Below are 57,671 nucleotides of genomic sequence, written 5' to 3'. Positions count from 1 at the left end.
ACTACACCAGAACGGCCACGAAGTACTCATCATCGACCGTGACGAGAGCGCATTTGCGGTAGCAGAAAAGCTTTCTTCCCCCTCATTGCCTGTGTACGCAAAGATCGCTGATCTTAGCAGTGTCGATGAAATTGCGCGGTGCGTTGAGTCGATTGATGAGGAATTCGGCGGCGTCGATATTCTCGTCAATAATGCGGGCATTCACCCGAAGCAAGCCGATGGGGGCCCCTTCGCAGTACAGGACATCACATTAGAACAGTGGGATCTTGTGATGAATGTTAATATGACGGCGACATTTTTGATGTCGCAGTGGGCCATGAAGGAGATGATGCAACGGGGATGGGGCCGGATTATTAATGTGGCCTCTCGTGCGGGCCGCATGTATATGCCGATCAGCGGCTCGCACTACGCCGCCTCGAAAGCAGCTGTGATAAGTTTTACACGCTATCTGGCGGGTGACTGTGGGCCGTATGGTGTCACTGCTAACACGGTGGCGCCGGGGCGGATCAAGACTCCACTGTCGGATGTCAGTGGATTGGGGTCCAGCCAAAATCTCCACGAGGAGTTCGCCAAATCTGTTCCTCTGCGAAGAGTGGGAACCCCTGATGAGCTAGCAGCTGCCATTTCCTTTCTGGCCTCTGAGGATTCAAGTTTCGTCACCGGTTCAGTCATTGATGTCAACGGCGGTATCTTCGGTTAATACCGAGGCCCGGGCATGAGTCGATATTCTGCAGGTGTATTAACAAGTTCGTTGACAGCCACCATGGGTGTCTCGGGCTTGTTAACCGCGGGGGTGAGTGTTCTTGGGCCCGTGCTGCGCGAAGATCTCATGTTATCTCGAGTTGAACTGAGTTTGTTTGCGCTAGTCGTTTTTGTCACTGCGTCGATAACCTCTCTTCCTTGGGGTTGGTTATCAGACCGACTCAGTGTTCTTCGGGGGATTGCCCTGACCTGCGGGTTTGCAATCCTGGGCCTGTTGGGTGTCATCGCATCAAGCTCGCTGCCAGGGTTATTAGTTGCTGCCGTGGCCGGAGGGTGTTCGCTAGCACTTTCGACAACTGTCAGTAGTAAAGCCGTCGGCCAGTTCGTTGCTCCGCAACGCCGTGGGAGAGTTCTGTCTACAAAGCAGATGGGAATACAGGGCGCGCAAATCATTGCGGGTTTTGTCTTCCCTGCCATCGCTGCGGTCTTTGGGTGGCGCTTGGGACTCACAGCGGGTGTATTGCTCGCAGCGGTGTCCTTGTTGCTGATTCTGGCAACAAGGCGGCGAGCTTTTACGCCTATGGAAGGCCTAGCAGAGCGACAGGACGTTGCAAAATATCCGTCGGAGGCTACCTGGAAAACGGCCTTGCTGGGTGTCGTGATGGTGTATGCGTTCGTGACTGCTATCTGTTTCCAGTCGAATTTATTTGGGCTCCCTTTGGCCGGTTACGAAGAGCTGGGTTTTGATATAGCTACAGCTTCTCAGGTCGTAGTCGTTATTGGCTTTGTCGGCTTTCTGGCACGCCTAGCTTGGAGTCGCTTTGCCGACCGACCCCTAAATATTCGACTGATCATGATAGTGATGGGTGTCGGCTTGTTCCTTGGTCAAAGCTTCCTAGTGGCCGTGCATATTTCTGGCGTCGCTTGGTTTTTCTGGCTCGGGGCAGCAGGCATCGGGGCGTTTTATGCTCTGGTACCGGTGGTGTTGTCAGGCGTTGCGTTGCAGTACTTTCCGCCCAGCCAGATTGGGATGGTATCCGGAATCATCTCCCTGAGTATCTTTGGGGGATTTGCTCTTGGCCCGGTGATCTACGGGGCCATAGTCGATTCCGGAGGATATCTTTCTTCTGCTTGGGCGCTTTTGGCTGTTGTGATTATTTCTCTACTGGCCGCGCTATTGCTACCCACCAGAAAAGCCCGCATGAAGCAAGGTGCTTTAGAAAAGACATCAAATTTAGTTAGAAAAGAGGTTTAAGAGTGTGCGCAAAAAGTTATGACGTTATTGTTATCGGCGCTGGCATAGCAGGGCTATCTAGTGCCACAGCTGCCATAGAAAAAGGTCTTGACGTCCTGTTGGTCGAAAAGATGCCATCCGTCGGTGGTTCAACTGTGATGAGTGGTGGATGGTTTGCTTTTACCGGCACAGAAGAACAGCAGGCCGCCGGCGTAGACGATAGCCTTGAGCTGTTTCGAAAAGACCTACTTGAGGTGGGCGGATATCGCAATGACCCCTCGCTAGTTGATGCGTACCTCGAGAATCAATATCAGACGTACGAGTGGATGAAGGCAAAAGGGGTGGAATTCGGGGAAGTAGAGATCAGTTCAGGCCAGTCAGTCGCACGGGGTCACAGCACCCGGATCCGCGAGGTCGTTGAGCTTCTTCACCAGGAATTTACATCACTAGGCGGAAAGATCCTCCTCGACACCCGCATTACGTCTCTAAACCGTGAGCCGGGTGGGTGCGTGACTGGAGTCATCCTCGAGAGCGGTGAAACTCTAAGTGCTGACCGAGGCGTTGTTATTGCCTCCGGGGGCTTCTCAAGATCGACTGAACTCCTCAGCATTTTTGCTCCACAGCAGCTGTCTGCAATTCCATACGGTGGTCCGGGCAATACGGGAGACGGTCTCAAAATGGCGTGGAAACTGGGCGCGGGCATGGCGGATTTCTTTGCAGTATCAGGAACCTATGGATCACATCCCGAGACCACTGAAGCCCAGCAGGAACTCCTGACCTCTTTCTATATGGGCGGGATAATTGTCAATACAGACGCTAAACGTTTTGTCGACGAATCCCAGGACTATAAAACTCTTGGATCAGCTGTCTTGGGCCAAGACGATGCAATAGCCTTCCAAATCTTTGACGCGACGGTACGTGCGAAATCGCATAGAGGTGTCGCGCTGAAGGATATGGACACGCTCGAAGATCTAGGACACCTTCATCATGCGGCAACACTTGAAGAGCTTGCTAAACAGGTCCATCTCCCTGCGAGTCAGCTGGTCCAGACTGTTGAGAACTACAACGCAGCTATTCGAGGCGAAGGTGAAGATGAAATTGGACGCACGACACTATGTAATGGCGTCGGGGAGCTTCAAGAGATCATTGAACCGCCTTTCTACGCTTATCCTGCCAAAACCCTCATGACCACAACCTATGCAGGGGTCACGATCAATACCCAGGGGCAGGTTACTGATGTTGATGGGGACGTAATCGATGGACTCTATGCCGTGGGAGAGGTCACCGGCGGATTCCATGGAGCCGCGTATATGACCGGCTCTTCTCTTGGAAAAGGCGCAGTGTTCGGGAACATCGTTGCCGCCTCATTGAGCGTCGGCGTCAAAGAAAAGGTGAGCGTTGAATAATAAGATCATAGCGAATCTACAACAAGGCAAGCCATCTTATGGTGTCAATATTCAGACAAACAGCCCTGAAATCGTAGAGATGGTGGGGCTCTCTGGCTTTGATCACCTCATGATCGATTGGGAGCATGGTTCATTTGGTACGGATTCTGTTGTATCAATGATCCGAGCTGCTCAATCTGTTGGGATAACCCCTATCGTACGAGTGCCGTCTAATGATGAGGTCTGGATCAAAAGGGTATTAGATGCCGGAGCGTTAGGGGTAGTGGTTCCCCATGTTTCGTCCAAAGCCGACGCTCAACGTGTGGTGAGCGCCTCACGATATCGGTCGCAAAACATCCCCTTCGGAGACCAGGGGCGCCGTGGGGCATGCCCAAGCGTCCGGGCTGCTAACCATATGGCTGGCGATTGGAAGGAATTTGCCCACTGGTCTAATGAGAATATCTTTGTCGCGGTCGCTATTGAGAGTCCAGAAGGTGTGGCTGAGCTAAAGAATATCCTAGAAGTTCCCGGTATCTATGCAGTCTTCCTCGGAACCTTCGATCTAGCTCACGACATGGGGTTTTATGGAGACAACTCCGCCAGGGAAGTCATCCAGCAGATTGACCACATCGTGACGGAAGCGCATGCAGCCAACATCCCGCTGTTTGCGACCCTGTACCGTGGCCGAACTGACGAAGAAGTGCAAGAAGAGATTGCAGTCTGGAGAGACAAGGGTGCGGCTATCTTCAACACGATCAGCGATCGAAGACTGATTCTGCAGGGTCTAGAAGACCGGGCGAAACAGCTGACAAGCTGAGATACGCACCTCCTCCCGGCCACGGAAGCTCCTTGTATTCTGTGTCTTGAGATAAACTGTTGAGCAGTACCACAATGGCGGTAAGAGGAGTGCCATTTGAAGGACTAACAAAAAGTAAAACTAGTTACATGAGAGTGGTTTGAAATGACTACCGAGAAACTGCAAACGGTGTCGGTTGTTGATGCACTGGAAGAGCGCCTGCGTACCGAGATTTTCAGAGCAAGGATTGAAGCGGGGGAGCGGATTAAGGAAGCCCCCTTGGCGAAAGAACTTGAGGTATCCAGGCATACTCTCCGTGCAGCACTCTCACGTCTCGAGAACGTCGGCCTATTACGCTATCGCGAAAACCGGGGATGGGCCGTGCCGCAGTTTAATCAGGAAGAGTACGACGACATCCTCATGCTTCGTGAATCTTTGGAAAGTACGGCATATCGTGTTGCCGTAGCTAAAGGTATCAAACCGGGGAACCGAGTGGACGCGGCGATCGCGAAGATGCGAAATATGACAGACGATACCCCGTGGTTTGACCGCATTAGTGTGGATTGTGAATTACATCAAGCGTTGGTCGACCTTGCCGGGAGCCCACGTTTGAGTAAAGCGTTTGCTGACATGATGGATGAGTTTCGACTTTGTCGAATGCAGTCACTCGAGTGGCTCGAGGCACTGCCCACCGATGAGTGGATCGCGTTACACGAAGACCTGGTGACCGGACTGAAAGCAGACGACCGGGATCCGGAACGTATCGCGGGGAATCACTTTACAGCTACCCCGTGGAACTCTCCACGCCCTCGTGAGGTACGCACCGGATATGTCGGCGCGAGTACCAAAGATGCTGTATGAAAGGTAATGTCTTGAACTTGTTGTGGGGTATCAAGCGAAGCTTCCTTGGATATCTAGAAAGACTCCCAGATTGCATGATTGCTACCAACGAGGGCGTACGTCGCGACTCTGAAACGGGCGATTTTATATTCCCGCTAGAAGAACGCCAAGAACTCGCTAGTGGAGGGTATCGTTGGAAATTTGGCGGCGATCTTCGGATTCAAGCCCACGGTGGAATGTTATTGGTGATATTTATGAATCCGTGGCTGACCGTGACTGATACAGGTACAGAACTTTGCGTGATTGATCCCATGCATTGGCCAGATACTTCCCAGCGAGAGGTACTTGGTGTCTCTCAAGAAACCTCTGGCTCCGAGTTCCCCCTGGTACTTGCCGAGGAAGCTTTAGAGACTTTCAACAATGTCTACCCAGCCGGGGAATCATTGGCTCCTGTAAGACTGGCGTAACGCGACCTGCGTTGAACTGTTTGGGCTGCTGACGGTCGATTTGTAGTTTCTCTGCCTACAAGCTGGCGGCTTCTTGCTGAGCGAGTGGCCAGCCTCCCGCCAACGCGCTTTTATTATGTTCTCCACCTCTACACCGCATTCGGTAGATGTTTTTCCTTAGAGTGATTGCTGATGCGCATGACCTTGTTCGGCATTGGTGTCCGTTGGCCGGGAGTGGTGTCAATGAATCTTGGTGTGTAGCCTCTGATGGTACTCCCGGTCCACGGAGTTGGTGTGTAATCTCGCAACATCGTAGACACTGATTTTCATGACATCGTTGACAATTGATCTCACGACTTCGTACACAACTACCACCAGCCATCCGCAGATAGCTGGTGGTATGTCAATGTTCGTCTCTACTCAACCTTGGGTGAAGACCTCAGGCATCTGCTGTTCGCGCAGCTTGTACTCTTTCCGATAGCGGTCAGCTTTGCGTTGCCAATTGACTGTGGCCTTGACCATGTAGATGCCTCGGATGGAATACGAGGCAATCAGGTTCCCGCTCTTATACAAAGGGGTGAGCGGCAACGGGAACGACATCACGACCTCGCCTGTATCAGGATCGAATACTACGAACTCATCATCGGTGACGATACGCGCATATTGACGGTCCGCTAACGACGACGAAACCGAAATATGTTGGCCCTGGTAAAAGACTTTCCGCTGATCTTTCTTGATTTCGATGAGGATCTCGTCAGCCGCTAGTAGGTTTGCCGGCTCGGCCAAAAGACCCTCATCGATCATCTGCCCCGTCTTGGAGACCACCATGCGTGCAGCGTCCACCGCAATATGCTTGAGCCTGCGATGCTGCAAATATTGAGCCGCCTTGGCTTGTAACACAGACAGATGAATCGGTTCAGAAACCGGGGTATGCTCCAAAGTTTTCCACGCCATTTCCGGTGTGGGACGATTCAACGCCTGACGTGTCCGACGCCGGTTATAGTGCTCCCGATATCGCTGAATCGGTTTCCGCAGCTCGGACAAATTCTGAGGGCTGTTGGCTTCCAAGAACCGTAGCAGAATGTGATGAGATCGCTCATTCTTACGTTGTGTAGTTGGCCGTCCGGGCATCCCCCGTGATCGGCATGGTGCCCTTGGAGGTCAGGAAGATTTCCACCGCACCAATCGTGCCACTACGTAGCTGATTGAAGGCTTTAGAGTTGTCACTGAGCAGTTCTTGTGGTGCACCGTACTACTCGATGGCTCGCGCCAGCACGTCGTACGCGTCATGGCTGTTTTCGCGATGCTGATAGGTCCAGGAGCCGACATCGTAGCGGGTCGCATCTACGAGAAGTTGATAGATGGTCCTGACCTTGCCGTCGCCAGTACGAAATGCAAACGCGTCTAACTGCCATAACGCCATAGCGGTGGATCGAGCAAACGGCAGATACGAGGATTTCGGGCGCTTGCGGGGGTTCCGATCAACCTGACCAACAGATGCCAACGGCCGACCGATCGTCGCGATTGATGGCACCCGACCACCAGGGAAAGACTCCTGAATGGTTGCCTCATAATGAATCGTCTTTGGCCCATAACCCCAACCATCATGCTTGAGCTGCTTGCGAATCCGAACCAGCTCATTGACAACATTCGGTCCGTATCCTCGAGCAGGATGTAGCGACGCGCGAGACCGCGGGTGCAACGCCGAGGCCGCCTCCGATTCGGCACGTGCACGGATCCGATAGAAAATACTGCGAGAGATTTTCTGAGACTTACAAAAGTCACTGATACTGAGAGCAAAGGGTTGGGTTGGATCGTAAATGATAATCATGGCGCGAAGGCACGGTGGCAACGGTGCAGACATGCTGAACCTGTCAGAATACCGTGTGCAAAATTGTCCACGAAGTTGCGAGATTACACACCAACTATGTGGATTGGGAGTACCATCAGAGGCTGCGCTCCAAATCTGAACTCAGAGATTTTCTGATCGAGACCCAATCATTCTCATCTTGCTCTGCCGAGGTTAACCCCAGAGTCTCAACCGGTAAAAGATCGGGTCAGCATTCTTCAAGGACAAAAGACGCTGCGAAGCAACAATAGACTTGGCCTATTTTGGTAGGAAACTTATTCCACTGTGACCGGAGTCCTGAGGAGGTTTGTGCAGGCTAATCAGCACACCTCAACCGCAACATGTGTCGTATTGTTCAGCTCGTCCTGAGGGTAATCTCAAGCGCCCGCAGTGCTCTTCACCAATAACGTTCCGATGATGAGAGGCTATCCTTAACGTGGTGGAGAACTTACCTGCTAAGGACGTATGGCAAGACCTGCCAAAATGGTAAGAGAGCCGTTATCAAAGTGCCGCATGCGGACGTGTCGCAGTGCTCAGACTCGTTCTGCTCAAGAGCAGACGCGCCTTTTCAATAAGGGCTAAGAGCTATCTTCTGCCTCAGAGACTGGTGGCATGCAGCCACAGTTGCATCTTGATACCGCAAGAAAAGCTGCCGAGGTTTTGCAGTTGCACCGGAGCTCAGGTTATAGAGCATCCTGCGCTGATTGCTGTGGGCAATAGGGCAAGCCAGATACCTGAAACTGAAAACCGAGTGCACGCGTGGAGAAGGCACGCTCACCTGAAGATTCAGTCAACTGATTCTTCAGGTGAGCGGTCAGTTTCTTAAATTATTGAAGTTCAAACCTCACAGGAAGTGATTTCACTCCTCCAACGAAGTTTGTTTGGAGAACCTTTCGGCCTTCCAGGAGTTCGATGTTGCGGACTCGAGGAAGGAGCTGTTCGAAAAGGATGCGAAGCTCAAGGCGAGCTAGAGGCTGTCCCAGGCACGAGTGTGGGCCTGAGCCGAAGGCGATATGTGGATTCGGCTTACGGGCGTGGCGGAAGGATGTGGGGTCGTCAAACACGTCTTCGTCCCGATTCGCGGATTGGAACAACAACATGAGACGGTCGCCCTTTTCGATCTTCTGGCCGCGCAGCTCGCAGTCAGCCTCAGCCTGGTGCACAAAGTGTTTGACGGGTGAGGCCCACCGCAAGCCCTCGTTGATCAGGGTGGGCAAGAGCGAAAGGTCATCTTGTACTGCCTTCAATTGCTCAGGATGCTTTGCTAACTGCTCGAAGATAACCGAGGCGGTTGTGGAGGTCGTATCGTGGCCGGCGCCAGAGATCGCAATGTAATATCCAATGCAGGTCTTAATCGGATAATACTCGCCGTTGGACATTCGTGCGTTAGCAATAAGGCTGGCAAGGTTGTCGGCCGGACTCTTGCGGAGATCCTCTACGAGTTTGGTGTAGTACGCAAAGAAGTCTTGAATATTTGCAAGGTTTTGTTCGGCTGCCGCTGTCGGCGAATCCTGACTGATTCCCTCTCGCCTTGAGTCCGGATCATTCACGCCGAAGCGCTCGTGAGCCAGCTTCATGATGTAAGGCTCATCTGCTTCGGGAACACCAAACAAAGTCATGACGACATGTAACGGATAGAACCAGGCAAAATCTTGTGCGAAATCAAGCTCGTTGGTGCCGGGTTGAAGGTGTTGAGTGATGACTTTATCGGCCAGATCCCGAATTCGTTTGTTCCATTTTTTCAGTTCTACCGGTCTGAACCAGCCCTGTGCGATATCACGGACCATAGTGTGTTCAGGCGGATCCATCATCTGGAGCGATTCCAACGGCCGAAGTGTCCCATGGGTTTCGAGGATGTATTCGTCCCCGGCTTTGGTGTTCAAAATGGGGTTATGGCTGCCCGGGTTGTTAGGGCCGCCACCATTGGAAAACAGTTCAGGCTGTCTTTCGATCTCGAGAATGTCAGCGTGTTTCGTCACGAGCCATAAAGGATCGTAGCCTTTCACCTCGACTTTGGCGAGCGGCGCGTTGTTGCGGAGCCAATCGTAAGCCTTGAACAGGGCTTTTTCGTCAAGGTGCCCTGTGGGGAGGACTATCTGGTTTGCAATGTCCTGAGGAACTCGAGTCTGAGTTGTAGTCACAACTCCTCCTTAGCTGTAGTCGCAGAGCGTATAACCAACTGATGATGTGCTCTCCAAAAAATAATTCCGTCACCATCGGGCCTCCTCTCTGGTAACAGAAGGTCTCCTCAACGAAATCTTTTGGGTTGCTGTTGATCAACTAACTATCTATGTGTAGTGTCTCACATTACAGGACACAGTTCCACTGTGGAACAGTTTATCAATTGTGGCACTCGTACGACTTGAATTGAGGATTCATATGAGCATGCAACTAGCAGGCAGGCATCGCAAAATGGTGCGCAGCACCGTGGCTTTCGCAGCGTTAGCCGGCACTCTTGCCATCTCCGGGTGCGGAGGCGCCGAAGCCAAGTCAGCTGAAGGTGACAGCTCGGGCATTGACGAAGTGACGCTGTCTTACAGCGATATCACTCCCTCGACCTCAGCTGCAGGCGAATCTGTCCAGGAGTGGATCGATGATGTTGAAGCGCAATCCGATGGAAATATTGCTATTGAGCCTTACTGGTCCAGTTCTCTGCTCGCAAGTGATGATGCGCTGTCGGGTACGGGTTCCGGGGTATCTGACATTACCTACACCGTCGTCACCTATCAGCCCCAAGCCCTGCCGGCAGCGAATTGGCTCAATGAACTAGGGTCGATGCCTTTGGATTCTTACCCGCAAAGCCAGCTGCAGACCGTGGGGGTTATGAATGAGCTCTTGAATACAGAAGATTTGGCAACAGAGTTTGAATCTCAGGGCGTGAAGCTTCTCGCGTCGACCAGTGTCGCGGGCAAATACGACTTGCTATGTAACAAGAAGGTTGAAGACCAGACTGATTTGAGTGGCTTCCGAGTTCGTGCCCCCGGGCCAGTGTGGGCAGCGGAAGCTGAAGCGCTAGGGATGACTGTCGTTAATGTTGCGCAGGGAGAAGCTTACGAAGCTCTCCAGCGCGGACTTGTCGATTGTCAGATTGGTGCCCCGTTCATGTACGAAGATTATGCGCTTAATGAGGTAGCAAAGCATTACTACCCTGCAAGTTTCTCGGCAAACATGGGCCTGGTCTTGCTCATGAACTTGGACAAGTGGGAGAGCCTTTCCTCCGAAACCCAAGAGCTGCTGCAAAGCAGTATGCAAAAATATGCCCTCGGTCGCACTCAAGCTGATATCGAATCCCACGTGAAATACCTCGACCGACGTGAAGAGCTGGGTATCACTACCTATGACACCACCGAGATGAATCAAGTCTTGGCCGACTTCCAAGAATCACAGTTAGATGCATGGGCAGAACACGCTCCGCAGGGTGTGAGCGATCCAGACGCAACGGGCAAGGCCTTTAAGGAAGCTATTGATTCGTGGGCAGCAACCGTCACCGAAGATGTATCGGAAGTCGAACCCGGCGAAATTGCCTCAGAGAATATTGAGGATTTTCCAGCTTGGCAGCAACGGATAGCGGAAACCTTTGATGGTCTTGCGACATCACATAGCGAGTAAGTGGACATCTTGGCATTTTCGCGGGGCGATGTTCGGGGTGAGGAGGGAATCCAGTGAAGCAAACTAATATGAACAAAAAGTCAGGAGTGGGCAACCTGCGCCTAATTTCAGGAAAAGGTAGTGCTTTCTTACTATTCTTTTCGTGCGTTGCTTTAGCAGTAATGGTTCTACTAGTCGCTTATGATGTTCTGTTGCGGAACTTCTTTGGTTCGGCAATGAACGGTGTTTCCGAGTATGTTTCCGAATGGCTAATGCCGGCCACGGTCTTATTCGCGTTGGCATATACAGAATATAAAGACGAACATATTCGCGTAACTCTGATAGAAGATGCGATGCCTCGCGGGCCTGAGGCCGCTCTGAAGTTTATGGGACAACTCACGGTTGTGGCCATATCCGCGGTGCTTACATGGAGTTCTTTGCAACTTGCTATTGACTCTTTCGGCATTCGCGAGGCGGTGCCTATGGGAACAGATTTTTTGCCAGTCTGGCCCATTAAGGTCGCCGTGTTTTTCGGATGGGTATGGCTGACCGTACAAACTTTCTCGAAGTTGGTAGGGCTGCTCGTTCATCCTCCTCAAGAAGAGCCAGCGGGTGAAGTCGATACAGTAGTTGGGTGCGAGTCGGTAGGTGATTCACGTGGCTAATGTGACACATAAGGATGAAGCTATGGCGTTTATAGCGGCCTCCGCCCATGACACGGGAAATCTGAAGACCGCGCCGCGAGCGCCGCGAGCTAAACAAAATTACAAATCGTGGGCTTGGGTCGCACTCTTGTATGGCTCTGCGGTGTTAATCGCGGGGTATCTGTGGCTGGGAGAACCCAGCCGTGAAATCGGCGGTTTTTTGACGGTCGCGTTAATGCTCATCCTCATGTTGGGCGGGGTTCATATCGGGCTTGCGATGACCGGAGCAGGAGCCCTTGGGCTGTATTCCACTGGTGGCCTTACCGCTCTGCAATCGACTTTAGAACAGGGGACCTACGACCCGACTGCAACATGGCAACTGTCCGTGATTCCGACTTTTATCTTCATGGGAACCGCCCTGTGGAAATCGGGTCTAACTACTCGAGCCTTTGAATCAGCAAAAATGTGGCTAGGTATCGTCCCCGGGGGTCTAGCTCTGACGACTACAGTGTCTGGAGCCGGTCTGGCAGCCTCTTCAGGGTCTACCATTGCCCTGACTCATGCACTTGGCAGGGTGTCAATTCCAGAGATGCTTCGTGCAGGCTATAAGCCAGGATTCGCCATTGGCTCGACAGCGATGGCTGGAACGCTAGGCCAGCTGATCCCGCCTAGCGTCTTGCTTGTCGTGTACGCGGGAGCAGCGCAGACGTCAGTAGGTAGCCAATTGATGGCTGGCATCGTGCCGGGCATTCTGATGGCGATTGCTTTCTGCGCCTTGATCTTTGCAGTGGGTATATTTAAGCCAGCACATGCGCCCCGTACTAATGCTCAATACAGCTTGGTCGAAAAGTGCAAGGGACTTGTCCAAGTTATCCCTCTAGCGCTTGTTGCAGTTGTGGTCATTGGAGGTATCGCTTCGGGGCTTTTTACACCAACTGAGTCCGCAGCAATTGGTTCCATAGTTGCTTTGATACTCGGATGGTTTACACGTACCGATGGCAGCGTTGGTGTACGTGGATTCTTTGATTTCCTCCGCAGCACACTGGTCACCTCGGTGATTTCATCTGCCGGCATTTTCCTGCTGCTGATCGGGGTTCATGTCCTAACTCGGGTGGTCACCCTTAGTCAACTTGCTAATCGTCTGACGGACATGGTGGTCAGTGTCGGACTGAACGCTGTCTCTTTCCTACTGATTCTGATCCTGTTGTATCTCCTCCTGGGCATGTTTATGGATACCATGGCCATCATTTTGTTGACCGTTCCAATTTTGGCGACACCTCTTATGGAGCTAGGGGTCGACATGATTTGGTTTGGGGTTTTCCTTGTCATCATGGTTGAGATTGGCATGGTTACTCCACCGTTAGGGGTTCTCTCCTTCGTGATTCACCGGATTGCTCAGGACCCGGAAGTAAATCAGGGGCAGAGAATTTCACTTACTACGACATTCAAGGGCGTTCTACCTTTCGTAGCTGTCGCTCTCGCTATAACTGTGCTGCTTATAGCTTTCCCTGAGCTTGTTACGTGGCTTCCTGAGCGGCTTTCGGTACAGGGATAACGGATGAAGGATTAAATGAATACGCAAGTTATGACGGATTTCAGCCAATTTGCTACCACAGGTGTCACGCTCGAATGGGGGCTCAAGGAGTCCTTCAGAGCCTATTTTGAGAGGCTCTCGGACCATAGTTACCAATTTGCTGACGGCGCTTGTAGGCTCAATAACGGTCAATTTGTATATGAGATCGTTCCTGAAGCCAGTGATCGCAACAAATTGGTCTTCAGCGGGACCGTGCAGTTGGAGGCTCATTTCGGAGCTTTATCTGTGAAGATTGCCCACCCGGTAATTGATCAGAACGCCAGCACTGGTGAGATCGGGCTGTCAGCCGAAGTTGATGAGCACAATGGTGAACCGGTCCGAATGCTCATTGCAACCCTGGAGCAAAGCCTCGACGGAGCTGAGTCTTTAGTATTCCGGGCCCAGCTGGCTGACGAAGGTCAGTACCTGTTCATGGGGAATTACTTTAGTGGCGATGAGCTGGACCCCGTCAGCGTGGTCCGACCTGACAGATAAGTACTCATCACGTTGAACCAACGTTGATACCAAAACATCAACTCATCGAGTTCTAAGGGAGATCTTAGTTTTGACTATTAAATATGCCCGCCTGTACATCGACGGCGAATGGCAGGAACCGTCGTCATCAGAGGTCATCAAGGTGCATTCGGCTGCCACGGAACAATATATCGGCAGTGTCCCAGAAGGGAAGAACCGAGATATAGACCGGGCTGTTGAAGCCGCTCGTCGGGCTTTCGAAAACCCTGAGGGCTGGGCACATTGGCAGCCGGAAGATAGAGCAGCGGTACTGCGCCGTTTCGCAGACGAATATGAGCTGAGAGGCCCAGAAATTGCCAATCGCGTGACAGCGCAGAATGGTATGCCGGTCTCTTTATCTCAGAAATGGGAAACCACGAACCCTGCGCAGCTATTGCGGTTCTATGCTGACATGATCACGGACCAAGAAGATGAAATCCGCCCGGGAGTAAAGGGCAAGAAAGTTCTGGTGACAAAATCGCCTATCGGAGTAGTCGGAGCGATTGTGCCCTGGAATGTGCCACAGAGCATCACGTTTCTGAAGCTTGCTCCCTCTTTGGCCGCCGGGTGCACGGTTGTTCTTAAGCCCGCGCCAGAAACTGTGCTTGATGCCTTTGCTGTCGCTGAGGCAGCGATAGCGGCCGGGCTACCACCTGGAGTGCTGAATGTGGTTCCGGCCTTTGGATCCGTGAGCTCCTATCTGGTGAGCCACCCAGGTGTCGACAAAGTTTCGTTTACCGGATCGCCAGAAGTCGGCAGGTCTATTGGTGAAACCTGTGGGCGCATGCTGCGACCAGTTACGTTGGAACTCGGCGGTAAGTCTGCCGCCGTATTGTTAGATGATTTTGATCTGACCGAAAATATTGACGCTCTATACCAGGCTTCAATGACTAACAACGGACAGGTATGTTGGCTTTCCACACGCATTTTGGTCCCGGAGTCTCGCTATAGCGAGATGGTTGATCTCATCACGGACAAAGCTCGTAGTCTACGCATCGGGGATCCATTTGATGCTCAGACAGACGTCGGTCCCTTGGTGAGTGAAAAACATCGGGAGCGCGTGGAATCGCTGATCAAAACATCTGCGGATGAGGGAAGCCATATCACCGCTGGGGGCTCACGTCCCAAGGCGATGGACAAAGGTTGGTTCTTGGAGCCGACAGTATTTGCGGATGTTGATCCGAAATCAACGGCGGCCCAACAGGAGTTTTTTGGCCCGGTGCTATCAATCATCAAATACACCGATGAGCAGGAAGCCATCAAGATCGCCAATGACTCTGACTATGGACTAGCGGGAAGTGTCTGGAGCTCCGACTTTGATCGCGCTGTTCGTGTAGCTCGGCAGATCGAGACTGGAACCGTTGGCATTAATGGCTACGCAACCGACCCTTCATCACCTTTCGGAGGAATAAAGGCCAGTGGCTTGGGCCGGGAGTTAGGGCCCGAAGGGTTGAGTCACTATCAAACGGTCAAATCTATGTACTTGCTGCAGCCGAATGATGCGTAGAAAGTTGGAAGTGATGAAAGCGGCCGTCGTACATTCACCAGGCGCTGGTTTTACTCTTGAAGAAGTTTGCATTGACACGCCACTGCCAAAAGAAGTGCTCGTTGATGTCAAAGCTGTGGGCCTCTGCCATTCTGATCTGACCATGGCAAGCGCGGAATTAGGTTTTCCGTTTCCTGCGGTATTCGGTCATGAGATCGCCGGGGTTGTTCGGGAAGTTGGGGACGAGGTCCACAATCTCCAGGTAGGCGATCATGTAGTCGCCGCCTTGATCCGCTATTGCGGAGAGTGTGCGCGCTGTCTGGGCGGACAATCTTATTATTGCCGCAACGTTCACCATACGTTGCGCAGCGCTGAACAGCCTCCGCGGTTGAGTCTAGGTGAGCAAAGCCTCAGCCAAGCTTTTGCTTTGGGAGGCTTTGCTGAGCAAGCATTAATTCATGAGAATCAATTGGCAAAGATTCCTGAAGACTTACCTTTTGAACAAGCAGCGTTGTTAGGATGCGGTGTCATTACTGGTGCTGGAGCCGTGTTGAACACGGCGAATGTCGGTCGTGGTGAAAGCGTCGCTGTTATCGGGGCTGGAGGTGTTGGCCTAAATGCCATTCGGGCCGCGGTGATCGCTGGGGCTGGGGAGATCGTAGCCATAGACCTCTCGGAATCCAAATTAGAAAAAGCTATGGGTTTTGGAGCGACCCGTTGCATCAACTCTCGCGATGTCGATTCCGTACGGACGGTGTGGGATTCCATTCCCGATGGCATCGACCATGTCTTCGATTTTGTAGGGTCATCTGAGATAGCGCATCAAGGTCTCGAGATGCTTTCTTACGGGGGTGCCCTCTACTTAGTTGGTATCGGAGGTAATGATGTACCGATTACCTTTAACGCATTCACATTCATGCGAAACCGAAACCGCATTGAGTCCGTTTATATGGGTTCAGCCAATCTGAAAGTAGATATTCCCTACTTCGCCAGGCTCGAAGCAAATGGACTGCTTAGGCTTGATGAACTCATAAGCGACACCATTAGCTTGGATGACATCAATGACGGTTATACCAGACTCAAGGAAGGCAAAGTGTCTCGTTTAGTCGTAGTCAATCCTTAACCCGAGATCTAGGGGTGGCTGGCTAGTGATGCCGGGCCCGTTCAGTCTTGAAAAGGCCTGAAGCTCCTCAGCCACCTACCCGGGTGCTCCAACTCTATAAAGCACTACGCAACACTACGATCGGCATGCGCCGGCGTTTCACTGCGCCTCAGGTTTGCGTAGTCTTGCACCTCTTTGCCGAAGTCTTGGGAGACGTCGCGGAGTATGTCGTCCACAAATACCAGCTCATCTCTTCCGAGCAGTGCTACGGTCTCAAATATTCGTTGGTATGAGTACTGGATCGTTAGGGCACACCGGAGGTATGTACTTGACCGTTGAAGTCATGGCGATCGTCATTTCTGCCGCCGGCATCTTGGTTGCCCTCGGTATTGGGCTTTTTGCTGGTTTTGCCTGGATGCTGCGACGGATGGATGACAAGTTCGACAAAATTGATGCTAGATTCGGCAAGGTATATGCCAAGTTCGACACGGTGTATGCCAAGTTCGACGCCGTCCATGATAACTTCGGCAAAATTAGCGCTCAGATCGGTGAGTTACGGACGGAGCTGAACGCGTGAAGGTCTCAGTTGCACGTCTAGAAGGCCCTTAGCGCCGACTTATCTTTCCCCGGTGAGCTGCAGTCAAAACCTTCGATCCTTAGATGTCCACCCCAATATCCTGTTGACTGGCTGCTGCTCAACTGTACTGTCGTCGCTCTGCAAGCGCCCGTGTGCTCCATATGCACATGACGATGCTGGAAGCGCTGAACAAATACTTCAAGAATCAATAAAAATGGCTTCTTGCCATGGACGCATCAAAATCAAGCCCCGACGCCCGCAACACAGCCAAAATGCACTCCCCGCGATTGATCAGAACGAGGAAGATTCATGCGAGCAGTCACCTGGCAAGACCGATGAAATGCGTCCTGCAGGACGTGTTATTACTGTCGTCGCGGACTGCAATCACAGTGCGAGACCATCCAGGTCACCGAGTATGGTGCCGGGACGTCGCTGCCGGAACAAGCATCGCAGCAACTCGGATGAGCATGCAAACTCCGTGTTTATACCGAACCACACGCTTCATCCTCATGAGATGCGCATTGTTTCGGAGACGTGCTGCACGTTGTCGGGGAGCAACCGAAATATTCTCGGCAAAGCGCCTAGCTTTCGTGCTGCGGAGCGGTAACTGACCGTACGGCCTGACGTCCGTGCGTCAGCCAATACACCACAATGGAGACAAGAAGTACTGCGGCTCCGGCAAGGTAGAGGCCCGCATAGCCGCTGAGCCCGATCATGAAACCTAATGCGACCGGCCCAACGGCAATGCCCGCATCCAGGGCCAGGTAGTGAGTCGATGTGGCAATGGGAACTCGCTCGTGCGTCGTCCGACTGATGCCCACCGCTTGCAAGCTGGGCACCGCGCCGCCTTGGCCAATACCGCCGAGGATGGCCGCGACAATGACCTGCCAGAGACTATCGGTCACTGCGAGCAGTGCCAGCGACAGCGCAAATGCCAGTAGCGCGATGGGAATGACCGCATTTTCTCCCCGGCGGTCATGGATGCGTCCGGCAAAGAGTCGAACCCCCAGCATGGTCAATGCGAAAATAATAAAGAATAATGACGCCGCATTGGTCATGCCCCGACCAACCAAAAATGGGGGCAGGTAGGTGGTGACCAGCGCGTAGCCGATGGCGCTGAGAAAAGCGACGATAGCCACCGGAAGGACTTTGCTGTCGATGAGGTCTGAGCCGCGGATGCGCCAGCGTTGGGCGTGATCTTCTGGGCTGGGTGGGTGTTCTTGAATGCGCATCGGCAGCACGGCGAGCAGTGAGATGGCAGCGCACAGGGCGGTGAAGTTGAAGACCCAGACATCGGATGCCACCTCGCTGATCTGCACAGCGGCGAATGGGCCGATGGCCATGCCCAGCGTGGCGGCTAACGAATAGTAGCCCAGACCCTCGCTGCGGCGGCTTGTAGGGATGACATCAATGACCACCGAGGTGATAGCTGTGGAAATGATACCGAACGCCGTGCCCTGGATGATGCGCAGCACGATCATTAGGCTGTAATGGTCAACCAGCGGATAGATCAGCGAGCTGACAGTAAAGACGATCAGCGAGATGATCAGGGTGCGTTTCCGTCCGATGAAGTCCAGGTACTTGCCGATCACCAGGCGTACCAGGCCTGCGCCGACCACGAATGAACTGGCCGCAAAGCCTGCTGCGGTGTCATTGGCCTGAAACCGGTCGGCAGCATACAGTGCCATGAATGTCATCAGAGCGACGAACACAATGTATGCGCCCAGCAACACGGTGAAGGCTAGGAAGTAGTCGCGGGTGAATAGCGCGTTCTTGGTTGTAGCAGTCATTTACTGAAACCAGACGTTTGACATATCCCCGGACCCATTTCACTCATAAATCGTTGGTTAACACAACGGTTTTAGTCACGATACTACTGATCGGCACAAAAGCAACACTTCCGACCCTACTGATGCAAAATTATCGCGCCAAGATGCGAGCCAATGAGCTTTTTCGAATCTCATCCATTGTTTCAGGCGTCAGCGGCGTGCTTTTATAGGGGTATCTCATCGCACACTTCGAAGCTCAACTAGGCGACACAGGAGTTTTGCATGCGAATTGCAGTCGTTGGAGCAACCGGCAACGCCGGGACCGCAGTGTTGCGCGAGTTAGCCCGCCAGGACAGCGTCGACTCGATACTTGGTATTGCGCGTCGGCTCCCAGAACAAGCATTAGAGCCATATAACCATGCGGAATGGCGCAGCATCGACGTCCAATTCGAAGACTCACGTGGCGAACTGATCACCGCATTGACCGACTACGATGCGGTCATTCACCTTGCTTGGCTTATCCAGCCCAATAAAGAACGCGAGCTGCTGCGCCGTGTCAACGTCGATGGCACGCGTCACGTGCTGGAAGCCGCAGCTGCTGCCGGCGTCAAACACATTGTTGTCGCCTCCTCGGTCGGGGCGTACTCCGGAGTGACCGACAATCAATTACGTGATGAATCTTGGCCAACCGTTGGCATTGCCAGTTCGCACTACAGCGTGGATAAGGCTGCCCAAGAGCGCGTCATGGACGAATTCCAGGTCAAACACCCCGATGTCACGGTGGCTCGACTGCGTCCGGCGCTGAAATTCCAGGGCAGCGCGGGATCGGAAATTCAGCGCTACTTTTTAGGTGAGTGGGTCCCGGTGCAGCTGTTACGTGCCGGGCGGCCACCGATCATTCCATTTCCGAAAGAAGCCCGCGCGCAGGCAGTGCATACCGACGACGTCGCACACGCCTACGTGCTTGCGGCCCTGACGGGTGCCGAAGGGGCATTCAATATCTGTGCCGACGATATTTTGACCCCGCAAATAATTGGGGGAGTCCTCACCGCCAATCCGAAATATGGTCGGGTGCTGCCGATTCCGACCAAAGCACTGCGTCCGTTAGTCAAGGCCGCGCACCGTTCCGGACTGCTGGCCGCCGATGAGGGCTGGCTGGATATGGCGGTGCATTCGCCGCTGATGGATACCACCCGGGCCAAACAAGAACTTGGCTGGGAGCCATCCATGACCGCAGCTCAAGCACTGGAAGAAGTCATTGAGGGTATGGCTGCCGGTGAAGGCAGACGTTCGGCACCGATGCGACCACGTGAACAGCGCTCGGTGGCACCTTTGACTCTGCCGTCGAAGGGTCATCGGCTGCCCGATGATATTGATGCTATGGCGCTGCGCCAGTACATGGCCGACCATCTTGCAGGGGCCACTGCAGGGCGTAGCCGGATGGCACGGCTTGCTCAGGCATTTGTGAATACACCTATGTATGGTGAGATCGCGATGGTGGCCGATGAAGTGCGGCTGGAACATAAGTATTTGCAAAAGCTGATGAATCGTCAGGGCTTTCCACGGCCCGGGATTTCGGCCCCGGCGCTATGGGTGGGCGAGCGGGTTGCGCGGGTGAAATCCTATTTCCCGAAGGAGCTCAAAAACGTCCCATCGGTGCTGGTATTAGAAACTGAACTGATGCTCTCGGCGGTGACCGGCAAGTTGCACGGTTGGAAAACCCTGCTGAATAATGCCGATGCGCTGGGTGTGCCGGCCAGTGTGTTTGAGCAGCTCATTGAGGATACCGAGCGCCAGTACGCCAGACTTCAGAAGGCTCACAAATATGCTCGCCAGCGGGCGTTCAAAAAGTCCTATGAGACCGGTGGGGATCATCCGCTCGACAGGGGCTAAGGGCTTCCGTCTGTTATCTTGGGGCGACTGATCCACGTGCATGACGACCGTGGGCGAACCAATAGACGATCACACCGAGCAACACGATGCTTGCCCCGGCCAGGTAGAGGCCGGTGTAGCCGGTCAGCCCGATCATGAACCCTAACATGACCGGACCGATCGCTAGCCCTGAGTCCAGGGCAAGGTAGTGAGTTGAGGTCGCAATGGGAATGCGGTTCGTCGTCGTCCGACTAATGCCCACGGCCTGCAGGCTTGGCAGCGCGGCACCGTGACCAAATCCGCCCAGTACCGCGGCGATGATGAAGTGCCACAGGCTGTCGGCCACCGCGATCACGGCCAGCCCGAGCACCAACGAGAGCAGAGCGCCGGGCAGTACGGAGTTTTCGCCGTAACGGTCGTGCATGCGGCCAGCGAAGAGCCGAACCACAAGCATGGCGAACGCCCAGACGAAAAAGAAAATGGATGCGGTACTGGCCATGTCTAAGCCCACCAGGTAGGCGGGCAGATAGGTCATGACAACGGAGAAGCCAGTGGAGGTCAGCAGGCCGACGACGGCGATTGACAGCATGTTAAAGTCGACTAGATCCGAGCCGCGAATGCGCCATCGGCGGTCGTATTCGTCCTGGGTTGGGATGCGTTCTTTGATCGTCATGGGGAGCACGGACAGCAGCGCCACGATGGCACAAATTGTGGTGAAGCCGAAGACCCAGAGACTGGAGGCGCGCTCGCTGAGTTGTATCGCGGCCAGTGGTCCAACCGCATTGGAGACCGTACCGGCTAGGGAAATATACCCCAGCCCTTCGCTGAGTCGGCCCAGTGGGATCAGAGTGATGACGGTGGAACTGATCGTCGTCGAAGCAATCCCAAACGCTGCCCCGTGGATGAACCGGACGATCACTAACAGTGCGTAGCTGTCAAGCACCGGGTAGATCAGGCACGATAAGACGAATAGTGCCAGGGTGATGATCAGGGTGCGTTTGCGCCCGATGAAGTCTAAGTATTTGCCGATTAGGATGCGCGACAGCGCCCCGCCGGCAACGAATGAACTGGCAGCAAATCCGGCGGCGGTGTCGTTGACGCTGAACCGGTTGGCAGCATACAGCGCCATAAAGGACATCAAAGTAATGAATACCAGGCTGATGCCGAGCAAGACGACGAACGCCCGCAGATAATCTGGCGTCCAGAGGCGTTGCTCGGAGGTTGAAGACATGAACCCTTACTACGTAGGCGCAAAACAGCAGCCTGCTGTTTTCGTGAAAGTGTGGATCGGCGCTGCAACACTTCCACGGCCTTCAACGCCAGCATGTTGCGCTACCCTGCTTCTGTTATAGCAGGCTACATACCATTGGAAGCTTCGTTGTGAAATGTGTCCGGCCACGCTATTGCCCCATGCTCGGGGTCTAAGGGCCAAGCGGAACCGCTGCCGAGCAGGTTCCCGACTCACGCTGGTCTCGAGCTGGACACAAAGTTCCTGGCCTCGACTGAGTATCGTGACAAGTCTTTTGTCACGTCTTGAAACTTGCGCGATGGTTTTACCCACGTCCGATAAGTTCCAGCCTCTAGACTTGGAAAGATCCCCTTTGAATATTGTTCATGCATAAAGCGTACAATTCCTTGAGTCAAGCAACGATTGACATAAATTATGACCTCTGGCAATGTGCTGCAATAGCAAGAATGTTACTCACATAACAAAAAATAGGGCTGAACGTTTAAGCCTTCCATCTGTGTTTGGAACTCGAAGAGGGGAACCATGAGAAAAGCATTAATGGGAGTCGCAGCATTCGCAGCGCTCACGTTGGGGTTGACAGCTTGCGGGGCAGACCCAACCGCTCAGGAAGATACCGCCGTCGCTGAAAATGGCGGAAATGAATCAGAAATCTTGATCGGTGGATCACTGAATCTCGATGGTGAGCAGTCTGCTTATGACGCATTGATTCTTGAAGGTATTGAAGTTGCTTTTGCTGAAGCCAATGAAAACGGTGGCGTTCTTGGCAAGCAGATCGTCTGGGAAAACCTCAATGGAGCCAGCGATACGACAACCATCGCCAATAATGCTGAGGTCCTGATCGAACGCGGCGCAGAAGCCTTAATTGCACCTGCTGACTTCGACTACGGTAGCCCGGCTGCACGGGCAGCTCAAGATGCCGGCATCGTCGGCATATCACCCGGGGCGACCTCGCCAAGCTACGGCTCAGACATGCTGGGAGACAAACAGTTCACCATCGGTTACTGGAACACCGCAATGGGTGCTGCTGCCGCAGAATGGGCTTATAACGAGCAAGATTTCCGCGATGCCTATGTGGTGACTTACGACGGACTGGACTACACCGAGTCCCTCAGCCGATACTTCATCGAATCCTGGGAGAACGCCGGGGGCAATATCGTTGCCGAAGATATCTACAGTGGCGGCGGCGACTTCAGCGCCCAACTGCAGCGGCTACGTGGAGTCATCGATGACGTCGATGTCATCTACATTTCGGTCTATAACCCTGACCTGGCGCAGTTCATCCGCGAAATTCGCGCGTCTGGTATCGAGACGATGATTTTGGGCGGCGATGGGTACGACGGACCAGAACTCAGCGACAGCCTGGGTGAAGAGTTTGGCAACAACATCTACTACGTCACGCACGCCTTCCTGAGTGAGGATGCCAGCCCGAATATTCCAACATTTATTGACACATTCACCGAACAGACCGGTGCAGAGCCGCTCTCTATTTTGGAAGCGCTTGGTTATGACACCGCAACCACGCTCATCCAAGCGATCGAAGCAGCAGGCACGACAGATGGTGAGGCCGTTGCACAGCAAATGACCGAAATGGAATTTGATCTACTCAGCGGCAAGCTCACCTGGGCTTCGGCAGAAGATGGCCACGAACCACAGAAAGAAACGGCGATTGTCTACCTCGACGAGGGACAACCGGTATTCGATAAGTGGTTCAAGCCCGAATGGACTCCTGAACCATAATGCTGACATCTTCCAACAGTGAAAGGCTCACGGCGACCGGCGTCGTCATGGACTTCGCGGGCCTTCGGGCTTTGGACAATGTGAGTCTTTCACTTGGTAGACATGAGATCGTAGGACTGATTGGCCCGAACGGTTCTGGAAAAACTACGCTGGTCAACGTGCTTTCAGGGGCGCTGACGCCGACGGCCGGAACGGTGAGTATCGATGCTGAAAATGTCACCGGTTTCGTTCCCCGGAAGATTTCCCGGGCCGGTCTGGTGCGCACTTTCCAAACGGTTCGGCTGTTCGGGACACTCAGTGTTTTTGAAAACGTTCAGCTCGGTGCATTTGGGGCAGGTATTCGTCGCGCTCAGGCAACGAAAAAAGCGAACGACCTGCTTGAACTGTTTGGTATTGATCACCTGCGTGATGTACTCGGAGACTCCTTGTCCTACGGCCAGAAGAGGATCGTAGAAATCTTGCGGGCGATCGCCACCGATTGCAACTATCTCCTGCTTGACGAACCCGCCGCCGGGCTCAACGAGGAGGAAAGCGACAAATTACTGGGTCAACTTTCGGACATCCCTGAGCAGTTCGGTTGTGGCATCCTCATTATTGACCACGACATGAACCTCATCATGCGGTTATGTCAACGACTCCACGTGCTGAATCAGGGAAAAACGATCGCGGAGGGGACACCAAAACAGGTCCGGGCAAATCCGACGGTCGTAGAGGCATATCTGGGAAGTCAAGGGGCTACGGATGCCACCGAGCCCTAGCACAACACATATAAACGGAGCAGGTATTGAGTCTTCTTGAAGTGACGGATCTTCATGTTCGATACGGGGCTATTCCCGCGCTGAAAGGCATTGACCTACGAGTCGAAGAGGGCGAACTCGTCGCAGTTGTTGGTGCCAACGGCGCTGGAAAAACAACGACGTTGTCGGCTATCGCCGGGGCCCATCGCGCATCCCGGGGCACCATCACTTTGGACGGTAAGGAGATCCAGCGCAGGCGAAGCGCTGAAATCGCTCGCCGGGGCATCTCATTGGTTCCTGAAGATAGAGGAATCTTTCCGAGTCTGACAGTTGATGAAAACTTACGTTTGGGTTCCTATTTGCTGCGTGACAGCAAAGAAGTGACGCACCTGCGCGGTGAAATCTTTCAACGTTTTCCGATTCTTCAACAGCGCGCAGATCAGGGCGCAGGTACGCTGTCTGGTGGTGAGCAGCAACAGTTGGCGATCGCCCGAGCGCTTTTGACTAAACCGCGTCTGTTGATGCTTGACGAACCTTCCCTAGGCCTGTCGCCCACGCTGGTTGATCGTGTATTTGAGGTCATCCAAGAACTGCATGATGAAGGCGTTACGATCTTGCTCGTCGAACAAAACGCGACAAGAGCCCTTGACCTTGCCAACCGGGTGTATGTCCTGACCACCGGTGTGATGACGGCTAGTGGTACTGCTCAAGAGATTCGTGCATCAGTCGATATCGAATCCGCGTATCTCGGTGGTGCGAAACCAGGCAGCTTAGAGGAGAAACCGTGAGTGAGATTCTACAAGTCGTGGTGAACGCGCTGAGTCTTGGAAGTCTCCACGCACTTCTAGCACTGGGCCTCGTCATGGTATTTGGCATTTTGAAACTCGTGAACTTTGCCTACGGTGAGCTCATCATGGTTGCCGGGTATACCTGGTTTGTTCTGCAGCCTAGCTGGCTGCCACTCGTGCTGATCATGCTGGTGGCAATTGCTGCAGTGGTCTTTACTAGCGTGGCAACCGAACGGATCGCGTTTAGGCCCCTTCGTTCAGGTTCGATGAATGCGATGCTTATTACTTCCTTTGCTGTCAGTACAATCCTGCAGTCCTCAGCGCTGGTCTTTGTTTCGCCTCGGCCCAGCGTCATTGACGTCCCAAGGTGGTTGACGTCGTACATCAGCATTGGTCCGGCACATATTTCGGTCCTCAGCCTCGTGATCTTCGGGGTGAGTCTATTGACGTTGCTGGGTCTGATGCTGGTCATGCAGAAAACCCGGTTGGGCATAACACTTCGAGCGGCTGCAGACGATTTCCGCATGCTGCAATTACTGGGCATACGCGCTGACCAAGTGATTGCCATGGCCTTTGTGATCAGTGGTCTTCTCGCTGGTATTGCGGGGGTGTTATGGGTTAGTCGCATTGGGATGGTCTGGCCCACGATCGGTATGACCCCGCTACTTATAGCGATTATCGCCATCGTCGTCGGAGGCATGAACAGTTTGAAAGGTGCGATCGTTGGTGGGTTCTTCATGGGAAGCCTCCACATCATTTTGCAGACTTTTCTCCCTCAGAATCTGCTGGCATTTCTTGATGCCTTTATCTTCGGGATTGTCATCCTCGTGTTGGTATTCCGTCCCGAGGGCATCGTCAAAGGCCGCTTCCAAACTGAAAGGATCGGCTAAGTGACACAACCATCTCGTTCGATGTTATTACGCAAGACCTTGCCCGTCCTCATGACGGTTATTGTCCTTGCCGTTATCGCGGTTGCAATATCCATGTTTGGATCCACGGTGATCAACCGTGTGACCACCGTGATGTTTGTGCATATCGTCCTTGTGCTAGGACTGCAAATGTTCATGGGCAACTCAGGCATCTTGTCGTTTGCTCACGTTGGGTTTATGGCCATCGGTGCGTATGCTTCGGCGCTCATGTCGATCCCAGCAGAGAATAAAGGGAGGTCATTACCGAACCTGTATGAACCACTGATGGGTGTGGAGCTTGGTTTTTTGCCGGCCATCCTGGTCGGAGCGATCGCCGCGGCTGCGTTTGCCGCCATCACGGGTGTCGCTTTGATGCGGCTGTCAGATACCGCGGCAGCGATTTCTTCTTTCGCGCTGCTTGTGATCGTCAATGTCGTGTTGTCACAGTGGAATGAAGTTACCAATGGTCCGCGCACCCTTGCCGGTGTTTTGAAATACACCGACCTATGGACTGCGTTTGGGTGGGCGGTCATTGTTGTCATCCTTGCGTTCTTGTTCAAGGAGTCTGCACTCGGTATGAAACTTCGGGCCTCCCGAGACAATATGCATGCCGCGGATGCGATCGGAATCAACGTGGTAAAAACACGGTGGATCGCGTTTGTTTTGTCAGCATTTGTTGCTGGACTTGCCGGGGGTTTGTGGGCTCATTTTATTACCTCATTCCAGCCTGATGCCCTCTACTTTAAGATGACCTTTTTGGTTCTGATGATGCTTGTTGTTGGGGGCCCACAAACTATTAGCGGCGCCACGCTCGGCGTCATTGTTATTACGATCATCTATGAAGGGTTGCGATCGGTTGAAAATAACCTTGCCTTGAGCGGGGCGCTGCCCTTCAAAACTGTAGGTATGACTGAAATTGTGCTCGCCGTAGCCCTCATTGTCATGTTGGCGCTGAGGCCCGGTGGCATTATCCACACCGTTGAATTAGGTGGGGGAGTGCGGCGTCGCCGTGAGCAGAAACCCTCCGCTTCAGCATAGAAAGGTACAAGACAATGAAAACCATGGAAACCATGAATTTTGAGGTCGCCCCGGATATTGATCCTGCGAAGCTAACCTATACCTTCGGTGGGGTCGAAGCTCAGGCGCAAGTTAAACCGGGCACCCTGATATCTACCTCAACCCTTGACTGTTTCGCCGGTCGTCTCACGAAAGACGGCGCAGGGACTCCCTCGGAACAGTTAGATTTTCGGTACCTGAATCCGCAGACTGGTCCCTTCTATGTTGAAGGTGCCGAGCCCGGTGACACCCTGGCGGTGCACTTCGTCAGCATCCAACCACGTTTTGACTGGGGCGTAAGTATGATGCTGCCGTTCTTCGGTGCGCTGACCGGAACCGGCACTACTGCTACGCTCAATGCGCCACTTCCAGAACAAGCATGGTTCTATGACTTCGACGTCGAAAACAACACAGTCTGGTACCAGGCCAACGACAGTGATCTCACGCTTCCGCTCCCGCTGGACCCAATGCATGGGACCGTTGGGGTTGCCCCGGCAGGGGGTGAGGCACGATCAGCGCTGGCGCCGGGCGACTGGGGCGGCAACATGGATTCCCCGGAAATGCGTGCACAAACCACCGCCTACTTCCGGGTCAACGTACCGGGTGCCCTGTTCAGCCTGGGCGACGGTCATGCTCGTCAGGGCGAAGGCGAAGTGTGTGGCGTCGCCGTAGAGACCGCCATGAATACGGTGTTTATTTTGGAGCTCATCAAAGGCGGTGGCCCCGCGTGGCCGCTCATCGAAAGTGACGACTACCTCATGACAACCGGATCCGTGAAACCGTTGGAAGACGCTTTCCGAATCGCTAACGTCGAGATGGTCAACTGGGTTTCTGAGCTGCTGGAAATCAGCTTGATGGACGCCTATCAGTTGGTTTCACAGACCAGCCTGAGCCCGGCCGCGAATGTGGTGGACACCGTGTACACGATGGTGTGCAAAGTGCCCAAAAAGCTGCTGGGCGAAGCTGCCCTGAAGGCGTTCGGTGGCACTCACGAGTCATTGCGGAAACGAGCCCAAGAGTGGGCCGCAAGTCAGTAGCAATGCATGGGTCGCGGTGGGCGACTCATTAGGGGTAGGGGTCAGTAGCGGTGCCGGAGTAGTCATCTGAATCCGGACGGATCCATTCGATGCCTAATGCTTCTGCCAGCTCGATGGTGCTGTTGGCGCGGGACAGGCGTGGCAAATCGGAACCGTTGCGGATCTGCCCGCCGTCCTTTTTGAAATCGGCCAAAAAGTCGTGGGACCAGGTGAGCTCTTCTTGCGATGGGCTCAAACCCGAGTTGATGGTGGCGGTTTGTTCAGGCAGCAAGCACAGTTTGCCGCGGAATCCGAATTCTGCGGCAATGGAGGCACCTTGGATGAGGTTCTTGCTGATCGTGCCCTGGGTTGGACCATCGATTGGAGCCGGCAGCATGGCAGCTTTGGATGCGATCGTGAACTGGCTGCGGGCATACGCCAGCGCTCGCGGTGAGCTACCGAACCCGGTGTCGCGACGGAAGTCGCCAACACCAAACGCAAGGCGGAAAGTACCGCGTGCTGCAGCAATGGAGTTGATGCGTTGCAGACCCCGAGCCGTTTCCACTAGCGCGACGATTGGCACGCCGGGCAGGCGAGCGGCAGTCTCATTGACGTGGTCGCTGGATTCGACCATCGCCAGCATCACGCCAACCAGTCCACCGTTTTCCTGCGGGCCATCAAGTTCATGGCTGATGTATTTGGCTAACTCGGTGACGTCTTGTTCCCACCACTGCGTGCCGTAGCCATTAATCCGGACCCAACCGGTGTGACCGTTGGAAAATTGATCGACAACGTGCTGCCGAGCACGGTCCTTATCCTTTGGCGCCACCGCATCTTCAATGTCGTAGAGGACGACGTCGGCGGCGGAGTCTTCGGCGGCTTGGAATCGAGCAGGCTGGGCAGCGTTGACCAACAACCACGATCGCGCAAGATCAGCCTGGACTTTTTGTCCTGGCGACGGGGAAACATATGTGGTCATGATCGAACTGTTGGACACCAGATCTCCTCTAGTAACTGCGCCGGGGCAGCTACTACGCAATGTGTTGATGAATTCTAAAACGCCGGCAACTATTCCTCGTCTAAGCGTACCCGCGGCAGGGCTTGCAAACCAACGAATCAAGCTGCTAGGGCACAGCATGTGATCTGCGCTGCTATTAGCGAGCAGCAGTGTACTCAGTCGACAAAAAGTTGAAGACCTACACACGGCCGCCTTGAACCTGTTGGCACGGATTTCCCATCCGAAAATTATAGATGCACAGTGTTTGAATCTATGAGGTGTGACACATACACTAGGCGATACATCTAAAACTAGATGTTAAGGATTTGATGCAGTAGGAGAAAGAGTTTGACTACACAGGATCACGCGGCCTTACCCTTGGCTGATTTTCAGATTGAAGAAGATTTCGTGCACGACGAGCGACCTACGATTGGTGTAGTCGTTTCCCTCTGGTTTCCAGACATGAATGATGCAAGTGCCACGCTGTTGCGTGACCTGACGTTGGCCGGGGTGCAATCTGTGCGAGATGCCGGCGGGCGGCCCGTAGTGATCGACAGTGCTAATACTGAGGTGCAAACATCCGGCACCTCTTGGCATGCTGACATGGACGGGTTCGTTTACCTTGGGGGAGCAGACATCCACCCTGGATTCTTCTCGACTATCCCGTTGTCGGAACCGTTCCGCGGCGTCGATCCACAAGCAGATCAATTTTGTATTGAATCCATACAACACGCAGTAGCAGAGGATGCCCCAGTACTGGCCATATGCCGCGGTTCGCAGCTACTTAACGTTGCTATGGGAGGCAGTATTATTCAGCACCTTGACAATCACCGTGCAGTCATCGATGACCACGGCAACATCGCTTTCATTGATGAGACAGTCTCGATCGAGCCAGGCAGTCGAGTCGCTCAGATGCTCGGCAAGACTCAGGCCATCGTGCGTGGTGCTCACCATCAAGCTGTTGAAGACCTGGGGCAGAATCTGAGAGCAGTGGCTGTTGCAAATGACGGAACTGTTGAAGCAACGGAACACGTTGACAAAGAATGGGTTGTCGGCTTGCAGTGGCATCCAGAAGAAGTTCACGCTGACCTGGAAGACCGACGCAATATCTTTGAATCTTTCGTCGCGCAAACAACCAGGTCATCCGTGCACGACGCCACCCCAGTCGTCTAGGCGCGGCTGACACCAAACACGCCCGTTTGAGCCGGGATAGTTGGACCACAACTATCCCGGCTCAAACCTTTCTAGTTGTATGTGAGTACATCAAACGGTAGGGCGCGGCTGGAACAAGAGTGAGTTAAATGGGACGTGGCTTAAGCCACAACGACGAAATGCCGTGCGGCCTAAGCCACGGTGTTATCAGGAGACGAACTAGAGCAGACCTCAACTGTGGTAGTGCTCTAAGAAGTTGATGAGCTATTCTGTCCTACCAGAATGGGCTCTTCGGTCTGTGCCATTGCTTCTTCTGCCGCCAGAGCTTCTTTTTCGGCGGCTAGATCCGCTTCTATGTCGGCTTGTTCAAGACGACGTGCGTATGGCAAGGCTAACCAGATGGCAAAGCCTACGGCGATGAGTCCGCCACCAATTTTGCCAATGACCATGGCGATGATCATGTTGGGTTGGAAGGTTGCTGTGAAGGCTAAGTAGTCTCCGAGAGCAAACGTTGCAGATACCATGAAGGCTAACGTGAGAACTTTATCTTTGGGTGGCATTTGCTGGACTAGTTTGAGCAGTGCTACCGCATTGGCTGTGGCTGCGAGGAAACCTGCAATGCCCGCTTCTGAGATCCCAATGCGCTGACCAATTGCCTGGAGGGGCTTCGCCAGTACCTTGCGAATCATGAAGATCAGTGGGAAGGCACCGGCAAGCATCACCGCGATGTAGCCAACAATTTCCAAGGCGCGGAACTGATCGTCTGCGTCTGCTGTAAATGGCGCTAGTGGCCAGGAGCCAAAGAGCGTCGAGAAGGCTCCCGTAAAGTACTCCACGATCGATAATGCTACGGCGGTCGTGGTGATGATCTGCAGTGCGCGCCCGAAAATCATAAAGGCGCGAATCATCCCTTGAGTGAAAAATCGTAGCGCAAGTGACAGAAGCCCCATGACTACGGCTAATGGAATCAAGTTGAGCAAGATCTCTGTCACGGACAGATCAAAGGGTCGCGTGCCGGGTCCTGTTGCATCGAGACCTTCACGCAGTGGGACTCCGGTTTGTAGCAAGATTAGGGCAGTGATGAACGATGCGAAAGGTATAGCTAGGAATCCTGCCATCACGCCTAATGCCAGATACTTGTGGTCACGCTGTTGCAGCGTCGCCAGGCCGACAGGGATGCAGAACGCGATGGTGGCTCCCGCAGTCGTACTGACTGTGTAGGCAAGAATCCAAGCACCGTGACTATCGGCAACAGCGTGTCCTAGGTGATAGGAGCCAAGGTCTCCGGGAATGAATGTACTGACAGCAATCGCGGCGTCGGAATGCATGGCTGAATACAACGGGGCCACAACGGTGTTGATCGCTGGTACGAGGAGCGGCATCAGGGTCATAACGCCCGCGATGGGAATAAAGATATGCCCCATCATGAGGATGCCTTCCCTAAATTCCAAGCCGAGTGGAGAGGCCGGACGAATCATGTGCGTAGTTGCCCCAATGAGCAGCGAGAGCATCATGATGTAAATAATGATTTCACCAAGAAGTTCCATAAAATGTGTCTCCGTTGTGAAGTTGGTGTCGACACGAGGTGTGTGTCATGAGTGGATGGTGATTAGGACTAGACCGAATATCCAGGCCTTAGTGGTCGCTGGTTCAGCAGATTTCTGACCCGGGCTGCACCTTTTCCTTCGACTGTGGCACGGTGAGCCTTGCTGTCGGATAGAACTACGATTCAATTACTTCCATATGTTTTAAATGTTGCCGCAAAGTCGGGATGGCGGCGCGTGAGCTTGGCACTTCATTGATGTCTGAACTGACATGTGATGATCCTGCAAGGTATGAAGCACGGAAGTGAAACTACGGGGCCAGGGATGAGAAGCGGTACGTGCCACTGAGGCTGAAGAGGTCATCGTTATCTGCTTCCTTGCATTGGTGCCCCGCCAGAGGTGGGGCTTGTTCTTACTGTCATATGCCGGAGTTGGCGGATGTGTGGAATCGTTAGCTGCTGTACAGCTGGCTGGCTTCCAGCGAGCGAGCACGTGATCACTTCAGACAAGCGGTGTTGCCTGAGTCACAACTGGGTGTGATCTATTAATACATGCTTTTATAGATGTATGCAAGGGACGGGAGTTAACGACTGGAAAGTCTCAAGATACAAAAAGGAAATGGCAGTAGAAAGAGTCATCCTAATTTCACTAGGCAGGATGACAATCTTAGGTCCCGACAGTAAGTGTGCCGATCGTCGTCTCGGGGATCGACTCTCAAGCGACAATCATTCAGATTTGACTAACAAAGCAAGATCAAGTTTGTCGACTTCTAGGGGCAAGACGACATATCCCTCAGGGACGGTTTCGACCAGGGTCCCGGATGGTAGTGGCCCGATGGTGCTGACGATGATCTGTTTATTCTCGTTGACCAAAGCAGCACGTCTATCAACCGCTTTTAACAGCTTTGGGATCAGGACTTTCTCGAGGGTGCTGATCTTTATATCGATGCCGACAACCCCAACGGTCCGGTCATGAATTACAAATGGGATGGTCCATGTCGTCACGTAGTCATTGACCCCGAGGTAGTCGATGTAGGGGCCTGCTACTGTTCGTGCTTCTGCACCAAATCCGCCACGGAACCATTCGAGTTGCTCGTAGTCGTAGAACAGTGGGGAATCGGGGTCGTTGACAAACTCTTGTCGGGTGAACTTTTCACCATCACGAATCCACCATTCAAGCTCTGGCGATGAAGCTGCCATCAACTCGCGTTGGAAGATTAGTCCGACCCCATCGGCCGGGTGCTGTTCTAGATAATTGGCGGCTGCCAGAAAGAGGTCTTTGCGGGTCGCTGATGCAATATTAATCGATTGCGTTTCGTCTACATGAGGTTGGACGATTTCAGCAAACTTAGTCCCTACGGCGGAGATGCTCTCAAATACCATTTCAATCCAGTGAGAGCATTGCTGTAGGACTTCTGCATTACGAGCTAGTTCCATAAAACCCTTACTCTACATCCGGGTGGTTTTGGAGCGTGAGCTTCACATCAATGAGACGATAGACGCCATCTTGCACATGACGTTCAATTACCTGTTGTGCATGATCGACGTCTCGGGCCGTTAGGGCGTCCACCAATTCTATGTGGTCGCGGTAAACATCGTCAGGGGCGAGACCTGCTCCGCCTGGGGACCAGAGCAGGGAGCTGATTTCACTTAAGAGTCGCATTTGTGTGCGCAGCAGTCGAGGAGATTGGGCAGCAACGGCGACTTCAGTGTGAAATTTGCTGTAGCGGCTCGCTAGCGCTGAGGGCTCAGCAGCTGTAGCCAGTTTTTCCGCCGCAGAACGCATAGTCTCAAGAGAGCTCTTTTGCGCTCGTTGGGCGGCAAATCGAGCGATGCCTCGGCTTATCGTCACGCGTTCGTCCCCGAAGTCGCGGAAATTCACGATGCTGATACCCGACAAATACTGCGTGATCTGTTCATCAGTCGGGAAAGGCACTTGCACCACAAAGGTCCCACCGCTTCGGCCCCGATGGGTTTCAACTAGACCGGCTTCTCGTAGCTCTGCTAATGATTTCCGAATGGTGGCGACTGCCACCCCGAATTGGGTCGCCAGTTCAGCTTCAGAGGGCAGTCGATCACCGACCGACAGAGCACCTAGGGAAATTGCGGTCGCTATCTGCCCCGCATGGTAGTGCTCATAACCTAACGGTATGACGCCTGCGGAGGCTTCGCCAACAAGTGGTATCTGCGAGTGCATCGGTCCCTCATGAATCGGTGCGCGATGAGCAGGCATCCCCGTGTCCGGGGTGGTGTGCTCAACTAGCAGCGGGTACATTTTCTCGGACATCCGAGAAAGCCGCTAATGCTTGTGGCAGCCATTCTAATGCAGCATCAGACGGTGTGACCTCAAGCGAAGAAGCGTCATGTCGACCGTACTCGCCCACCCGGGTGGCACCAAGTTCAGTTAACTTCGTGTCGAGGACTTCGCTGCCTTGACTGTAGGTGTCTTCGTAGAAGCGATCTCCTAGACCAAACATGGCGTAGTGAAGACCTTCGAGATTTGGTGAGGCTTCGACAAGGTTTTCGTAAAAACCCTGGGCCGTGTAAGGCAGCTCGCCTTCACCGTGGGTGGAGCAGGCAATGATGTAATAGGTCTCAGGGTTGAGAGCATCAACTTCAAATTCTTGAAGGTCTGCCAGTTCGACGTCGTGGTCTCCTTCAGAACTGATATGTTCTTCTAGATCCATTGCCAGAAGCTCGGCATTGCCTGATTCGGTGCCATATAAGATTTGAATTTTCATGGTGTTCCTTTGTGTCATATGTGAAACGGGTGATTAAGAATTGATGGGCTGGATTTGATCGAGGATTTCTTGTTGGCCGACAAACTTTTTGCGGACACGGTTTACATCAGCCAATTTCACTTCCAGTTCGTTTGCCGCAACCCATTGGGAGAAAGAGACCGGGTCTCTGTCGAGTAGTGGTTTGAGGCCATCGAATCCAAGCTTTGAGTTATGCGAAGGTAGTTGATTGGTATCGATGTCTTCGAGCACTTCATTAGCGACTTCCAGCGCGCACGCCCGGTTTGCAGGGATGGTGCCGATGGCTCCGCGTTTTAACCAACCGGTGCGGTAGAGTCCTGGTTCGATGCGTCCAGAGTCCTCAGTGACAGCCATGAGATCTTCGTGGCCGTGATAGATGGGTGATTTGTCGTCTGCATCAAACCCAATGGCCGTGACGACTGAATCAGCGGCGATTTCTGTCAGTTCATTGGACGTAGTATCTAGCACTTCAACACTTTGCAGCTGCTCGTCGCCGAGGAACTGTGTCGGAGTCGCACCAAACTGGAAATTCACGCTGACTCGAGGCGACGAAGCGGATGTTGCCATCAGTTCTTCGATAACCCCACGACGGCGACCGCCGGGCGACTTCGGATCCATATCATGTGCAGGTTCATGGTTCGAAGAGAAGCTGATTCCCTCAATGGTGCCAAGCTCTTTGAGCATCGCGGCGTCGCCCTTGGCGCCATCGATGTCCGAACGATTCAATATGGTCACTGTTTTGACGGGAGCCTGCAGGTACGTCCTAAGAGCTTCGTCGTTGACGTCGCTACCGTCATAGTCAGTGTGCTCTTTGATGAGGAAGCGAAGAATGTCCAGGGCAACGTTCCCGCCACCGACCAGAACGATATTTTCTCCCAGTGTTGAGAAGACATCTGTCTTTCCTTGAAATGAGTTCAAGGAATAAATGATGTCGCCTGAGGTGAAGACTCCCTCGAGGTCTTGGCCAGGGATTTCCAGCTGGCGCGCATTGGGTCGACCTGTGGCAAGTACCACGACATCGAAGTTCTGCCGAAGGTCGTCGATCGAGACTTCGGTCCCGATCTCAATGTTGCCAGCGAAACGAATATTATCTTTTGCAAAGAGGCGGTCGAACTGTCGAGTAATGGCCTTTGTTTGCTGATGATCGGTAGCCACCCCGTAACGAATGAGCCCATACGGGGCGGCCAGCTGATCAAAGACTGTAATGATATCGTCTGGGCGTTTTCTATTAAGGGCCTGGGCAAGAAAGCAACCGCTGGGGCCTGAGCCCACAACAGCGATTTGCAGGTTTTTCTCGGCTTGCATAGGAGCTTCCTTTCACGCACAGAGTTCGTTGTTTTCTCTGCAACTGCTAAAACATTCGCTCCTAAATCATTATCTAAATTGTCTTGTGTTGCAACTCACAGGCGTAAGTTTCACGAGCAGTCCATGAGGGTAAAGTTTTTTCAGTTTACTAGTTGGCGGACTGCAGTGGCGGCACGAGCAATGCCGGATTGTCGCCCCTGAGTGAGGCCGTCGCTACGCGTTGATGTAAGTTGCCTCACAGTAGTATTTGTGGTTAGATCGATCACATTCCAAATCTTAAACCTCTTCAAATGAATGTATTACGGGGGATTAGCGTGACACAGGTTTCACCAGGCATCGATATGCCGTACTTCAACATTGCAGATCCAAGTTTTGCGATGCAGTCTGAAGCTGTTCGTCGGGCACGCGATGAATCGTGGATTGCGAAGACGAACTACGGATATGCAGTTCTTCGCCATGCCGAGGTAGGTACGTTGTTGCGCAACACCTCACTGTCGCAAGGCAGTGCTCAGTGGCCTGAACACCACGGTGTTCACAGCGGCTCGTTCTACCAGTGGTGGAGCAAGAACCTGCTTGTCCTGGAAGGGACCGAACACACCCGAATCCGTCGCCTGCTGAACCCTGCTTTTTCCCCGGCACGCGCTCGTAAACTCAAAGCCGATTTTCAGGTCCTCGCAAACGAGCTCGTCGCGAGCATCGTTGAGAGGGGCTCAATCGAATTCGTAAACGATTTCGCGGCACCTTTTGCGACCCGTGCCCTTTGCATCATGCTGGGTCTACCGGAAGAGCACTGGCAATTTATTGCCGACCGTGCTGACACCATCGGTCTAGCGCTCTCCGTCAACATCAATGAAGAAATTCAGCAGATCGATACAGCGGTGGATGAACTGTACGAGTTTGTAGAAACGCTTATTCAGGAACGCCGCGAGAATCCGGTTGACGACGTCATCTCCACGCTGGTGACCAAGAGCAGCACAGATAGCGACAGCTTGTCACCTGAAGAGCTTCGAAACGCCATCGTGTTGATGCTCTTCGGCGGTATGGACACCACGCGTAACCAGCTGGGCCTGGCCATCCAAACCTTCATGCACAACCCACAAGAGTGGGAAAAACTGGCGGCTGATCCAACACTGGTCGATCGGGCATTGGAAGAAGTTTTGCGCGTGAACCCCACGACGCGCTGGGTTACTCGTGAAGCTGTTGAAGATTTCGAATTCAACGGCGTGCATTTTGAAAAAGGGACGACGGTCCACCTGTTTACTGCCTCGTCGGGAACCGATATCGAAGCGTTCCCGAACCCCGAGATCGACATCAGTGAAAAAGATAGAAAAGCCCACTTCACCTTTGGCGGTGGCAAACACCAGTGCATCGGACAGCACATCGCCAAGGCGGATATGAGCGTTGCTTTGGCCACGCTTGCTGCTGCAATGACCGACATTCAGCTAGACGGTGCGGACGAATGGCTCCCAGACTCCGGCAACACGGGACCAGTACGACTGCCTATTCGGTTCACAAAACGCAGCTAACAACACTTTCTAATAAACAGACTTTCAAGGAGATTCCCATGACCGCTATGACTACGCGAGCACCTGAAACTCATGACATCCTGACACAAGGACCGAGCCTTGCCGAGCGGCTGCAACGTCGTTACGCAGATAAAGATGCGTTCGCCCGCCACCGTGAACACAACATGTCTCATGACGTCGTCCAAGAGCTGGCCGAAAAAATTCAGGCTGCCGGAACCGAGTTTATCTACTACCAAATCCCAACCATGCAGGGACGTGTTGTAGCCAAAGTTGTTCCCGCGAAACATTTTGAAAACCTTCTTCGTAAAGGTATTGCAATGCACCGCCCTGCCATGGCAGACCTGCAGACCACGCGCGAGGGCAATATGGTGCACGGGGGCGTGGAAGCCAAAGAATTCTGGGCGCTACCAGAGCCTGAAACATTCACCCCGCTTGCATGGGACTCGTCAGTAGCGACTATCTGGTGCCGTGCCTACGAGCCACTGCACTTCGGCGAGATCGGTGGCTCGGTCCTGCCAACAGACGTACGTGCGCTATTCAAGATCGCACACGAAGAATTTACCGACCGTACCGGACTGGAGCTGCGCTCCGGTCTGGAGCCAGAAATGACCTGGGTCGGCTCGATGGCTGAAGTGCTGGTCAAAGATGGTGCATCGCCTGCCTATCTCGTAGAAAACTTGGAGCGCATGCGCCCGGTCTACAAGAAGATCATGACCTACGCCGAAGCTATGGGTTTCGACATGATCCAGGGTGATTACGAAGACGACGGCCAGATTGAGTTGAACTGGAACTACGACCAGTCCAACCTCACCGCCGATCGCATGACTACCTACCGTCAGATTTGCCGCCAAGTTGCACGTGAACTCGACATGGAAGCAAGCTTCATGCCGAAACCCACCAACGGCAAAATGGGCAACGGTTGCCACCACAACCTCAGCCTATGGCGCGGTGAAGAAAATGTCGTGGAAGACGGACGAGTTGAACTGCACGCCACCGAGCTAGCAAAGCACGCCATCGCAGGGATCCTGAAGCACACTCCGGGCGCCGCGTTGATCATGAACTCCACCGTCAACTCCTACAAACGGTTCTGGGACGTTGGTCAGTACGTGACTATGGATTTGACCTGGGGTCTCGATGGTCGCGACGCCACAATGCGAATCTCAGCCAACGGTCGCATGGAATATCGTCAACCGGACGCCTCGGTGAACCCATACCTCTCGCACACCTATTTGCTCGCTGCCATGGATGATGGTCTGACGAATAAATTGGATGCGGGTGAACCAATGGGTGTCGTTTCTGACTTCGCCGGGCTGACAGTACCGCGAACCATGGGTGAAGCCATCGAAGAGTTCAAAGCTGACACTTTCCTGATGAATACAATTCCAAGCGAACTCACCAGCGTTTATCTCGACATCAAAAACGATGAATGGGCCCGCTACTGCTCAACCCTGACAGAGTGGGAATTCACCCAGTACTGGGCAAGCATTCCATAAGCCACTCTAAAGCCAGCAAACGAACTTTCGAGGGAAGATAAATGTTGCGAATCGCATGTATCGATAGCGAAGCCCTGCCGCTCTTCGATCTCCAAGATGATCGGGGCAACCGCATCGGCTATGAACCGGAAGCTGCTGAGATAGTCTTCGGGCTCATGGGACAAAATTTCGAATGGGTCTATCTCAACTGGGAAGATATGCTCCCGGCTGTCGCCTCCGGTGACGTCGATGCCGTGTGGTGTGGACAGGCCATTACCGACGAACGCAAGAAGTTCGTTGACTTTACCGATCCCTACGCCGTGTTTGATGAAACGGTGATCGTCAAGGCCGGACGCGGGATCACTGATGCAAGTCAGTTGAAGGGGCTGAAAGTTGGTGCCATTGCAAACTCTGCCAACATGGCCCTTGCAGAGACATTCGACGGTGCAATCCTTGTCCCGTTTGAAGGCGAAGACGTATTCGGGGCTATGATCGAAGCCACCCGCAGCGGTGCCATCGATGCTTTCGTTGATGACGACGTCGTCATGCTGCCACTTGCAGAACAAGACCCTGATTTTGATGTTGCCTTTACCGTGCGAACTCAAAATCGCTGGGCCATTGGCGTGGCTCATGGCAACGATGAGCTCCGCGAAGCGATCAACCGTGGTCTAGACGAAGCCATCAACAACGGATCGCTTGAGCAAGCTTGGACAAGATGGATGCCCTCGTTGGCTTTCCCATTGGATAAAGCAGAGGTCGTGGCCAAATGAGCGCGCCAAGGATTGCGATCCCAGGCATGTGGGCCAACAGTGTTAGCGGTCTGAGATTCTCCGGCAACACGGTGGCCACCGCGGTCCTGAGCTCGGTTGTTCGTGCGGGCGGTGAACCTGTCGTCTTATTTGAACAGTCCAACCTCACGCCGCAAGAGCGCTTGGTTGGCTTCGATGGGGTGTTGGTGCCGGGTGGCAATGACATCCAACCGTCGCTGTATGGGCAACCCACCGGACCGGAAACCAAGGTCGCGGAAAGCGCAGGTCAAGACGAATTTGAGCGCACTATCCTCCGAGCAGCCATCGAACTTCGTCTTCCGGTTTTAGCGATCTGCCGTGGATTCCAAATGTTCAATGTCATGCATGGTGGGTCGTTGATTCAAGACCTACCAGCTCGACACGAGATTCACCGCAACGATCATCATGATGTCGACGTTGTATCGGACTCGAGGCTTGCATCGGTTTTGGGTGGGGTAGAGCAGATTCGTGTGTCGTCCTATCACCATCAGGCGGTAGAGCGTCTGGGCTTCGGCTTGCGGGCAGTGGCCACGGCTGAAGATGGCATCGTTGAAGCTATTGAACCAGTAGACCCGGCAATTCCCGTGGTGGCCGTGCAATGGCACCCGGAGGACACCGCGGCCACGGAATCTCAACAACAGGGACTCTTTGACTGGCTGATCGAAACGGCGGCGGTGCCCGCGTCAGAAGCACGTGTCTGATTTTTCATGATGTTTAGAGGGATCCGCCAGTCTCCTGGCGGATCCTGTGCACGACACCGTCATGTACAGGTGAGGTGTTGAGTAGAGAGGCTTGGATGTACCAAGTAAAAAATCCTGCCACTGGTGAGGTGGAGGCTACGTATCCAGAAATGACTGATGACCAAGTCGCAGCAGCCGTTGAGCGTGTTGAGCGGGGCTATCAGGCCTGGACCCAGTGCCCCCTGGCCACCCGGAAAGCTATCATCTTACGAGCGGCTGATCTCTTTGAGGAACGCAAAGATGAGCTCGCCCGGATTATCGCCCGCGAGATGGGAAAACCTGTCGGCCAGGGGCTTGGTGAAATTGAAACGTCCCGGGACATTTTCCGTTACTACGCCAACAACGCCGAAGAGCTGCTGGCAAGCGAAGAAATGGATATTGAAGGTGGACGGGCGCTCTTGCAGAAAAAGCCCATCGGTCCACTGGTCGGGATCATGCCGTGGAACTTTCCCTATTATCAGGTAGCCCGTTTTGCAGCACCCAACCTGATCCTGGGCAATACGATCTTGCTCAAGCACGCGCGCAACTGTCCGGAATCAGCAGCCGCTATTGAGGAACTGCTCCTGGATGCTGGGCTGCCAGCAGATGCCTACATTAATATGTATGCCTCCAACCAACAAATGGCCAAGGTCATCGCTGACCCTCGCATTGCCGGGGTCTCACTAACCGGTAGTGAACGAGCCGGGGTAGCTGTCGGCGCTAACGCCGGTGAACACCTGAAACCAGTGGTTCTGGAACTGGGCGGGTCTGATCCGCTGTTGCTCCTCGATACCCAGGACGTTGGCAACATCGCCCGACAGATTGCACACATCCGGCTCCGGAACGCAGGCCAGGCGTGCAATTCTCCGAAGCGACTGATTGTCATGGACGAATACTACGATGAGTTCGTTGAGACGCTCGTAGAAGAGTTCAAGAACGCCAAAGTCGGTTCGCCGATCGATCCTGAAAGCGACGTCGGGCCACTGTCCTCAGAACAAGCACTCGAAGAACTGCTTGAACAAGTCAGCGACACCGTCGCCGCCGGAGCGACCCTGCATGTCGGTGGTACACGCATGGGGGACAGCGGAGCATTCTTCAGCCCGGCGGTCCTCACTGACGTGCAACCTGGCATGCGTGCGTACTACGAAGAACTGTTTGGACCGGTAGCAGTTGTCTACCGCGTTGACAGCGTGGAGGAAGCGATTCGACTCGCAAACGATTCACCATTTGGTCTTGGATCCAGCATTTACACTGATGATCCAGAAGCTGCACTTGACGTAGCGGATCAGATTGAAACCGGTATGGTCTTCTACAATGAAGCAGGAGGCTCCCAACCGGATCTGCCATTTGGCGGGGTGAAACGTTCGGGTATCGGACGTGAACTCGGACCGTTAGGAATCGAAGAATTTATGAATAAGAAGGTTGTTCGGTTCTAACCCCAGACACTCTCGGTAGTCGGCAATGGCGCTGCTACCGGGAGTGTTTTGTTTAACGACTTCTCAGCTTTCAGAATCTCGGCCATTTGATCTCCTGCTGCGCTAAAACCAACGGTTGCATAACGCGCTGGCGGGTAGCCTCGGAGCAGTTATGTCCTAGAAAAATGCGGTGACAAAAACCACAGAATGCTGGGCGCACAGGTAGGAATTATCTTCTCTACGACGACGTTCCACTAGTACTTGCGGCATCGCGGCAGGTATTCTGAAACACCAATTTAATCGTCAAGTTTTTTCAGACCATAAGGAGGCCATATTGACTCATGACATCCACCCCGGATTTTCCGTTCGCTATTTCCAGCAGGAACAAGACTTTGAAGACGATGGCCGTCCCGTCGTCGGCGTCGTCGTGGCCTTATGGTCACCTAAATTGAGTTACGTCACGGCCCAATTCATCCACGACCTCACAATGCAAGCCGTCAACACCATCCGAGAGTTGGGCGGCCGGCCGCTGGTCGTCGATAGTTCTGCCCCGACGTTGCAGCAGCGTGGTACGAGCTGGCAGGACGACGTCGATGCTTTCGTCTTTCTGGGCGGCGCAGACGTCCACCCGGGCTTCTATTCCAACGTCGATCTCGCAGAAGAAATCCCGTGGATCGATGCCAAAGCGGATAAGTTCTGCCTTGATTCCATTGGCCGGGCCGTGCATGAGGATCGGCCGGTGCTCGGTATTTGTCGTGGATCCCAGCTGCTCAACGTTTCTCAGGGCGGCACGCTGGTGAACCATATTGATGGTCACCGAGTCGATCTGGGCGACGGCAACATGGGATTCATGGACGAGAAGGTCGAGCTGGTGCCCGACTCTCAGATTGCCGAGATTCTGGGCGGGGCGGGAACCATCGGTGTTCGCAGCGCTCACCACCAGACCGTGGAGACCCCGGGTGCTGGGTTGACCGTGTCGGCCTATGCGCACGACAACAGCATCGAGGCGATTGAGCACACCGATAAGCAATGGGTGATTGGACTGCAGTGGCATCCCGAGGAGGCTTCTGCCAATGTGGATCACCGTCGTCATATTTTCCAATCCCTGATCACCCAGGCCAGGGAACAACACCAAGCAGTCAAACAGCCAGCTTTGCAGCGCTAGGCCCCACGGGCGCTTTGCGCAGCAAGGCTTAATATCTAGCCAAAACACCACACTCTGGGGTCGGAACAGCAATCCAACCCCAGAGTGTGGTGTTTAAGGTGTGGCTGAGGTTATGGGTTTTTGATGCCGTTGAAGATCAAATCGATCAGCACGGCAGCGGTTTGTTCCGCACCCGCTGATTTGTCGGCGGCATACCAGTCGACCAGGGAGTTGATCGTACCGAAGACCAGGCGGGCCAAGATTTTTGGGCTCGTGGTGTCACGGACGGATCCTTGCGCCTGCGCCGCACCGATGAGGCTGGCCAGACGGGTCGTCAGGCTACGACGTCGTGCCAGTGCTTCTGCCTCAACCTCCGAGTTTCCGCGCAGGCGCAGCAATAAGGTCACCGAGGGTTGTTTTTCGACCAGGACTTGGACCGCACCGGCGATGACGGCTTCGATTTGGGTTTGGGCCGACCCATCGGTCTGTTCGGCCTCTTCCATGGCGGCTTCCAGGCCATCGAGTGCCTCGTTGAGGGCGCTTTCCAGGATCTCTTCTTTGGTCTTGACGTGGTGGTAGATCGCAGACTTCGAGATGCCTAACTCATCGGCCAACATGCCCATGCTCGTGGCTTCGTACCCGTGGCGGTTGAAGACTTTCACGCACAGATCGACCAGGGTTTGTCGATCGTATCCGGGACGTCCGCGTCGGGCGCGGGTAGTCGAAGAGTGGGTGGTGGTCATTCCAGCTCCTGGGTGGCAGGGGACGCGGTGTGCACGTCGAAAATGGTGAGCCCCGAGGGTTAGCTCAGCTCGCGAAGGTCGTAGATGCGACGCAGCTTGCCTGACGAGCGGGCCAGGGTGTTGGGCTCAGCGATCTCGATCTTACAGGAGCAGCCGATGCGGGTTTTGATCTGGGTCAACAGGGCCCGACCGCCGGCTTCGGCCTCTTGGCGGCTGGCGGTTTCGCGACGTTCGATCTTGATGGTCAGTTCATCCATGCGGTGTGGACGAGTGATCTCCAAGGTGAAGTGCGGTGACAGGGTGTCGACCTCTAAGGCCAGTTCTTCGATCTGGGTTGGGAAGATGTTGACGCCGCGCAGGATGATCATGTCGTCGGAACGACCGGTAATGCGGTTCATGCGACGGTGACCCGGGCGTGCGGTGCCTTCGGAAAGGCTGGTCAAATCGTGGGTGCGGAAGCGAATAATCGGCAGGGCTTCGCGGGTCAGGGTGGTGAAGACCAATTCGCCGGATTCGTCGTTGCCGAGCACATCTCCGCTGATCGGATCGACGATTTCTGGGCGGAAGTGATCTTCCCAAATGTGGCAACCGTCTTGAGTGTCAACGGCTTCACCGGCAACGCCGGGGCCCATGAGTTCGGAGAGGCCGTAGATATCGCACGCTTTGAGGCCGTAGAGTTCTTCGATCTCTTTACGCATGCCTTCGGTCCATGGTTCGGCACCTAGGACGGCGACCTTCAGTGAGGTCTCGCGCGGGTTGATGCCGGCCTTGGTGAAACCGTCGGCCAGGGCCAGCAGGTAGGTCGGGGTGCACATGATGACTTCCGGTTGGAAGTCGGTGATCATCTGAACTTGTTTGTCGGTTTGGCCGCCAGACATTGGAATGACCGCACAGCCAAGACGTTCAGCACCGTAGTGGGCGCCCAGGCCACCGGTGAACAGGCCGTAGCCATAAGCGTTGTGCACCTTATACCCGGCTTTGACACCGGCTGCGCGCATGGAGCGGGCGACCAGCGAAGCCCACATCTCGATGTCGTTTTCGGTGTAGGCAACCACGGTGGGCTGGCCGGTGGTACCGGATGATGCGTGAATACGGCGGATCTCGTCCATGGGCACGGCCAGTGCTTTGAATGGATAGTTCGCGCGTAGGAATTCTTTGTCGATATAGGGGAAGAGCTGTAGATCTTCGAGTTTTTGGAAATCCTTGGGATGCACACCGTGCTCGTCGTACAGTTCCTTATAGGCCGGAACATTATTGTAGGCGTGGTGCAGCGTCCAGCGCAGACGTTCGAACTGCAGCTTTTCGATTTCTTGTCGGCTGTAGAGTTCCTCGGGGTCTAGCTGGTTGCGATCTGCCGGTGGCGCAGGCGGGGTCCATGGCTGGGGAATCTCGGAAGCGATGGGTGCGACACTGTTGCTCGTCATGGGATTGTCCTTTAGTTCTTCTTTGATCTGGAACGTTTATCGGCTGGGGTTGGGGATCGTCCTGGAACGACCGCGGAATTCCGCCACCAGGTTGCCCTGGTCATCAACAACGGTGATGTCGTAGAGACCGGACCTGCCTGTTGAAGCTCTCAGGAACCCGGTTGCCGTCAAGATCGTGCCGATTTGCGGGGATGACACGAAGTTGATGTCGGCGCCCTGCGCCACGGTGATGGTAGAGCCGTCACCATCTGGGTTGTTACACGTCCACGCGAAGATGGAATCTGCTAGCGCAAAGACCATACCGCCGTGGGCGATATTGAAGCCGTTGAGCATTTCTTCACGGACTTGCATGTGACCTTTGGCGTAGCCGGGCGCGTATTCGGTGATGGTCACACCCAGCCATTCGGAGGTTCGATCGTGGCCCCAGGCAGGGTGATCGTTTGGCCCGAATTTTCCACGACGCACATCCGTTGGGGTGGTTGTGCGGGTGGTGTCCGATACACCAAGTGCGTGTGACATCAGCTGCTCCGACCGTGATCTACCTAATTATTGACTGACCATTCATACGGTAACGATAAGTGTGACGTGCGTCAAATTCTAGACCCTCGGGCTATGGCCTTTCGTGCGCACAGCGTGTAAGGCACTGGTCTTTGGATTGCGATCCACCGCAGGCTTGCGGCTCGGGCGTGGCGCAGGCACCATGGTGGTAGGTGGTGAAGTTGCGTACCTCACGTTGCTCGCCTATACTGACTGAACGTTCGGTATTTCACCGCTTGTGAAGATGCAGAAAACCAGAAGGAAGTCCGTCGCGAGGTGTCTCAAATGTCAACACAGTCAATACACTCCGATGCTCAAGTCGCCGATCTCGACGAGCAGCGGGCAGGTCAGGAGCGCTTTGACCAAATCATCGCTGAAGATTCTCGAATTGAGCCCAGCGACTGGATGCCCGAAGGATACCGCAAGACCCTGGTCCGCCAGATGTCGCAGCACGCTCACTCTGAAATCATCGGTATGCAGCCTGAGGCAAACTGGATCACCCGTGCGCCGTCACTGAAGCGCAAAATGATTCTGATGGCCAAAGTCCAGGACGAAGCCGGTCACGGTCTCTACCTGTACTCGGCCACCGAAACCCTCGGTGTGCCACGCGACGAACTCGTCCGTCAGCTGCTCGACGGCGAAGCCAAATACTCCTCAATCTTCAACTACCCAGCCATGACTTGGGCCGACGTCGGCGCCATAGGCTGGTTGGTTGATGGTGCTGCCATCCAGAACCAGGTTCCGCTGTGTCGCGCCTCCTTTGCGCCATACGGACGCGCGATGGTGAGGATTTGTAAAGAGGAGTCCTTCCACCAGCGCCAAGGCTGGGAAATTCTCTACGAACTGTCCAACGGCACCCCAGAACAAAAGGCCATGGCCCAGGATGCGGTCAACCGTTTCTATGGACCCGCCCTGCAGATGTTTGGTCCACCCGACGATGACTCCCCGAACTCTCAGCAGTCAATGGCCTGGAACATCAAGCGCTTCTCCAACGATGAGCTGCGCCAGCGTTTCGTCGACATGATTGTTCCACAAGCTCAAGCCCTTGGCCTGACCCTGCCAGACCCGGACCTGAAGTGGAATGAAGAACGTGGTCACTACGACTTCGGTGAGCTCGACTGGGGCGAATTTATGTCCGTTATTAAGGGCAAAGGCCCCTGCAACGTCCAACGCATGCAACGCCGTCGTGAAGCCCACGAAAATGGCGCTTGGGTCCGCGAGGCCGCATCCGCCTACGCTGCGAAACAGGCGAGTCGTCAACAAGACGCAGCCGATACCCACCTGATTGGAGCCTAAGACCATGTCACAACACAACGTCGACGCCACATGGCCACTGTACGAAGTCTTTGTCCGTTCATCGCGCGGACTATCCCACGTACACGCCGGATCGCTCCACGCCCCGGACGCCACCATGGCACTGCGCAACGCCCGTGACTTATACACGCGCCGCAACGAAGGCACCTCCGTGTGGGTTGTCCCATCCGCAGCGATCGCCAGCTCGGACCCAGATTCTAAGGGCGGGTTCTTTGAATCCCCACAGGGCAAAGCCTTTCGCCACGCGACCTACTACACCAAGTCTGAAGGAGTGAAACACCTATGAGTTTCGCAAGTTCCGACTCAGCAACTCGCCAGTCCGCCGGCGATGCTATTACCCCCGAAGACATTATCGCCGCGGGCGGCAAAGCCCCCGAAGATGTTGCCACCTACGCCCTGTACCTGGGTGACGACGCGCTGATGCTCGCCCAGCGACTAGGCTACTGGATCTCGCGTGCCCCAGAAATGGAAGAAGATGTCGCGCTGGCCAACATTGCCCAAGACCAGTTGGGTCATGCACGGTTTTTGCTGTCCTATGCGGGGTCTGCCTGGGGCAAGACCGAAGACGATCTGGCCTACTTCCGTGATGCCAACGACTTCCGCTCGTGCCGTTTAGTGGAGCAAGAAAACGGCGACTTCGGACAAACCATCGCCCGCCAGCTGATCTTTGCCACCTACCAGTACGAACTCTTCTCGCGCCTGGTCGAATCCCAAGACGAAACGATTGCCGCGGTGGCCGCCAAGGCGCTCAAAGAAGTCATGTACCACCTCGACCACGCCGCCCAGTGGACCCTGCGTCTCGGCGACGGCACCGAGGAATCGCATCGACGCATGCAAGAAGGCCTCTACTACATGTGGCCCTACGTCGAAGAGCTCTTTGCCGACGACGACCTCCTGCGCGACCTGGCCGAACGCGGCATCGCTGTGCTGCCCTCAACCCTGCGCGAGTCCTTTGACCAGCGAATCCAACCCATCATCGAACAAGCAACGCTTGAGCTCCCCAATGTCACCGGTGCCTACGGTGGCGACCGTCTGGGCCGCTTCTCCGAACACCGCAGCCACATCCTGGGGGAGATGCAAGTGCTTGCACGTCAATTCCCAGGAGCAACGTGGTAATGACTGCCGCATCTGCAACACTACGACCAACCGATACGGTGGGTCAGGAACTCTGGGACGCCGTCCGCAATGTTCCTGATCCAGAAGTCCCGGTCCTGACCATCGAAGACCTCGGCATTTTGCGCGGCGTCGAACTGGTTGACGGCAAGGCCGTGGTCACCATTACGCCAACCTACTCGGGCTGCCCGGCAATGGAAACCATCTCCCGAGACGTCATCCAGGCACTGGCTGGTGCAGGCTACCAGGATTCAGCAGTCAATCTGGTACTGACCCCGGCCTGGACCACCGACTGGATGTCGGACGACGGCAAACGCAAACTCGAAGAATATGGCATCGCACCGCCCAGTGGAAAAGCCGCGGTCAACGGGCCCATCATGATCCAGATGGCCGTCAAATGCCCGCAGTGCCACTCCCTGAACACCCGCGAAGTCACTCGATTCGGCTCCACCGCCTGCAAGGCTCTGTACACCTGCAACGATTGTTTGGAACCATTCGACTACTTCAAAGTCCACTAAGGAACTCGCTGTAATGACTGAAACCTTGAAGGCACCCGCACGGCGACGCGCACGGTTTAATGCCCTGACCGTCTCCGAGATCCGCCAGCTGACCGACGACGCCATTGAAGTCGCCTTTGGTATTCCAGAAGAACTCCAAGACGACTACAACTACGTGCCCGGCCAGTACGTGGCACTGCGCGCGACGATCGACGGCGAAGAACTCCGCCGCTCCTATTCCATCTGTGCCGAACCCGTACCCGGCGAAATCCGGGTTGCGATCAAACGCGACTTCGGTGGCCTCTTCTCCACCTGGGCACACGAAACCCTAACCGTGGGCGACACGATCAACGTGATGAACCCGCAAGGTTCCTTCACCTCGCGCATGCACTCCACCGCGCTGAACGACCCCGAAGCCATCGTAGAAGCACACGAAACCCAGGGCGGACACTTCGTGGCCATCGCCGCAGGCTCCGGCATCACCCCGATCATGTCGATCGTGGCGACCGTGCTCAGATCCACCGACAACACCACGATTGATCTGATCTACGCCAACCGGTCAGCCATGGACGTCATGTTCGCCGAAGAACTCGGGGACCTCAAGGACAAATACCCGGCCCGCCTGTCGATCCACCACGTACTATCCCGCGAGCAACGCGTCTCACCGCTGATGTCCGGGCGCATCGATGAAGAAAAACTTGACGAGCTGCTCACCAACATCATCCCGGTGGACGACACCGTTGAATGGTTTTTGTGCGGCCCATTCGAATTGGTCCAGATGACCCGCGACAAACTCAAAGAACGCAGCGTAGTTGAAGACGCCGTCCGCTATGAACTCTTTACCACCGGGGATCCCTCAGATGGGCCTCGCGGTCAACGCGGCCGCCCGGTTGATGTGGACCCGAGAGGCAAGAACCGGACCATCGAGTTCTCACTGGACGGCCTGTCGTCGTCGGTAGAAACTCCTGTGGCGGCCAACGAATCCGTGCTCAATGCAGCACTGCGCGTGCGTCCAGAAACCCCGTTTGCCTGCGCCGGTGGGGTCTGCGGAACCTGTCGCGCCAAGGTTGTGACCGGTACGTTTGAGATGGATGAAAACTACGCGCTGGAAGCCGACGAAGTCGAAGCCGGCTACGTGCTGACCTGTCAGACCAGACCAACCTCTGACACCCTGACCGTCGACTACGATGCCTAGGACGCCCATGATCACCCTTGAAATTACCGACAATATTGCCGAAGTCACCCTCAACGCGCCCGAGAAAATGAACGCGTTGGATGAGACCGCGATCAAAAACCTCGGCCAGGCCTACACAGACGCCGCCGACGCCGGGGTCCGCGCGCTGTTGCTGCGCGGTGAAGGCCGTGGTTTTAGCGCCGGACGCGACATTTCCAACGTCGATCCCGCCGTGGACGACGCCTACGAATACCTGTCCAATCTGGTCACCCCGGTGTTGCGCCAGATGGCCGAGTTCCCGGCACCCACCTTTGCCGCCGTCCAAGGCGCCTGCCTGGGCGTTGGCCTGGGCCTGGCCATTGCCACCGACGTCGTCTATGTTGCCGAAAATGCCAAGATCGGCTCGCCGTTTGCTAACCTGGGCGCCACCCTGGACTCGGGCGGCCACGCACTGTTCACCGAACGCCTCGGCGCTCACCGCACCCTGGATCTGATCTACACCGCAGACCTGATGTCGGGCAAAGAAGCCGTTGAACAAGGACTGTTCTCACGTTGGCTACCGGCCGAGCAGCTGCTGGACTTCACTCGTGAAAAAGTTGCCAAGGCCGCCCAGGGTGCCACCGGTGCCTTCCTGGCCTCGCGCGAGTTGGTCGCCCAAATCCGTGACCAGCGCATCGGCCTGTGGGAATCGGTAGAGCAAGAAAACATTGCCCAGGGCAACCTGTGCTCGAGCGCCGACTATGCCGAAGGATTCGCCGCGTTTCAAGAAAAACGCAAACCAAATTTCACCGGCGTTCTCATCAAAGGTTCCTAACGGATTAGTTCAGAACCTAGCCAGCGCCAATACCGGTTTGTCATGAGTCGTCGCAACCCATTGACCGGGGCACAGCAGCGTGCCAAAGTATGCTGCGTTGAAATATTTTACAAAGGAGCCACGTGGTAGCAGAAGCATTCTTAGTCTCGGGGAAACGCACCCCGGTGGGCCGGCACTCCGGAGCCCTGAGTTCCGTACGCCCCGACGACCTAGCCGCAACGGCCATCAAAGCCGTTCTGGAAGACACCGGGATTGATCCGGCCGACGTCGATGAGGTCCTGCTGGGCAACGCAAACGGTGCCGGTGAAGAAAACCGCAACGTGGCGCGCATGGCCTGGCTGCTGGCCGGTGGCGACCAATCGGTACCCGCGATGACAGTGAACCGGCTGTGTGCTTCGGGCATGTCGGCGATTGAAACCGCTTCGCGCATGATCGCTACCGGGGACGCCGATATTGTGATCGCCGGCGGGGTCGAATCCATGTCGCGTGCTCCCTGGGTGTTGGAAAAACCAACCCGCGCATTCGGTCAACCCGGCCAGATGTTCGACTCGGCCCTGGGCTGGCGCTTCGTCAACCCGCGCTTTGAACACGGCGATCTGTCGCGCGATGGCAAAATGACCTATTCGATGACCGAAACCGCCCAAGAAGTCGCCAACGTCGATGGCATCACCCGTCAAGAGGCTGACGAGTTCGCGGTCGCCTCCCAAGCCAAGGCCGTCGCCGCGCAACAGGCCGGCTGCTTCGACAACGAAATTGTGCCGGTGGAAATCACTGACCGCAAGGGCAATGTCACCGTCGTGAACACCGATGAGGGCCCACGCCCCGGCACTACGGTTGAGGCTCTGGCCAAGCTCCGCCCGGTCACCGGCCTCGGCGATGTGGTGACCGCAGGCAACTCCTCCAGCCTCAACGACGGAGCGTCTGCCATTATTGTGGCTTCGCAAAAAGCCATCGATAAATACAACCTCACCCCGCGCGCTCGCGTGGTTGCCGGTGGTTCCGCCGGCCTCGCCCCAGAAGTCATGGGCCTAGGGCCGGTGCCTGCCACCGAAAAAGTCCTGGCCAAAGCCGGCTGGACCGTCGATGACCTGGACGCCGCCGAAATCAATGAGGCGTTTGCAACCCAGTCGCTGGCCTCAATCCGCCGCCTGGGCCTGAACCCCGACATCGTCAACACCTGGGGCGGGGCCATTGCCCTGGGCCACCCGCTGGGCTCCTCCGGATCCCGCATCGTCATCACCCTGCTGTCCCGCATGGAAGCCGCCCAACAATCCCGCGGCCTGGCCACCATGTGCATCGGCGTCGGTCAGGGTGCCGCCATGCTGATCGAACGCGTCTAACACCACTAAGATTTCAGGAGCACCATGACGAATACCCTTCCAACCACCGTTGGCGTGCTGGGCGGCGGCCGCATGGGCGCCGGCATCGCCCACGCCTTCCTGACCTCCGGTAGCAACGTTGTTGTTGTAGAACGTGACGACGACGCCGCGGCTGCAGCCCGCGAGCGAGTCCTGCGCGACGTCACCGGCTCCGTGGAACGCGGCAAAGTCCAGGGCGGCATTGCTGACTACGAAGCCAAACTCACCGTGACCACCCAACAGGAAGCCTTCGCCGACGCCGGTCTGGTCATCGAGGCCGTCCCGGAAGACTTCAAGCTGAAAGTCTCTGCGTTGCAGTCGGTTGAACAGCATCTGCCCGACGACGCGTACCTGGCCACCAACACCTCATCGATGTCGGTGGACGGGCTGGCCGAACAGCTCAACCGTCCACATAACTTCTGTGGCCTACACTTCTTCAATCCGGTGCCGGCTTCGAAACTTGTGGAGGTCGTCGTTGGAAAACAGACTTCCGATGAGCTCAAAGCCCTGACGACACAATGGACCGAGGGCATCGGCAAGACCGCGGTGACCGTCACCGATGCGCCCGGCTTTGCCTCCTCGCGACTGGGTGTGGCCCTTGGTCTAGAAGCCATCCGCATGGTCGAAGAAGGCGTTGCGTCGGCCCAAGACATCGACAACGCGATGGTCCTGGGCTATAAACACCCGATTGGTCCGCTGGCGCTGACCGATATTGTGGGCCTGGATGTGCGGTTGGGCATTGCCGAATACCTGGAAGATAAGCTTGGTTCGCGCTTTGCGCCACCTCAGCTGATGCGTGACATGGTTGAACGCGGCGAGTTGGGCCGCAAGTCTGGAAAAGGTTTCTACACTTACGACGGCTAAATCCCAGGTCGCCCGGTAAGGGACAGAAAATTCAAAGCGCTGCTAATGAGAAAATTGCAACAGATTTTCTCATTAGCAGCGCTTTATGTTTCACCACATCCTGGTTTGACTGCGGCGTCTATAACTAACTCAGCGTTTATTCTGCGTGTAGTCGTTCTGTAGTCGTGCCTGAGATAGGCTGGCACTACGGTGCAAAACATATGTGGATCATCATTTTGATCCATCGTGGGCCCGTCCGATCGTACTGGGATGCTAACGGCCGGGAATCAAACGGCTCTGACCGACGTCGTGATGCATGGATATTGAACGCAGAGTCCGAGCTATTCAACTAGAGCCTGACGCGGTAAAAGATCTGCCGCTGCCAGATGATGCTGTGGGAGAGCCTCGCGGCAGATCCGTTGTGAGGTCGGTTCGATTACCTGAAGCTGAATATGCGGAAATAGAACAATTGGCTCAGCAGTTGGACGTGCCGGTCAGCGCGCTGATGCGCGGTTGGGTGTTGCAAGGCTTGGCCGAAGAACACGACCTGTCTTTGCGGGGAGCCATTGAACGCGTACTGGGTGAGGCCGATCGATTACGCAGAATTGCTCGCCAAGATGATGTGGCCCAAAACTGATATCGTCAGCCTAGGCACGCACCTTGGAACTTCCGAGTACCGAACTTCGGTCGGAGATACACTTCGCGACGCAGTCGTTATGAATTCGCGATGGAATCGCGTTGCTGTTCTTTGGTTTCCTGCAACCAGGTGATTGCACCAGCACCTATGGCCATAACGATGCGCGGGTAGGGAACCTTGAGCCGCCGCAGCCCGCGTTCAAGCTTCTCATCAGCCCAGAAAACGGCCGCTGTTACAGCAAATAGTACCGCTCCAGTGCCCACACCAACGGCAATTATCGCAAGAGTTTTCGGCGATCCTACCAGCTGGTCGGACTGTGATTGGCGTTGTTGGGCTGATTGCTCTGCAACAGATTCTGGCTGAGAGGTGCCCGTGCCTTTCAAAAAATTACCGCGTGCGGCCGGATTCACGCTCAGATAGCTGCCCGCGATGCCACCAACCAGCGGCGGGGTCCAAAGCAGGCAACGGCGCACCCAACGCGGGTATGCTCGGACCGGAATGAGCGTCAATGCGCCGGTGAGGATTGCTTGTGTCCAGGGATTATGCAGAATTTCTGTATTAGGTCGGTCAGCTGACGAATCGGCATTGGTGACAGAATGCATGCTGCCAGCCTAATCAGCAGCACAACGTCGTGTCTACCAAAGTAAACCCCATCTCCGCATGTCAACTGCGAGAAACAGTGTGTATTGCCGCGATGCAAACTGCAGTTGGCCGCCGTCATGATTTTTTGAATTGCTTGAAGCATTGAGTCTGCGCGTAGGGATTTGTACGCTACCAATCAGTAGATATGAATCTGAACGGACGGTAGACGTGTTGGCACCACAATCTTTCCAGGGCATTTACACTGCCTTTCTTGACCGCGCTGAACAACACCCCGATAAGCCCGCATTTGAACTCAAAGACGGGAGGCATATTACCTACCACGATCTACTCACCGATGCACAACGCATCGCACACCTGTTGACTCGAGCTGGTGTGCAACCAGGAGATCGAGTTGCCTGTCAAGTCAAGAAATCTGTGCGTGCGGTCGCCGCGTATCTTGCTGTTCTACAAATCGGTGGCATCTATCTGCCACTGAATACCGCGTATACCGGAACCGAGCTGCAATACTTTCTGGACGATGCCGAGCCCACAGCAGTGGTGGTGGACCCAGCCAATGCCGTGGCAGTACGGGACATGACTTCCGACGTCGCAATTTTTACCCTCGATGCACAAGGCAGTGGCACCCTGAGCGCGTGTGAAACCCGGTTGACCACCTTTGCTCCTGCGACAGCCGAGGATCCTGCAGCCATTCTCTATACGTCCGGGACCACCGGGCGTTCCAAGGGTGCGGTACTGACCCACGGGAACTTGGCGTCCAACTGTCATGCGCTGCTGGAAGCATGGGAGTTTACCGGTGAAGATCGGCTGATCCACGCGCTACCGATCTTTCATATTCACGGGTTATTTGTGGCGATCAATATGAGCTTGGCGGCCGGGGCCACGATGTTGTGGATGGATGGTTTCGACGTCGATGGCATAGTTGATCGCATGTCGACCGCAACGGTGCTGATGGGAGTGCCTACCTTCTATACTCGGATGCTGGCTTCTGAACGACTCACCCGAGATGCCGTACAGAACATGCGGTTATTTGTCTCGGGTTCGGCGCCGTTGCTGACCGCTGATTTTGAGGTATTTTATGAGCGCACCGGGCATTACATTCTGGAGCGCTACGGCATGACCGAAACCGGGATGAACACGACGAACCCGTATCACGGTGAGCGTCGACCAGGCAGCGTTGGGCAACCATTGCCGGGCATCGAAGCCATAGTGGCTGACCCGAAGACCGGGGAGGAAATGCCCGCCGGGCAGATCGGGTCGATTGAGGTTCGCGGGCCCAATGTCTTTGACCGGTACTGGCGCAATCCAGACAAGACCCGCGAGGAGAAACGCGACAACGGATTCTTTATCACTGGCGACCAAGGGTATTACGACACCGACGGCTACCTGCACATTTCGGGTCGTTCCAAGGACATGATCATTTCGGGCGGCTATAACGTCTACCCCAAGGAAGTGGAACAGCTGCTGGACGACCACCCGTTGATTGCAGAGTCGGCTGTCATTGGCATCCCACACGCTGACCTGGGGGAGAGTGTGGTGGCCGTACTTGTTGCTGCCAACGGTCAGGTCCCAAGTGATGCTGAGCTGACCGGCATGCTGGCCGATCAGCTGGCACGCTATAAACAACCGCGTGCCTACCGGGTGATCACAGAACTGCCACGCAATGTGATGGGCAAAGTGCAAAAGGCCCAGCTGCGCGAAGAGTTCGCAGACATTTTCACGTTCTAGAAAGGCTCAGGTCCGGCAGACCGACATCGCCACGTGAGTGGAACTTCCCGTGCTAGGGCGTGCTCACTGATCGATCAAGTGCGTCTTATCCGGCAGTGGCACTTCCGCGGGACCCCGGATGACTGAACCATCCGGCGTGAACCTCGAACCGTGGCAGGGACAGGCCCACTGGGAATCCGGGGCGTTCCAGAGCACGATGCCGCCGGCGTGGGTGCACACCGCCGAGACGGCGTCCAGCTGTCCGTCGTCGTCCTTATGCACGGCCAGTTGCTCTCCACCACTGCGGACCACGGCCGCCTCACCCGGGGCCAGCCCCGTGATGATCTCGTTCGCGTCGCGGTCGGTGCCGCTGCTGGTGCGCGCAGAGATTAATGCGCTGTCGATAGCGGGAAGCTCGCGAGACGGGTTGAAGATATCGCGGTATTGGCTGGTGACTTGGCCGCCGGTGATGAGATCACGGAGGATGGCTCCGGTGACGCCGGCACTTGTCAGTCCCCAGCCACCAAAGCCCGTGGCGATATAGAGTCCGTCGTCGGCCAGTTGTCCGATGAGCGGGATACCGTCGGCGGTTGAGTAGTCCTGGGTCGTCCACCGGTATTCGACTTCGCCGACGTTGAAGTGTTCGCGTGCCCAAGTCTCAAGGTCGTCATACGGTTCGGCCCCGGTATTGGGATCCTCAACGTATGAGCCGCCACCAACCTGCAGCAGCTGGCCTTCGGCGCGCTCGATGGTGCGTATGGAGCGCATCGGGCGCTCGTAGGAGATCAGTACACCCCCGGGACCGGTAGCGCCGCGCAGCAGCGGCAGGGCGACCACAAATCCTTGATGACAATACATCCGCTCCCACAAATCGTCGCCTACACCGGCCGTGGGGGTCAGGGCGGCTACGACGACGTTATCCGCGTGCACTTGGCCCTCTTTGGTGCTGACGGTCCAGTGGGTGTCGAAGTTGATGTCTTTGGCTCTACTGGATTCGAAGATCTGCACCCCGCGCTCAGCCAGCGCAGACGCAATCGGGACGAGGAGCCGTCGTGGATGGATCTGGGCCTGGTCGGTGAATCGCACGGCACCGACCGTCTCGAATAGGACTGGAACGTCGGTAGTGAAGGATGCTGGAAGCCCTGCGTCGGCTGCGGCCTGGGCTTCGGCGTGCAGCGCCACGATACTGTTAGGGTCTGTGCCGTAAATGTAGGCATCGCGGGCCTGGATGGCGTCGTCGATCTGCAACTGACCTGCGATATCGCGGATGCGTTGCAGTGCATCCTGGTTCGCCCGGGCATAGCTGCGTGCGACGTCGGCGCCCTGTTCTTGTGTTAGGCGTAGGTAGCGGGTTCCGTGCTGCGAGGTGAGTTTCGCCGTGGTGTAACCGGTGACGGATGAGGCTATGCGCCCACCTTCTAGAATTGCCACGCGCAGACCGGCCTCGGAGAGTTCAAACGCGCTCAGCAGACCGGCGATACCTCCGCCAACAATGCAAACATCGACGCGTATCTCGCTTTGTAGTGCAGGATAGGAGGTAGGCGGTACCGAGTCCATCCAGTATGAGTTTCCGGCTTTTAGCGGGCTCATGGCACGCCCTTTCCGTCAAACTTTCACGACAGTGAGCCAATAGTAGCACCGAGCATTCATAGGGCCCAGGGGTCTGGAAGTTTGTGGAACTTGGGGTGGCGTCTCACCAATGGGTGAGGGCGGTCAGTTCACCGGCTTGCTTCATTCATTTGTAGGATGATTCGGATTGCCGTTCTTTATCTTGTCCGGAATTCGCGAATACTGTGTACGCTTCAACAAGCTCAGCACAGAGCATTGATGCTTTCATTCAAGTGAGGGCTCGTGGCCTCGTTGGTTTTGGTGAGGTGGTCCAGGCTCTCGTGCCTAACTCAGGTCCAGCAGATCGCGCAACTGTTGGAAGGCTTCGGGGACCACACTGTAGTGCGCCCATCTGCCACGTTGTTCTCGGGTAATCAACCCAGCGTCGACGAGCTTTTTCATGTGATGACTCACGGTGGGCTGGGTGATGCCAAGTTCTTTGGTCAGATCACAGGCGCAGACCTCTTGGCAGCCCTGGGCCGTAATGTGGCTCATCGTAAAAATGAGTGTAGTTGGTGTCTGAATCCGCCGGTGTCGAGCAGTGCTCTGGTGATGTAATGCATGAGGTTACGGAAGCCTAGGGCGGTGCCGCGCAGGTGTTCGATTCTGCCGTTG

51 protein-coding genes and 2 pseudogenes (1 of these 53 running past the window's edge) are annotated in these 57,671 nt (G+C 55.0%); 37 read left to right on the top strand and 16 right to left on the bottom strand.

Annotated elements, in window-relative coordinates; translation table 11 throughout:
• The 6 genes from A6F49_RS17140 to A6F49_RS17115 form a co-directional block, all read left to right on the top strand.
• Nucleotides 1-700, top strand: partial view of an SDR family NAD(P)-dependent oxidoreductase gene (locus A6F49_RS17140; protein ID WP_043055883.1) — the 3' portion only. 83 nt of this gene lie to the left of the window's left edge; 700 of the gene's 783 nt are visible here — the last part of the coding sequence; its start codon lies beyond the left edge, outside the window; the stop codon is at nucleotides 698-700.
• A gap of 15 nt (nucleotides 701-715) precedes the next feature.
• On the top strand, nucleotides 716-1,957 hold the full coding sequence (locus A6F49_RS17135) for an MFS transporter (protein WP_150119581.1): 1,242 nt from the start codon (nucleotides 716-718) through the stop codon (nucleotides 1,955-1,957).
• 2 nt (nucleotides 1,958-1,959) lie between these two features.
• The gene (locus tag A6F49_RS17130) at nucleotides 1,960-3,342 is read left to right on the top strand and encodes an FAD-dependent oxidoreductase (protein WP_043055881.1); all 1,383 of its coding nucleotides are present in this window, start codon (nucleotides 1,960-1,962) and stop codon (nucleotides 3,340-3,342) included.
• Complete coding sequence (locus A6F49_RS17125) at nucleotides 3,335-4,138, top strand: HpcH/HpaI aldolase family protein (RefSeq protein WP_043055880.1); 804 nt, start codon at nucleotides 3,335-3,337, stop codon at nucleotides 4,136-4,138. The genes A6F49_RS17130 and A6F49_RS17125 overlap by 8 nt, the downstream gene beginning before the upstream one ends.
• Nucleotides 4,139-4,282: 144 nt before the next feature.
• Nucleotides 4,283-4,978, top strand: a complete 696-nt coding sequence (locus A6F49_RS17120) for a GntR family transcriptional regulator (RefSeq protein WP_043055879.1) — start codon at nucleotides 4,283-4,285, stop codon at nucleotides 4,976-4,978.
• Nucleotides 4,975-5,424: an HtaA domain-containing protein gene (locus tag A6F49_RS17115; protein ID WP_043055878.1), complete on the top strand. Its 450-nt coding sequence runs from the start codon at nucleotides 4,975-4,977 to the stop codon at nucleotides 5,422-5,424. The genes A6F49_RS17120 and A6F49_RS17115 overlap by 4 nt, the downstream gene beginning before the upstream one ends.
• 399 nt (nucleotides 5,425-5,823) lie before the next feature.
• Here the strand turns inward: A6F49_RS17115 and A6F49_RS17110 are convergent.
• A pseudogene (locus A6F49_RS17110) lies at nucleotides 5,824-7,267 on the bottom strand (integrase core domain-containing protein).
• A gap of 812 nt (nucleotides 7,268-8,079) precedes the next feature.
• A complete protein-coding gene (locus A6F49_RS17105) occupies nucleotides 8,080-9,393 on the bottom strand; it encodes a cytochrome P450 (protein WP_043055877.1) in 1,314 nt (437 codons plus the stop codon).
• Nucleotides 9,394-9,631: 238 nt separating this feature from the next.
• Between A6F49_RS17105 and A6F49_RS17100 the strand changes: the two genes are divergently transcribed.
• The 7 genes from A6F49_RS17100 (at nucleotide 9,632) to A6F49_RS17070 (ending at nucleotide 16,735) form a co-directional block, all read left to right on the top strand.
• Nucleotides 9,632-10,861, top strand: coding sequence for a C4-dicarboxylate TRAP transporter substrate-binding protein (locus A6F49_RS17100; RefSeq protein WP_043055876.1), 1,230 nt, complete (start codon nucleotides 9,632-9,634; stop codon nucleotides 10,859-10,861).
• Between the two features lie 53 nt (nucleotides 10,862-10,914).
• On the top strand, nucleotides 10,915-11,505 hold the full coding sequence (locus A6F49_RS17095) for a TRAP transporter small permease subunit (RefSeq protein ID WP_052499998.1): 591 nt from the start codon (nucleotides 10,915-10,917) through the stop codon (nucleotides 11,503-11,505).
• Nucleotides 11,498-13,039, top strand: a complete 1,542-nt coding sequence (locus tag A6F49_RS17090) for a TRAP transporter large permease (protein WP_201120400.1) — start codon at nucleotides 11,498-11,500, stop codon at nucleotides 13,037-13,039. The genes A6F49_RS17095 and A6F49_RS17090 overlap by 8 nt, the downstream gene beginning before the upstream one ends.
• A 15-nt stretch (nucleotides 13,040-13,054) precedes the next feature.
• The gene (locus A6F49_RS17085; RefSeq protein WP_201120398.1) at nucleotides 13,055-13,552 is read left to right on the top strand and encodes an HtaA domain-containing protein; all 498 of its coding nucleotides are present in this window, start codon (nucleotides 13,055-13,057) and stop codon (nucleotides 13,550-13,552) included.
• A gap of 70 nt (nucleotides 13,553-13,622) precedes the next feature.
• Nucleotides 13,623-15,077: an aldehyde dehydrogenase gene (locus A6F49_RS17080; protein WP_043055875.1), complete on the top strand. Its 1,455-nt coding sequence runs from the start codon at nucleotides 13,623-13,625 to the stop codon at nucleotides 15,075-15,077.
• A 13-nt stretch (nucleotides 15,078-15,090) separates the two neighbouring features.
• Entirely contained in the window at nucleotides 15,091-16,179 is a 1,089-nt protein-coding gene (locus A6F49_RS17075; protein ID WP_043055874.1) for an alcohol dehydrogenase catalytic domain-containing protein, read from the top strand.
• Nucleotides 16,180-16,486: 307 nt separating this feature from the next.
• Entirely contained in the window at nucleotides 16,487-16,735 is a 249-nt protein-coding gene (locus A6F49_RS17070; RefSeq protein WP_150119580.1) for a hypothetical protein, read from the top strand.
• 581 nt (nucleotides 16,736-17,316) lie between these two features.
• On the opposite strand, the gene A6F49_RS17065 is transcribed toward A6F49_RS17070, so the two are convergent.
• Entirely contained in the window at nucleotides 17,317-18,525 is a 1,209-nt protein-coding gene (locus A6F49_RS17065; RefSeq protein WP_043055871.1) for an MFS transporter, read from the bottom strand.
• A 261-nt stretch (nucleotides 18,526-18,786) separates the two neighbouring features.
• Between A6F49_RS17065 and A6F49_RS17060 the strand changes: the two genes are divergently transcribed.
• Nucleotides 18,787-20,397 carry an NAD-dependent epimerase/dehydratase family protein gene (locus A6F49_RS17060; RefSeq protein ID WP_043055870.1) on the top strand — a complete coding sequence of 537 codons (1,611 nt, stop codon included), beginning with the start codon at nucleotides 18,787-18,789 and terminating at the stop codon, nucleotides 20,395-20,397.
• 13 nt (nucleotides 20,398-20,410) lie between these two features.
• Here A6F49_RS17060 and A6F49_RS17055 read toward each other — a convergent pair whose 3' ends face one another.
• On the bottom strand, nucleotides 20,411-21,607 hold the full coding sequence (locus tag A6F49_RS17055) for an MFS transporter (RefSeq protein WP_043055869.1): 1,197 nt from the start codon (nucleotides 21,605-21,607) through the stop codon (nucleotides 20,411-20,413).
• 540 nt (nucleotides 21,608-22,147) lie between these two features.
• On the opposite strand from A6F49_RS17055, the gene A6F49_RS17050 reads away from it, so the two are divergent.
• The 6 genes from A6F49_RS17050 to A6F49_RS17025 are packed head-to-tail and all read left to right on the top strand — an operon-like array spanning nucleotide 22,148 to nucleotide 27,888.
• Nucleotides 22,148-23,362 (top strand): ABC transporter substrate-binding protein, encoded by a 1,215-nt coding sequence (locus A6F49_RS17050; RefSeq protein ID WP_082911892.1) that lies wholly within the window; start codon nucleotides 22,148-22,150, stop codon nucleotides 23,360-23,362.
• Nucleotides 23,362-24,120: an ABC transporter ATP-binding protein gene (locus A6F49_RS17045; protein WP_043055868.1), complete on the top strand. Its 759-nt coding sequence runs from the start codon at nucleotides 23,362-23,364 to the stop codon at nucleotides 24,118-24,120. Before A6F49_RS17050 ends, A6F49_RS17045 begins: the two co-directional genes overlap by 1 nt.
• A 26-nt stretch (nucleotides 24,121-24,146) precedes the next feature.
• Entirely contained in the window at nucleotides 24,147-24,887 is a 741-nt protein-coding gene (locus A6F49_RS17040) for an ABC transporter ATP-binding protein (protein ID WP_043055867.1), read from the top strand.
• Complete coding sequence (locus A6F49_RS17035; protein WP_043055866.1) at nucleotides 24,884-25,777, top strand: branched-chain amino acid ABC transporter permease; 894 nt, start codon at nucleotides 24,884-24,886, stop codon at nucleotides 25,775-25,777. Before A6F49_RS17040 ends, A6F49_RS17035 begins: the two co-directional genes overlap by 4 nt.
• Nucleotides 25,778-26,833 carry a branched-chain amino acid ABC transporter permease gene (locus A6F49_RS17030; protein WP_150119579.1) on the top strand — a complete coding sequence of 352 codons (1,056 nt, stop codon included), beginning with the start codon at nucleotides 25,778-25,780 and terminating at the stop codon, nucleotides 26,831-26,833.
• A gap of 23 nt (nucleotides 26,834-26,856) precedes the next feature.
• Nucleotides 26,857-27,888 (top strand): acetamidase/formamidase family protein, encoded by a 1,032-nt coding sequence (locus A6F49_RS17025; protein ID WP_150119578.1) that lies wholly within the window; start codon nucleotides 26,857-26,859, stop codon nucleotides 27,886-27,888.
• A gap of 28 nt (nucleotides 27,889-27,916) precedes the next feature.
• Here the strand turns inward: A6F49_RS17025 and A6F49_RS17020 are convergent, their stop codons facing one another.
• Nucleotides 27,917-28,846, bottom strand: coding sequence for an HpcH/HpaI aldolase/citrate lyase family protein (locus tag A6F49_RS17020; RefSeq protein ID WP_043055896.1), 930 nt, complete (start codon nucleotides 28,844-28,846; stop codon nucleotides 27,917-27,919).
• 366 nt (nucleotides 28,847-29,212) lie between these two features.
• Between A6F49_RS17020 and A6F49_RS17015 the strand changes: the two genes are divergently transcribed.
• The gene (locus A6F49_RS17015; protein WP_052499996.1) at nucleotides 29,213-30,037 is read left to right on the top strand and encodes a gamma-glutamyl-gamma-aminobutyrate hydrolase family protein; all 825 of its coding nucleotides are present in this window, start codon (nucleotides 29,213-29,215) and stop codon (nucleotides 30,035-30,037) included.
• Between the two features lie 227 nt (nucleotides 30,038-30,264).
• On the opposite strand, the gene A6F49_RS17010 is transcribed toward A6F49_RS17015, so the two are convergent.
• The 5 genes from A6F49_RS17010 to A6F49_RS16990 all read right to left on the bottom strand — a co-directional run bounded on the left by A6F49_RS17010 (nucleotide 30,265) and on the right by A6F49_RS16990 (nucleotide 35,623).
• Nucleotides 30,265-31,563: an ethanolamine utilization protein EutH gene (locus A6F49_RS17010; RefSeq protein ID WP_043055865.1), complete on the bottom strand. Its 1,299-nt coding sequence runs from the start codon at nucleotides 31,561-31,563 to the stop codon at nucleotides 30,265-30,267.
• Between the two features lie 722 nt (nucleotides 31,564-32,285).
• Nucleotides 32,286-32,996, bottom strand: a complete 711-nt coding sequence (locus tag A6F49_RS17005; RefSeq protein WP_052504642.1) for a cache domain-containing protein — start codon at nucleotides 32,994-32,996, stop codon at nucleotides 32,286-32,288.
• Nucleotides 32,997-33,003: 7 nt separating this feature from the next.
• Nucleotides 33,004-33,846, bottom strand: coding sequence for a FadR/GntR family transcriptional regulator (locus tag A6F49_RS17000; protein ID WP_082911890.1), 843 nt, complete (start codon nucleotides 33,844-33,846; stop codon nucleotides 33,004-33,006).
• On the bottom strand, nucleotides 33,815-34,300 hold the full coding sequence (locus A6F49_RS16995; protein ID WP_043055864.1) for a flavodoxin domain-containing protein: 486 nt from the start codon (nucleotides 34,298-34,300) through the stop codon (nucleotides 33,815-33,817). The genes A6F49_RS17000 and A6F49_RS16995 overlap by 32 nt, the downstream gene beginning before the upstream one ends.
• 33 nt (nucleotides 34,301-34,333) lie before the next feature.
• On the bottom strand, nucleotides 34,334-35,623 hold the full coding sequence (locus tag A6F49_RS16990; RefSeq protein ID WP_043055863.1) for an FAD-dependent oxidoreductase: 1,290 nt from the start codon (nucleotides 35,621-35,623) through the stop codon (nucleotides 34,334-34,336).
• 314 nt (nucleotides 35,624-35,937) lie between these two features.
• On the opposite strand from A6F49_RS16990, the gene A6F49_RS16985 reads away from it, so the two are divergent.
• The 6 genes from A6F49_RS16985 to A6F49_RS16960 all read left to right on the top strand — a co-directional run bounded on the left by A6F49_RS16985 (nucleotide 35,938) and on the right by A6F49_RS16960 (nucleotide 42,708).
• Entirely contained in the window at nucleotides 35,938-37,149 is a 1,212-nt protein-coding gene (locus tag A6F49_RS16985; RefSeq protein ID WP_235605054.1) for a cytochrome P450, read from the top strand.
• 38 nt (nucleotides 37,150-37,187) lie between these two features.
• On the top strand, nucleotides 37,188-38,642 hold the full coding sequence (locus tag A6F49_RS16980; RefSeq protein ID WP_235605053.1) for a glutamine synthetase family protein: 1,455 nt from the start codon (nucleotides 37,188-37,190) through the stop codon (nucleotides 38,640-38,642).
• 41 nt (nucleotides 38,643-38,683) lie between these two features.
• Entirely contained in the window at nucleotides 38,684-39,391 is a 708-nt protein-coding gene (locus A6F49_RS16975; RefSeq protein WP_043055861.1) for a substrate-binding periplasmic protein, read from the top strand.
• Between the two features lie 26 nt (nucleotides 39,392-39,417).
• The gene (locus tag A6F49_RS16970; RefSeq protein ID WP_235605052.1) at nucleotides 39,418-40,110 is read left to right on the top strand and encodes a gamma-glutamyl-gamma-aminobutyrate hydrolase family protein; all 693 of its coding nucleotides are present in this window, start codon (nucleotides 39,418-39,420) and stop codon (nucleotides 40,108-40,110) included.
• Nucleotides 40,111-40,205: 95 nt separating this feature from the next.
• Nucleotides 40,206-41,564 carry an NAD-dependent succinate-semialdehyde dehydrogenase gene (locus tag A6F49_RS16965; protein WP_043055859.1) on the top strand — a complete coding sequence of 453 codons (1,359 nt, stop codon included), beginning with the start codon at nucleotides 40,206-40,208 and terminating at the stop codon, nucleotides 41,562-41,564.
• A gap of 313 nt (nucleotides 41,565-41,877) precedes the next feature.
• On the top strand, nucleotides 41,878-42,708 hold the full coding sequence (locus A6F49_RS16960) for a gamma-glutamyl-gamma-aminobutyrate hydrolase family protein (RefSeq protein WP_052499993.1): 831 nt from the start codon (nucleotides 41,878-41,880) through the stop codon (nucleotides 42,706-42,708).
• Nucleotides 42,709-42,818: 110 nt separating this feature from the next.
• Here the strand turns inward: A6F49_RS16960 and A6F49_RS16955 are convergent, their stop codons facing one another.
• From A6F49_RS16955 to A6F49_RS16945, 3 genes are read right to left on the bottom strand one after another with little or no spacing between them, the layout of a single operon-like run.
• A complete protein-coding gene (locus tag A6F49_RS16955; protein ID WP_043055858.1) occupies nucleotides 42,819-43,430 on the bottom strand; it encodes a TetR/AcrR family transcriptional regulator in 612 nt (203 codons plus the stop codon).
• Nucleotides 43,431-43,489: 59 nt separating this feature from the next.
• The gene (locus A6F49_RS16950) at nucleotides 43,490-44,854 is read right to left on the bottom strand and encodes a phenylacetate--CoA ligase family protein (protein ID WP_043055857.1); all 1,365 of its coding nucleotides are present in this window, start codon (nucleotides 44,852-44,854) and stop codon (nucleotides 43,490-43,492) included.
• Between the two features lie 36 nt (nucleotides 44,855-44,890).
• Complete coding sequence (locus tag A6F49_RS16945) at nucleotides 44,891-45,373, bottom strand: hotdog fold thioesterase (RefSeq protein WP_082911888.1); 483 nt, start codon at nucleotides 45,371-45,373, stop codon at nucleotides 44,891-44,893.
• 303 nt (nucleotides 45,374-45,676) lie between these two features.
• On the opposite strand from A6F49_RS16945, the gene paaA reads away from it, so the two are divergent.
• From paaA to A6F49_RS16900, 9 genes are all read left to right on the top strand, one after another.
• The gene (gene paaA / locus A6F49_RS16940) at nucleotides 45,677-46,687 is read left to right on the top strand and encodes a 1,2-phenylacetyl-CoA epoxidase subunit PaaA (RefSeq protein ID WP_043055856.1); all 1,011 of its coding nucleotides are present in this window, start codon (nucleotides 45,677-45,679) and stop codon (nucleotides 46,685-46,687) included.
• 4 nt (nucleotides 46,688-46,691) lie between these two features.
• Nucleotides 46,692-46,991, top strand: a complete 300-nt coding sequence (gene paaB, locus A6F49_RS16935) for a 1,2-phenylacetyl-CoA epoxidase subunit PaaB (RefSeq protein WP_043055855.1) — start codon at nucleotides 46,692-46,694, stop codon at nucleotides 46,989-46,991.
• Nucleotides 46,988-47,821 (top strand): 1,2-phenylacetyl-CoA epoxidase subunit PaaC, encoded by an 834-nt coding sequence (gene paaC, locus A6F49_RS16930; protein ID WP_043055854.1) that lies wholly within the window; start codon nucleotides 46,988-46,990, stop codon nucleotides 47,819-47,821. Before paaB ends, paaC begins: the two co-directional genes overlap by 4 nt.
• The gene (gene paaD / locus A6F49_RS16925; protein WP_043055853.1) at nucleotides 47,821-48,336 is read left to right on the top strand and encodes a 1,2-phenylacetyl-CoA epoxidase subunit PaaD; all 516 of its coding nucleotides are present in this window, start codon (nucleotides 47,821-47,823) and stop codon (nucleotides 48,334-48,336) included. Before paaC ends, paaD begins: the two co-directional genes overlap by 1 nt.
• A gap of 13 nt (nucleotides 48,337-48,349) precedes the next feature.
• The gene (gene paaE, locus A6F49_RS16920; RefSeq protein WP_043055852.1) at nucleotides 48,350-49,510 is read left to right on the top strand and encodes a 1,2-phenylacetyl-CoA epoxidase subunit PaaE; all 1,161 of its coding nucleotides are present in this window, start codon (nucleotides 48,350-48,352) and stop codon (nucleotides 49,508-49,510) included.
• A gap of 7 nt (nucleotides 49,511-49,517) precedes the next feature.
• Nucleotides 49,518-50,303 carry an enoyl-CoA hydratase/isomerase family protein gene (locus A6F49_RS16915; protein WP_043055851.1) on the top strand — a complete coding sequence of 262 codons (786 nt, stop codon included), beginning with the start codon at nucleotides 49,518-49,520 and terminating at the stop codon, nucleotides 50,301-50,303.
• Between the two features lie 122 nt (nucleotides 50,304-50,425).
• Entirely contained in the window at nucleotides 50,426-51,643 is a 1,218-nt protein-coding gene (locus A6F49_RS16910; protein ID WP_043055850.1) for a thiolase family protein, read from the top strand.
• Nucleotides 51,644-51,667: 24 nt separating this feature from the next.
• A complete protein-coding gene (locus A6F49_RS16905; RefSeq protein WP_043055849.1) occupies nucleotides 51,668-52,525 on the top strand; it encodes a 3-hydroxyacyl-CoA dehydrogenase family protein in 858 nt (285 codons plus the stop codon).
• A gap of 295 nt (nucleotides 52,526-52,820) precedes the next feature.
• Complete coding sequence (locus tag A6F49_RS16900; protein WP_043055848.1) at nucleotides 52,821-53,141, top strand: ribbon-helix-helix protein, CopG family; 321 nt, start codon at nucleotides 52,821-52,823, stop codon at nucleotides 53,139-53,141.
• A 77-nt stretch (nucleotides 53,142-53,218) separates the two neighbouring features.
• On the opposite strand, the gene A6F49_RS16895 is transcribed toward A6F49_RS16900, so the two are convergent.
• Nucleotides 53,219-53,743, bottom strand: a complete 525-nt coding sequence (locus A6F49_RS16895; protein WP_043055847.1) for a hypothetical protein — start codon at nucleotides 53,741-53,743, stop codon at nucleotides 53,219-53,221.
• Between the two features lie 208 nt (nucleotides 53,744-53,951).
• Here A6F49_RS16895 and A6F49_RS16890 point away from each other — a divergent pair, with 208 nt between their 5' ends.
• Nucleotides 53,952-55,469 carry an AMP-binding protein gene (locus A6F49_RS16890; RefSeq protein ID WP_235605051.1) on the top strand — a complete coding sequence of 506 codons (1,518 nt, stop codon included), beginning with the start codon at nucleotides 53,952-53,954 and terminating at the stop codon, nucleotides 55,467-55,469.
• 63 nt (nucleotides 55,470-55,532) lie between these two features.
• On the opposite strand, the gene A6F49_RS16885 is transcribed toward A6F49_RS16890, so the two are convergent.
• A complete protein-coding gene (locus A6F49_RS16885) occupies nucleotides 55,533-57,038 on the bottom strand; it encodes an FAD-dependent oxidoreductase (RefSeq protein WP_067605912.1) in 1,506 nt (501 codons plus the stop codon).
• Between the two features lie 303 nt (nucleotides 57,039-57,341).
• A pseudogene (locus A6F49_RS16880) lies at nucleotides 57,342-57,548 on the bottom strand (ArsR/SmtB family transcription factor); the annotation flags it as partial.
• Between the last annotated feature and the right edge of the window lie 123 nt (nucleotides 57,549-57,671).

Source organism: Enteractinococcus helveticum, from assembly GCF_001657475.1.
GTDB lineage: Bacteria > Actinomycetota > Actinomycetes > Actinomycetales > Micrococcaceae > Yaniella > Yaniella helvetica.
The sequence above is the reverse complement of the archived record's forward strand: the minus strand, read 5'-3'. Positions and strand labels throughout refer to the sequence as shown.

Coding starts and splice junctions, on each gene's coding strand:
- A6F49_RS17135 (WP_150119581.1), top strand. CDS start 716: ATGAGTCGATATTCTGCAGGTGTATTAACAAGTTCGTTGACAGCCACC.
- A6F49_RS17120 (WP_043055879.1), top strand. CDS start 4,283: ATGACTACCGAGAAACTGCAAACGGTGTCGGTTGTTGATGCACTGGAA.
- A6F49_RS17115 (WP_043055878.1), top strand. CDS start 4,975: ATGAAAGGTAATGTCTTGAACTTGTTGTGGGGTATCAAGCGAAGCTTC.
- A6F49_RS17100 (WP_043055876.1), top strand. CDS start 9,632: ATGAGCATGCAACTAGCAGGCAGGCATCGCAAAATGGTGCGCAGCACC.
- A6F49_RS17085 (WP_201120398.1), top strand. CDS start 13,055: ATGAATACGCAAGTTATGACGGATTTCAGCCAATTTGCTACCACAGGT.
- A6F49_RS17075 (WP_043055874.1), top strand. CDS start 15,091: ATGAAAGCGGCCGTCGTACATTCACCAGGCGCTGGTTTTACTCTTGAA.
- A6F49_RS17065 (WP_043055871.1), bottom strand. CDS start 18,525: ATGACTGCTACAACCAAGAACGCGCTATTCACCCGCGACTACTTCCTA.
- A6F49_RS17060 (WP_043055870.1), top strand. CDS start 18,787: ATGCGAATTGCAGTCGTTGGAGCAACCGGCAACGCCGGGACCGCAGTG.
- A6F49_RS17055 (WP_043055869.1), bottom strand. CDS start 21,607: ATGTCTTCAACCTCCGAGCAACGCCTCTGGACGCCAGATTATCTGCGG.
- A6F49_RS17050 (WP_082911892.1), top strand. CDS start 22,148: ATGAGAAAAGCATTAATGGGAGTCGCAGCATTCGCAGCGCTCACGTTG.
- A6F49_RS17045 (WP_043055868.1), top strand. CDS start 23,362: ATGCTGACATCTTCCAACAGTGAAAGGCTCACGGCGACCGGCGTCGTC.
- A6F49_RS17025 (WP_150119578.1), top strand. CDS start 26,857: ATGGAAACCATGAATTTTGAGGTCGCCCCGGATATTGATCCTGCGAAG.
- A6F49_RS17020 (WP_043055896.1), bottom strand. CDS start 28,846: ATGACCACATATGTTTCCCCGTCGCCAGGACAAAAAGTCCAGGCTGAT.
- A6F49_RS17010 (WP_043055865.1), bottom strand. CDS start 31,563: ATGGAACTTCTTGGTGAAATCATTATTTACATCATGATGCTCTCGCTG.
- A6F49_RS17005 (WP_052504642.1), bottom strand. CDS start 32,996: ATGGAACTAGCTCGTAATGCAGAAGTCCTACAGCAATGCTCTCACTGG.
- A6F49_RS17000 (WP_082911890.1), bottom strand. CDS start 33,846: ATGTCCGAGAAAATGTACCCGCTGCTAGTTGAGCACACCACCCCGGAC.
- A6F49_RS16995 (WP_043055864.1), bottom strand. CDS start 34,300: ATGAAAATTCAAATCTTATATGGCACCGAATCAGGCAATGCCGAGCTT.
- A6F49_RS16990 (WP_043055863.1), bottom strand. CDS start 35,623: ATGCAAGCCGAGAAAAACCTGCAAATCGCTGTTGTGGGCTCAGGCCCC.
- A6F49_RS16980 (WP_235605053.1), top strand. CDS start 37,188: ATGACCGCTATGACTACGCGAGCACCTGAAACTCATGACATCCTGACA.
- A6F49_RS16975 (WP_043055861.1), top strand. CDS start 38,684: ATGTTGCGAATCGCATGTATCGATAGCGAAGCCCTGCCGCTCTTCGAT.
- A6F49_RS16970 (WP_235605052.1), top strand. CDS start 39,418: ATGTGGGCCAACAGTGTTAGCGGTCTGAGATTCTCCGGCAACACGGTG.
- A6F49_RS16965 (WP_043055859.1), top strand. CDS start 40,206: ATGTACCAAGTAAAAAATCCTGCCACTGGTGAGGTGGAGGCTACGTAT.
- A6F49_RS16955 (WP_043055858.1), bottom strand. CDS start 43,430: ATGACCACCACCCACTCTTCGACTACCCGCGCCCGACGCGGACGTCCC.
- A6F49_RS16950 (WP_043055857.1), bottom strand. CDS start 44,854: ATGACGAGCAACAGTGTCGCACCCATCGCTTCCGAGATTCCCCAGCCA.
- A6F49_RS16945 (WP_082911888.1), bottom strand. CDS start 45,373: ATGTCACACGCACTTGGTGTATCGGACACCACCCGCACAACCACCCCA.
- paaA (WP_043055856.1), top strand. CDS start 45,677: ATGTCAACACAGTCAATACACTCCGATGCTCAAGTCGCCGATCTCGAC.
- paaB (WP_043055855.1), top strand. CDS start 46,692: ATGTCACAACACAACGTCGACGCCACATGGCCACTGTACGAAGTCTTT.
- paaC (WP_043055854.1), top strand. CDS start 46,988: ATGAGTTTCGCAAGTTCCGACTCAGCAACTCGCCAGTCCGCCGGCGAT.
- paaD (WP_043055853.1), top strand. CDS start 47,821: ATGACTGCCGCATCTGCAACACTACGACCAACCGATACGGTGGGTCAG.
- paaE (WP_043055852.1), top strand. CDS start 48,350: ATGACTGAAACCTTGAAGGCACCCGCACGGCGACGCGCACGGTTTAAT.
- A6F49_RS16915 (WP_043055851.1), top strand. CDS start 49,518: ATGATCACCCTTGAAATTACCGACAATATTGCCGAAGTCACCCTCAAC.
- A6F49_RS16905 (WP_043055849.1), top strand. CDS start 51,668: ATGACGAATACCCTTCCAACCACCGTTGGCGTGCTGGGCGGCGGCCGC.
- A6F49_RS16900 (WP_043055848.1), top strand. CDS start 52,821: ATGGATATTGAACGCAGAGTCCGAGCTATTCAACTAGAGCCTGACGCG.
- A6F49_RS16895 (WP_043055847.1), bottom strand. CDS start 53,743: ATGCATTCTGTCACCAATGCCGATTCGTCAGCTGACCGACCTAATACA.
- A6F49_RS16885 (WP_067605912.1), bottom strand. CDS start 57,038: ATGAGCCCGCTAAAAGCCGGAAACTCATACTGGATGGACTCGGTACCG.